Source organism: Tepidibacter mesophilus, from assembly GCF_002724055.1.
GTDB lineage: Bacteria > Bacillota > Clostridia > Peptostreptococcales > Peptostreptococcaceae > Tepidibacter_A > Tepidibacter_A mesophilus.
Map to the genome: position 1 here is coordinate 57,672 of NZ_BDQY01000006.1, position 57,671 is coordinate 115,342.

A 57,671-nucleotide genomic window follows, 5' to 3' on the forward strand; every position below is an offset into this window, starting at 1 on the left:
GCAACTTCTCCGTCATCATAAGCTACAACTGTTGTACTATTACCTATTCCACAACCTTCTAATTTTGATTTAAACTCATTTAAATCAGGTAATGGGTGTCTGCCTCCATGTGCTTTTACATTCCCTGCTAAGTCTTTATTCATATCCATATATATTGCATTTGGAATATGACCTTTTAAATAACTATCTTTACCATATGAAGGAATCTGTAAATCAAATCTACAATCGACTACAACCAGATCCTCATTATTATTTTCCTTTAACCATTTTACACTAACTAAATTTTTCAAAATATCACTTCCTAATTTTAAATAATAATATATATTCATTTTACCAATTAATTAGGATTAGTTCTACAACTAAAATTAATTATAAATAATATATTTATTGGTGTTTTCAAAGTGCATTTTAAAATTTTCAACACCACTTTGTAAGCGAATCTAACCTTCTAACTCCTCTATATGGAAATACCTACATATGAATGATATGATATTTACAATCCAATTTTGTATGAACTATAGATATAATCTTCAATATTCGTTATACAAAAAACTAGTCAAGACTTTTTAAGTCTTGACTAGGGACATATTAACTTCTAATAAAATTATTTATTATCTTTGTGCTTCATACTCTCTAAGTAGTTTTACAAACAGCTCAGGAATTTTATCCATCTTTTCAGGTGTTTCAACAAAAGAAATTCTAAACTGTGTACTACCTGGGTTGGCTTCACTATCTTTAATATCATAGAATCCATTCATAGGTGCTGCTAATAGTGTTGTTTCAACACCATCAATATTAATTGAACCTTCTCCTGCACAGTATAATACAAAATCAATTGCATCAAAGCCAGGTTTAACAACCTTTCTAACATCTATAACTGTATAAATAGATGCATCTGGACTCGAAACAATTAGATTAGGCTCTTGTTCCTTTAATCCTCTATAAACTTTTAAGATTTGTTCTCTATAATATTCTCTGATTTCTTGGCACCATCCTATGATTCCTTCTTTACTCTCGTGAGCTAATGCGCCAAATATGTACTGCCCAATAGCGTTTGCACAAAGATTAGCTGTGTATTCAGCTACTGAACGGTTATTAAATTCGGCATTATCCGTAATTAATGCGCCAATTCTTAAACCACATGCATTCCATACTTTAGATGCAGTCTCAATACTAATTCTTCTGCCTTCAATTCCAGGAACATCTGCATCATTTACACCCCAAATGCTTACAAGTGGCTTATCTGTATCATAATAAAGTTCACGATATGCTTCATCACTTACCATCCACATATTGTATTTCACACAAAGCTGTGCTAATGCTTTCATAGAATCATAGTCATGCAGCTGACCAGTAGGATTATCATACGGTATTACTAGTAGAGCTCCTGGATTATTAGCCTTAATTACCTCTTCAATTTCGTCAATTTCTGGAAGAGTGAAATTTCCATTTTCATTCAATTCACGCTTTACAGTAACTGTTTTTCTTCCAGTTCTTTCTGCGAACGAAATATAATTTGTATATGCTGGATCAATCATCAACAAAGGTCTTTCATCTGTTCCAGCTGGTCCACATGTACCAATTAGTAGCAATTCCATTGCTGTTGATCCACCATCTGTAACTTGAAAGTGAAGCTTGCTCGTATCAAAACCTTCACAATTTAAAATATTTCTGAAAGCATCTTGACATTCCTGAGTTCCAGCAGTTGTTGTATACCTAATAACACCACTAGCAAACGGACTGTTCTTTGCATCTAATGCAAACATTCTCTTTTGCATTGCAGGGTTTGCCGGAAGAGAAACGTTTCCAATTCCCACATTAATAACAGCTTCTGGTTTTACTTTTCGCTCTTCATACTTCATTTGTGCAAGACGAACTGCTGATGGTTTTCTTGACTCAAAGTGAGCAGACAGTATAGGTTTGTTCATGTCAAATACCCCTTTTCATTAGAATTTTTTGTTACATTGTAATTTTAACATGAAATTGTATAATTTTCACTCTTTTTTTAATATTATGTTTTGTTAAATAAATTACGAAATCTACCATTAGCCGTAATAATCCTTCCCTAGTTGTAATTATGAAAAAATGCTCATCTATTTTAATTGATATTTCCAATTGTCTTATAAAAATACTATCGAGAAAGTTATTACCAAAAAACTAAATCTATACTTCTTTTCTAATTCAAAAAACAACTTATACTGCTTATACTAAAAATCACACAAAAATAATAATAGATTTTGAAGAATATACAAAAATAAATTTTTACTTTAATAAATGTATAATAAGTAATGTTAATGAAAAAACTACACTAGAAGGAGTTGATTGTTTATGGAATTAAATACTAGAGATACTGTAGTAAAAAAATTATTAGATGCCCAAGAAAATGTTAGAGATTATGAATCATTTTCAAAAAAAGTAGATGATTCTGAGGTATGCAATTTATTTAAGCAGTTTGCAGAAGAATCAGGAGCTCAAGCACAAAAGCTTCAACAGTTACTAAATAAATTTGAATAACATAAAAGCAGCCATTAATGGCTGCTTTTATGTTATTATAATATTTGTAGTGTTTGCAAAACTATATTTTTTTTGTATAATAGTCATTGTATAAATATACTTTAAGGAGGATTTTAAGTATGAATGAACTTACTTCAAATTTTAATAATCTATCAGAAAAAGAGCAAATAGAATTTATAAAATCTATAGTTCCACAGATTGAATCATTAGTTAAAAACAATAAAGATGATTTAATGAGAGAATTTTCACCTGTAATTGATAAATTACTAGAACAATACGGTATAACAATGGATCAAGTTATGATGATGCTTCAAATGTTTAATCCTCAAAATTAAAAGAACCTCTTAAGAGGTTCTTTTATTATCTAGGTTCTACTATAAGCTTTATAGCTGTTCTTTCTTCACCATCAATGTCGACATCAGTAAAAGCTGGTACACATATAAGATCCATACCGCTTGGTGCAACAAACCCTCTAGCTATAGCTACAGCCTTAACAGCTTGGTTTAAAGCACCTGCTCCTATAGCTTGTATTTCTGCCGAACCTTTTTCTCTTAAAACTCCCGCTAAAGCCCCTGCTACAGAATTTGGATTAGATTTTGATGAAACTTTTAATACTTCCATTTCAAATATGCCCCCCTTAATATTATTATATTTCCTTGTGCATTTAAAATTGGATTTCTTGTTTATATTATTCTACATTCAAAATCTAAATCCTTTTTTTATTTATAAATTATATCCGATTTTTCTAAATTTACTGTATCTTTCAAAAACTATTTCTTCTTCATTTTTGTTCACATACTCATTTAATTGTTCAATTATATATTCTTTCATCTTATCTGATGTAAATTCAATATTTTTCTGTGCTCCACCTAAAGGTTCTTTTATTATCTTATCTATTATATTTAGTTTATATAAATCAGAACTTGTAAGCTTCATTACCTCAGCTGCTTCATTTGCTTTAGAAGCATCCTTCCATAGTATGCTTGAGAGACCTTCTGGCGATATAACAGAGTATATAGAATGTTCAAGCATAGCTACTTTATTAGATACGCCAAGACCAAGTGCTCCTCCACTTCCACCTTCTCCTATAACAATAGATATTACAGGAACCTTTAAAGAACTCATCTCAAATAAATTTTTAGCTATTGCTTCAGCTTGACCTCTTTCCTCTGCTTCAAGGCCACAAAAAGCACCAGGAGTATCTATAAATGTTATTATAGGTCTATTAAATTTTTCAGCTTGCTTCATAAGCCTTAAAGCTTTTCTATATCCTTCTGGATGTGGCATACCAAAATTTCTTTGTATATTCTCTTTTACATCTCTTCCTTTTTGATGACCAATTATAGTAACAGGCATATCTCCTATTATACCTATACCTCCCACTATAGCTTTATCATCCTTATATAGCCTGTCACCATGAAATTCTATAAATTCACTGCATATATTTTTTATATAGTCTTCCGTTGTAGGTCTATTCCCAGATCTACTTAAATTTACCTTTTGCCAAGCTGTTAAGTTTTCATATATTTCATTTTTTAGATTTACAAGCTTATTACTCAACATATTTATTTCATTAGATAAATCTATATTATTTTCTCTCGATATTTTTTCAAATTCTGCAATTTTGTTTTCAAGCTCTATAATGGGCTTATCTATATCTAAACTATTCATACTTAGACCTCCTTAATACCCATGCATTTTCAATATTTGATGAATTTTATTTTTCATATTCTTTCTACTTACAATCAAGTCTAAAAATCCATGTTCTAATAAGAATTCAGATTTTTGGAATCCTTCTGGAAGGTCTTGTTTTATCGTCTGTTTTATAACTCTGGGTCCAGCAAATCCTATCAAAGCATTTGGTTCTGCCATTATAATATCTCCAAGCATAGCAAAACTAGCTGTTATTCCACCAGTCGTAGGATCCGTCAATATAGATATATACGGTAATCCATTTTCACTAAGTTTATTTAAAGCTTGAGAGGTTTTTGCCATTTGCATTAAAGATATTATACCTTCTTGCATTCTAGCTCCTCCAGATGCACATACTATTATAACAGGTAGTTTATTCTCTATACCGTTTTCAATAGCTCTAGTTGTTTTTTCTCCTACTATATAACCCATACTTCCCATCATAAACTCTGAATTCATTACGCAAAGTATAACATCTATGCCATTTAACTTCCCAGTTCCAGTTATAACAGCCTCTTTTTCTTTACTTTTACCAGTATATCTTTCTAACTTTTCTTCATATTCTGGAAATTTCAATATATTCATAGAAACTAAATCTTTATCTAGCTCTTCAAACGTTTTTTCGTCTATTAACAAATTCACTCTCTTTCTAGCTGAAAGTTTAAAATGATGATTGCATTTAGGACATAAACTCATATTTTCTTCTACTTCTTTTATGAAAATATTACTATTACAACTTTCACACTTTATCCAAAACTTTTCATCAACATTTTTAGTATTAAATTTTTTATTAACAGATACTTGCGCGTACCCTTTTTCTTTACTCAATAATTTTTTAATCATATCTCACCTCTATAAATTTATGCCTATGTTCTATTCTTATTTATTCATAAACTCATTTTCTATAAATTTAGTATGGTGTTCATCTTTTATAAAAACTTCACTTGCCACTAATTTTTTCTGAAATTCTACATTAGTTTCTACGCCCTCTATAATTAATTCATCTAAAGCTCTTTTCATTCTATTTATACATTCTTCTCGGTCATTTGCCCAACATATAAGTTTTCCTATCATAGAATCATATAGAGGAGGTATAATATATCCACCATATACAAAGCTATCAAATCTCACTCCAAGCCCTCCAGGAACATGAATAGACTCTATTTTACCTGGGCAGGGTCTAAAATTATCGAATGCATCTTCAGCATTTATTCTACATTCTATTGCATGACCATTAAATTTTATATCTTGTTGGGTATAAGGCATTCGTTCTCCAGATGCTATTAATATTTGTAATTTTATTAAATCAATCCCAGTTATCATTTCCGTGATAGGATGCTCTACTTGGATTCTAGTATTCATTTCTATAAAATAAAAGTTTCTATCATTATCAACTATAAACTCAACAGTTCCAGCACCTATGTAACTTACAGATTTTGTTGCTTTTATTGCAGCATCATATAATTCATTTCTAGTTTTTTCATCTAAATATGGAGAAATACATTCTTCTATAACTTTTTGATTTCTTCTTTGCATAGAACAATCTCTATCTCCAAAATGAACTGCATTTCCAAATGAATCTCCAAAAACTTGTACTTCTATATGTCTAGGATTTTTTATATATTTCTCTAAGTACATTTCATCATTTCCAAATGCAGACAATGCTTCAGCTTTGGCTATATTGAAATTAGATACTAATTCTTGTTGATTATTAGCAACTCTCATTCCTTTACCTCCGCCTCCACTTGAAGCCTTTATAAGAACTGGGTATCCAATTTCTTCAGCTGTTACAATCGCATCATCTATACTTAAAATTATACCTTTTGATCCTGGTACAACAGGTACATTAGCATTTATCATAGTATCCCTAGCTGTTGATTTATCACCCATTTTGTCTATTTGTTCATAGTTAGGACCTATAAATATAATATTATTCTCTATACATTTTTTAGCAAAAGCAGAGTTTTCAGATAAAAATCCAAACCCTGGATGAATTGCATCACATTTCATTTTCATTGCCAAATATATTATATTATCTATGTTATTATAGCTTTTACTTATATTATTAGGACCTATGCATATAGATTCGTCCGCCATATATCTGTGTAAAGATTCCTTATCCGCTTGAGAATATATAGCAACAGACTTTATTCCCATTTCTTTACATGTTCTTATTATTCTAACAGCTATTTCTCCTCTATTTGCAATAAGTAGCTTTTTTATCATAATATCCTCCTTTAATTATCCGTTAACTTTAATCTTAAATAAAGGTTGATCGTATTCAACTAATTCTTCATTTTCTACTAATACCTCTATAATTTTTCCATCAACATCACATTCTATTTCATTCATAAGCTTCATAGCTTCCAGAATACACAAAGTATCTCCCTTTTTCACTACATCTCCAACATTAACATAATTACCAGACTCTGGCCCTGCAGCCGAATAAAAAGTTCCCATTATAGGAGCATTTACTATGTATGTATTGTCATCTACCTCATTTTTTTCGATTTCTTCATTATCAATCGTATTTATTTCTTTTTTAACTTCATCTCTTACATTTGAAATACAATCTGTAGTTGTAATATCGCCTTTTTGTATAGATAATTTCAAATCCTTCATTTCTATATCAAATTTATTTATACTAGTTTTATCTATTGCCATAATTAATTCTTTAATTTCATTTATATTCATAAATTATACCTCCTTTTTATACCTGGTACTAATACTATATCCTATTATATCATATTATTATTTACAGATACAATAAAAAATTCGCTTCATGCTAACGCATGGCTCATGTCGCCAACGAGTCCTACGGGCTCAGTTGCTCAAAATAGCTGATGCTGCAGTTCTTTCATCAATATTATCCTTAAATTGAAAATCATATAATACCTTAGTATATAAAAATTCGCTTCATGCTGTTTCATACCCTCATATAACCAACAAATATTAAGCTACTTTTTATTTATAAAGAAATACTGTTGACTAATTTAATCAACAGTATTTCTTTAATTTGACTTACCATAAAAAAATGTTTTTATAGGCTTTAAATTATATTTATTGGGCATTATTATTTGTTCAGTGCTTCCAACAAACAAAACACCATTACTATTTAATGATTTACTAAAATTTGAGTATATACTAGATTTAGCTTCTTCTGTAAAATATATCATTACATTCCTACAAACTATTAAATCACAATTGTCTATATACTTATCCTCTAATAAATTATGTCTTTTAAATGTAACTCTATTTTTTATTTCTTCTTTTATTACAAATCTATCTAATTTTTTTTCAAAGTATTTACTTATAAATTCTTTAGGTAGATTCCTCAGACTTTTTTCTTGATACATTCCTATTTTAGCCTTAGCCATGGCCTCTTTATCAAGGTCAGTTGCAATAATATTGATCTTATTTAAAGGCATAAATTTACTAAGTAGCATAACTAACGAATAAGGTTCCTCACCTGTAGAACAAGCAGCACTCCATATTTTCAGGTTTTTATTTTTTTTTATAAGTTCAGGAATTATAGTATTCTCCATAACTACCCATTGCTCTAAATTTCTATAAAATTCTGACACATTTATAGTCATATAGTTTATAAATTCATTGAATAAATCGAGATTTTTATTTATAGCATCAAAATATTTTTCAAAATCATCATATCCATTTCTTATAGCTAATGACTCTAATCTTCTACTCATTTGCTTTTCTTTATATAAAGAAAGATTTATTCCTGTTTTTTTATAAATTTTATCTTTAAAAAGATCATATCCCTTCATTAAAGTTCTACTCCCTCCTCATTTATGTTCATAGTAAGCTCTATCTTCTCATTTTCATTATCAATATTTATTATTTTGACTTTAACGTTCTCATCTACTTTAACTACATCTTTTGGATTTTTTACAAACTCATAGGAAATATTAGATATGTGTACAAACCCATCAACTATATCGTTTAATTTTACAAAAACTCCATAATCTTTAACTACTTTCACCTTACCCTCTATAATATCTCCTACATTGTTGTTTTCTATAAACTCATCCCAAGGTCTTTTTTGTAATGCCTTTATACTAAGAGCAAGTCTTTGAGTTTCTTTATCTAAAGATATAACTTTAACCTTCACTAAATCTCCTATTTTATATTCACACTCATACTTTCTAGCCCAAGATAATTCAGAATTATGAACAAGTCCTACAAAGCCATCTAAATCTACAAACACTCCATAATCCTTTATATTTTTAACTGTACCCTCTAATAAGTCTCCAGGTTTTACATTCTCCATGAAATTTAATTTTTTCTTTTCTTCCTCTTTAATTAAGATGTTTTTTCTTGAAAGAACAAATCTTTTTTTACTAGAATCTACATCTATAATTTCACAATTCATAATTTTGTCTTTATATTCTTTAAAATCTATATTATTAATATATTTAATATTTATATGGCTAAGTGGAATAAATCCTCTTATGTTTTTATAACTTACTATAAGTCCACTATTAGATTCATCAGTCACCTTAACATCTATAATCTGTCCTATCTTCAATTCATTCCATAATTTCGCTTCTTGAGCTCTTTTATTAGAAACTACTACATCTCCTGAGTTTCTATCGATTTTTATGACTTTAACATTGATAGAATCTCCAACTTTTATATCTTCATCCTCGCAAACCTCTGATTTAGGAAGAACGCCATCAGTCTTATAATTTAAATCAATATAATATTCATCATACTTCTCTAAAATAACTTTCCCCTCTACATTTTGGCCTACTTTTATAGTTTTAAATAAATTCTCTTCTTTAAGCAGTTGTTCCATTTCATTACTCATTTATCTATCTCTCCCTTGCATTTATTTTAATTAAATATTTTTTATAAATTTTATTACATCTTCTATTATCCAACTAGGGGTTGATGCTCCTGCTGTTATACCAACAAAAGAATATTTTTTTATATCATTCTCATCTAAATCACTTACAGTTTCTACATGATATGTTTTAACATTTTTTTCGCATATATTAACCAATTTTTGAGTATTTGAACTATGTTTTCCTCCGATTACAATCATACAATCCACTTCTTGCGAAAGTTCACTTGCTGATTTTTGCCTGTCTCTAGTAGCTAAACAAATCGTATTGTGTATAGTAACATCTTCCAAAATTTTTTTTAATTGTTCACTTATTTCTTGATACATACTCAAATTTATAGTAGTTTGTGCAACAACACAATACTTTTTATACTTTCTAGGAATTTCACTCAAATCCTCTATATTTTTTATAATTATAGCTTCATTATCACACCAACCATTTATTCCTACAACTTCTGGATGATCTTTATCTCCTACTATTATAATTTTATATCCTTTATTATAGTATTCATTAGCTATATCCTGTATTTTTTTTACAAAAGGACAAGTAGCATCTATAACTTTAAGATTCTTCTCTACAGCATTTGTATATATATGTTTTGACACTCCATGAGATCTTATTATAACCTTCGATTTTTGATTAACTTTATCTAGGTCATCTACGATTTTTAAACCTTTATCCTCATATATCTTTACAGCTTGTTTATTATGTATAAGCGGACCTAGTGAATAAACCTCATCTTCATGCATCATTTCTAGTTCTTCCCATGCCATACCCATAGCTCGTTGTACTCCAAAACAAAATCCGGCATAATCAGCAACTTTAAATTTCAAATACATCCCTCCTTAACCTGAATATTTACTTATATTTTTACTTATAATATCTAGAACCTGTTGACTTAAATTTTCATAATCCTTTGAATTTAATTTTTCTCCATAGTATGACTCAAAGCTTATAGGTTTATCTATGTATATAGTGATTTTACTAAATAATTTATAGGTAGCTATTATAGATACAGGACAAACTCTAGCTTTTCCTCTAATTGACAGCATACTTGTCCCAGCTTTTGCTTTTCCTAAGTTTTCTTGTTTAATTCTAGTACCTTCCGGAAATATTCCCAAAGCTCCATTTGATTTCAATATTTTAAGAGCTGTCTTTATAGTAGATATATCTGTTTTACTTCTATCAACAGGAAAAACATTTATATTTTTTAAAAAATATCCTACTATCTTGTTTTTAAAAAGTTCCTTTTTCGCCATATAAGAAACCTTCCTTGGCATAAAGGATCCGATTAACATAGGATCTAAATTGTTTTTATGATTTGAAGCAAATATCAGAGGTTCATCCACAGGAACATTTTCTTTTCCTACTACCTCTATTTTATAAAATATACTTATAATCGGAATAAATATACCTGTACACACCTCGTATAATCCCAAATAACTCTCCTCCTATTTTACATACTCCATTATATCCGAGACTACTTCTTCTATATTTTTGCTAGTCGTATCTATTTCTACAGCATCAGTTGCTTTAACAAGTGGAGCAAATAATCTTTTTGAGTCTATTTCATCCCTATTTTTAATGTCATTAACTATATCATCTAAATTTATATTGTGCCCTTTTTCTTTTAATTCCTTATATCTTCTTCTTGCTCTTTCATTTATACCAGCTGTTAAATAAAACTTAAGGTTTGCATCTTTAAATACATAACTTCCAATATCTCTACCATCCATTATTACAGAGTATCTTTTGCCCATTTTCCTTTGTAAATTAACCATTATCTCTCTTATTTCTTTTATTTGTGCAACTTTTGAAACATTTCCACTTACACCTAAAGTTCTTATCTCTTCATTTACAATTTCATTATCCAGGTATATATTATTATCCTTAAAATCTATTTGAGTTTTTTTTGCCATTTCTATTAAAGATTTTTCATCATTAATATCAATTCCATCTCTTATAGCTTTATATGTAATCGCTCTGTACATAGCTCCTGTGTCTATATAGTTTATATTAAGCCTATTTGATATTATTTTTGCAATAGTACTTTTCCCTGCTCCTGCTGGTCCATCTATTGCTATAACTATATTATTCATTAGATTCACTCCTTACCCTTTAAATCTGTTCTTAATTTTTTTGCTTCGTTCAAATAAATATGAAATATTTTATCTTTTTCTATATGCGTATTTACATGCATCATAACTCTTATGCATCTATCTAAACTATTTTTTATATACTTTTCTTCAAAATTCAAAAGAGGAATATCATTAAAACCCAACAATTCTCTTACAGCAACCGAAGGGTATACTTCATCTAAATCTCTTGTCATAGTAAATATAATGCTAACTATGTCATCTTCTTTTAAACTATTAGTATCTATTATCTTTTGTATTAGTATTTTTGTTTCATTTAGGATACATAGTTTTTCATTTTTTTCTACAGTAGTAGCACCTCTTATAGCTAATGTCTTCATTTTATCACCATCGCAAATCAATATTATATCAAACTTTATACACTTATACCAGCTAGATAGCCTGTGGAAAAGGCAATTTGAAGATTATATCCTCCTGTTAAACCCTCTATATCAATAACTTCTCCAGCATAATATAGATTTCTTATAACCTTTGATTCCATAGTAGATGAATTAATAGATTTAACACTTATTCCTCCAGAAGTGACTATAGCCTCATTTATACTTTTGGTTTCTTTACATCTTAATTTTAGTTCTTTTATACTATCTACTATCTTATTTTCTTCTTCTTTTGTTAAATTATTTGGCTTTTTATCAATATTTAAGTATTCTAATAAATGTTTTGTAAAATTAACTGGAAGAATTTCTTTTAAGTTATTATATATACTTTTATTATTATTCTTTCTTATAACTTTACGCACTTCATCTTTTGTAACATTTGGAATAAAGTCAAAGTTTAATTCAATATCCCCATCCTGTAAATATTTATTTATATAAGAAGATAAATTAAGTATAACGGGCCCAGTCAATCCAAAGTGTGCAAATAAAATATCTCCATACATGTCTATCTTTTTATTTTTAAAATATTTTGCAGATATCTTTATATTTTTCAATGAAATTCCCTGCAAATTTTTTATCCAATCTTCCCTAAATACAAGAGGTACTAAAGCAGGATATATTTTAGTTATACTTTCTCCATGTTTTTTAAGTATATTATGAATTTTACCATCAGAGCCTGTCTTAGGATAAGAATGTCCACCCGTAGCAATTATCACTTTATCAGCTTTTATTATATGGTTTTCGTCCAAAATCACACCTTTAATTTCTTCATTTTCAACAACAATATCTATAAGTGTTTTTTCATATATTACTTTTACTCCAACTCTATCTAACTCATCATGTAAAGTATTTATTATTATATCAGAACTATCTTTTTGAGGATAAACCTTAAAATCTTCTTCTATTTTAAATTCAACCCCTCGGTTTTTAAAAAATTCTAAAAGATCCAAATTAGTAAAAGTATACAAGCTACTATATAGAAATTTAGGATTTTTTATTATTTTTTTTAAAAAGTCATCTATATCTCTCATGTTAGTTAGGTTGCACCTTCCGCCTCCTGTTATTTTCAATTTTTTCCCTAACTCTTTGTTTTTCTCTATCAACATCACTTCATTATTTTTAGCAGCTTCTATTGCAGATATCATACCTGCTGGTCCACCACCAATTACAATAACTTTACTCATATTTTCCACCTTCCAAATGACTTGTATCATTAGTCTTTATTATTACAGGTCCATAATCTCTAAATTCTACTATATTTAAGGCTGTATTATCTTGTTTTATTCTATATATATTTGACAATTCACTTTCTAGCAAACTTAATAATAATACTTTTATAGACATGCCATGAGATACTAGCACTATATTAGAATTATCATGCTTTTCATTTAATTCATTTATACAAGTCAATAATCTTTTTTTTAATTCGTATAAACTTTCTGCTTTAGGTATTAAGGCTTTATGAGGATTATTTCTCCAAACAGTATAAACATCCTGGTAGCTCCTTTTTATTTCTTCTATTGTAAGACCTTCCCAATCCCCAAAATTTATTTCTCTAAGATTTTCTTTATATTCTACTTTTCTATTCAAAGTATCAGAAATCATTTCAGAGGTTTGAATGGTCCTACCAAGATCACTACTATATATATAATCTATGTTATATTTTGAAAGCTTTTTAGCAAGTTTTCGAGCTTGTTCTATTCCATTTTCAGTTAGTTTCGAATCTCCATGCCCTTGAGTTCTTCCATCTATATTCCAAAAAGTTTCTCCATGTCTTACTATAAAAAATGTATTCATATATATTCCTCCTATTATTTATTATAATTCCAAATAAATATTATATAATAAATATCATGAAAATAAAAAAGAAATAGGAAAACTTCCTATTTCTCATCATAAACATGGTATTCTTTCCATATAGTTTCCAATTTATCAAAATACTCTTTTATTTCTTCTTTTTTCCTCATACCTATAGCAACTATTATTGCATTTGCAACACTTAAAGGAGCAACTAAAGAATCAACAAACGATGCCATATTACTCTTAACCGGTATAATTTCTTCACATATAGATGCAACAGGTGCAAGTATACTATCTGTTAATGCTATTATACTAGCTCCTTGTTTTTTTGCATAATTTGCTAGTTCAAATGTTCTTTTTGAATATCTTGGAAAGCTTATAGCTATTACTAGATCATCTTCTGTAACTTTTAGAATTTGCTCAAATACATCACTTATTCCATAACTCACTATGTTTACGTTGTCTAAAATTATATTTAAGTAAAAACCTAAATATTCAGCTACAGCAGTTGAACTTCTAAGACCTACTATATATATTTTCTTTGCCTTTAATATTTTGTTTATTCCTTTTTGGAAACTTTCTTCATCTAATTCTTCTATAGTTGTTTTTATATTTTCTATATCAGATTTTAATACTTTTTTAAGTATCGTCCAATCATTAGAATACTCTTTAGACATCTCTACCCTTTGAACAGTAGTAAGTTTTGTCTTTATAAGCTCTTGCAGTGATTTTTGAAGCTTAGGATATCCATCAAATCCTAATGCGTTAGCAAATCTAACTACAGTCGATTCACTTACACCTACTTTTTCACCTAATTTCCCAGCAGTCATAAAAGCTGCTTTATCATAGTTTGCAAGTATAAACTGAGCAATAAGTTTTTGTCCTTTACTTAATTTAGGGAACTGTTCTTTTATTATGACAATTAAATCTCTAGCTTCTTCCATATAAAATTTAACTCCTATTTGATATATTTTTTATCAACATTTTCCCTTCGTTAAAAGCTTTTATATTTAAATTTTCACTTCCTTGAGGTACTCTTGCTAATATTGATTCTTTCAAACTTTCGTCCTCGATATCCTCAATAAGTTCTTTAATAGCTCCTAAAGCAACTATATTTGAAACCATTTGTTTTCCTATTTTTTCTTTGGCTGTATCTATTATAGGTATCTTATAACAAAAGTCAGTACCTATATTATCCCCTATATTAACACAAGAATCAACTAGCAATATTGATTTTTTCTTTATATTTTTTGCATATTTATCAAAAGATTTTTGTGTTAAGCATAAAAGTAAATCTGGGCTATTAACTTTTGGATAATTTATATCTTTATCGCTTATTATAACCTCTGACTTACTGGCACCTCCTCTAGCTTCTGGTCCATATGATTGACTTTGAACTGCATTAAATCCATTTTTTATAACACTTTCAGCTAATATTATACCGGCAAGTATTAACCCTTGACCTCCAGATCCTGTTAATCTTAATTCCTTTTTCACATAGACACCTCCTTTTTAAACATATCTATAATCTTAAAGTATTCTTCTATATATTCAGGTTCTTGAACATTTTTAAATTCTCCCATAAATATTTTATTTTTTATATCATCTTTATTTAATTTATCTTTAGCTGATATATCCACAAAATTATCTTTCATCCCTTTTATTAAATCAACTGCACTGCCTTTTTTATTTTTTCTTCCATAATAAGTAGGGCAAACGCTTGCTCCCTCTACTAAAGAAAATCCTTTATGATTTATAGCTTTTTTTACATATTCAATCATTTTTTTAACATGATATACTGTAGATCTAGCTACATAAGTAGCACCTGCACCTGATGCTAGTTCACAAATATCAAATGCTTTATCTATATTTCCATAAGGCGCGGTAGTACCCTTTTCTTTATTTGGAGTTGTAGGAGAATATTGTCCGCCTGTCATTCCATATATATTATTATTAAATATAATAGTTGTTATGTCTATGTTTCTTCGACACGCATGTATTAAATGATTTCCACCAATAGCACTAGAATCTCCATCTCCAGATATAACTATAACTTTTAAGTCAGGATTTGCAACTTTAAGACCAGTTGCAAACGCAATTGCTCTTCCGTGCGTTGTATGCAATGTATTAAAATCCATATATCCAGCTGCTCTTGATGAACATCCGATTCCAGATACTATACATATCTTATCTTTATCTAAATTTAATTCTTCTATAGCAACAGCTATAGCCCTCATCAATATTCCATGACCACATCCAGGACACCAAATATGTGGAAGTCTCTCTACTCTAAAATTATTTTTTATTACTTTGCTAGGCATTTTCCCAATACCTCCTTTACGCACTCATTTATATACTCAGGGGTTATAATTTCTCCATTTGCTTTATTAATCCCATAAATATTACAATCAGTTTTAACTACGCGCTCTACTTCTTGTCTTATTTGACCTAAATTCATCTCTGGAACAAATATCATATCCTTATCTTTGCTTATTTGTTTTATCTTTTCTTCGGGGAATGGCCATATTGTTTTTATAACAAACATGCCTGCTTTTATGCCTTCCTCTCTAAGCTTATTAACAGCCTCTTTAGTAGATCTTGTCATACAACCAAATGTAACAAACAAAACATTAGAATCCTCAACTAAATATTCTTCATATATTAATATATCATCAAGATTTGAATTTATTTTCCCCATTAGTCTATTTAGTAATCTTTCAGCTTCCTCAGTACTATTAACCGGAAATCCTGTTTCATCATGCACAAGTCCTGTTACGTTATATCTATATCCTTCTCCAAAGTTAGCCATGGCAGGAACCAAATCCTCAGTATATTCATATGCTTTATACTCACTTGCTTCTACCGCGGGTTTTTTTCGATCTACTACAACCATATCTCCTTCGTTGGGTATTATTACCTTTTCTCTCATATGCGCTATAACTTCATCCATTAACAATATTACAGGCATTCTGTATTTTTCAGAAAAATTAAATGCTTTTACAGTAAGTTCAAAAGTATCACTAACACTTATTGGAGATAATACTATTATAGGATGATCTCCATGAGTACCCCATTTTGCCTGCATCACATCTCCTTGAGACGGGCAGGTTGGAAGTCCAGTACTTGGTCCTCCTCTTTGTACATTTACAATTACACACGGTATCTCTGTAATACATGCATAGCCTATATTTTCTTGTTTTAATGAAAATCCAGGACCACTAGTTGCTGTCATTGATTTCAATCCCCCTAATGATCCACCAATAACAGCTGCCATACTTGCTATTTCATCTTCCATTTGTATGAATCTTCCTCCAATTTTTGGTAACATTACAGCTGATAATTCTGCAATTTCAGTTGAAGGAGTTATTGGATATCCTGCAAAAAATTTCATACCAGCATATATAGCCCCATGTACACAAGCTTCATTACCTTGAAGAAATTTTATATTATTATGCATATGATTTATCCTCCTTACACATGAATTCTTCTAAATATATTGCATAATCAGGACATCTCATTTCACATAATCCACATTTTATACATTCATCTTCTTGTTTTATATTTACCTTATCATTATATATGTACAAAATTTTTTTGGGACAAAATTCTGCACATATTCCACAACCCTTACACCAATCATTTTTTATAACTATTTTTTTCTCATCCCCTGGCATTTTTTTACCCCCAATGCATTTTAGAATTTTTATTAATTTCATATTATCAAACTTTTTGAGATATTGCAATTTAAATTTCATTTTTATTTTATAATCCTTCATTTTGAAATTTAACTTTCTTTATTCTAAAAATTCGAAACGTCTCAATTCCAATATTTTACATGTTGTTATATATATCTCTCTTCTTAAAAATAAAAAATAGCCCTTTATATAAGAGCTATTTTTTATCACTTTTTTTCTATATTCATACAAACTATAAAGTTTACTATCATCCTAATCTTTTTTTTTATTCTTACAAGGATTTTTGAAAAAATCTGCAATTTTTAAATATAAATATTCATTTTCGTCTACATCAAATAAAACTTCCTCGTTATTTAAATTATTAAAACCTATATTTTTATAAAAATTTATTTCATCACATTTTTTAACTATAAATATATTTATTCCATTAATATCTGCCATATTTAATAAAGCTTTTATAAGCCCATCTTTTAAAACCATATCTAATGACTTATCAAATATATTGATTGTACTTAAAAAAGCTATATTCTCTTTTATTTCATATCCTGCAAATCCTAGAAGTTCTCCATTTTCATATGCACATAATATATTTTGTTTTATTTTTTCATAATCTATATTTTCTTTATCTAGTATACTTCTAATTTTAATTTCATTTTTTTCATACATTTTGCAAATACTTATCATTATTTTTACACCTCTACTTATAAAGATTTTAAATAATTTATTTCTTTTTGGCTTAAGTTTCTATACTCACCTATTTTAAGATTTCCAAGTTCTATATTCCCTATAGATATTCTTTTTAAAGATAAAACAGGATGACCTATAGCTTTACACATTTTTCTTACTTGTCTATTTTTACCTTCATGTATTTTTATTTCACATATACTTTGGTTTTCATCCTTTTTTATAATTTTGAATTCTGCTGGTGCAGTCACATAGTCATCTATTTTTAATCCTGATTCAAATTGTTTAATTTTTATTTTATCAGGTACTAATTTAAGTCTTGCTAAGTAAGTTTTAACAACTTCATGCTTTGGGTGAGTTAATCTATATGTAAGATTTCCATCATTAGTTAATATTAAAAGTCCAGATGTTTCATAATCAAGCCTTCCAATAGGATATATTCTTTCATCAATATCTTTAACCAAATCTAATACTGTTTTTCTATTAAATTGGTCTTTTACAGTTGTAACATATCCTTCTGGCTTATTTATAATTACATATATATTTTTTTGTTCTGCGATTATTACTTTCCCATTAACTTCTATAATATCCTGATTCTCATTAACATCAATTCCTAGTTCTTCTACTATTTCTCCGTTGACTTTTACTTTTCTATTTTTTATTAATTCATCAGATTTTCTTCTTGACGCTACTCCGCATAATGCCATATATTTATTTAATCTCATAGCAGTTCTCCTTTTCTTGTTTATTGATAAACTCTACTCTTAATAACCTTTAATCTAAAGACTTTTTTATTATATAGTTATATATCTTTTTTTTCTATAGATTTTAATCAATTTGTATTGTTAAAGACTTGATATAGTGTTAAAATACCTCTTATATCATATATTTTAAATACTCAAGTTATTTTGTAGGAGGTTTGTAATGCTTTCAAGATATAAAACTAAACACATAATTTTTTTACTATTAATCGCATTTATTATGTTCAAATTTGTAAACAATCCAGAATTCTTTATAGAAAAATTTAACTCTGCACTATCTTTGATAAGTCCCTTTATTTGGGCCGTTTGTATTGCATATCTTCTTAACCCTATAATGATTTATTTTGAAAAAAGGTTTAATATGAGAAGATCTTTTAGTATAATGTTAATTTACTTTTTATTGATAAGTATTATAAATTTTACTATTACTATACTATCTCCTAAAATAATCGATAGTATAAATGATTTATCCAAAGATCTTCCAGGATATATGAACACAATTCAAAAATGGATAAATGAAAATATAATTAAATCTAAATTACTCGAATATAGTAATCCTTTCTTAAAAGAAAATTTAAAGGAGATAATAAATGAAGTATTAGGTTTTTTAAATATTACATCTACCAATTTAGTAACTCAAGCTATTAATATTACCTCTAATTTATTTAATGCTATACTCGGGGTTATAATTTCTATTTATCTATTAAAAGATAAAGAAAATCTTATATATAATATTAAAAGACTTTTATATGCTGTTTTAGGAAAATTCAAATCAGATAAAGTTATAGCTTTCTTTAAGATAGTAAATAAGATTTTTTCTCAATATATAATAGGAAAATCTATAGATTCTTTGATAATAGGTATTATATGTTTTGTAGGTCTATTAATGCTTAAAGTTCCTTATGCACTTTTAATAAGTATAATCATATGTGTGTCCAATATGATTCCTTACTTTGGTCCATTTATAGGGGCTATCCCAGCTATACTTATTACTTTAATAAATAATCCTATACAAGCTATTTGGGTAGCTGTATTTATATTATTACTTCAGCAATTCGATGGGCTTTACCTTGGCCCTAAAATATTAGGGGATAAAGTGGGCTTAAATCCATTGTGGATTATAGTTGCTGTTATATTAGGTGGGGGGCTATTTGGTATTGCAGGTATGTTTTTAGGAGTTCCTGCAATGGCTATCACAAAGATACAACTTGAAAAATATATAAATATCAAACTAAAAGATAAGAGTATTATATAAAAAAATCAAAAGAGCTATATTGCTTTAGAAATTAATTTCTAAAGTGATATAGTTATTTTTATACAAAAAATCAAAAAAGTTCAAATATATTAATTCGTTCCATTGGTTAAATTAATATAAAGCGAAACTTAGGAGGTTATATAATGTATAAAAATACTAAAAACAAATCATGTAATGATAGATTAGAATTTGCAGATGAATTGAATATCCCTAACGCTCTTCATCCAAAGCAAACAGGTTCTGTAAGTCAAAATACAAGCAAACCAATATCTAAAAAAAATAAAAAACCTAAATAAATCAAAACTCAATTCTGAAAAATGGGCTATTAAAATAAGCCCATTTTTATTTTTATTGAACTAAATAAATTATAAAATAATCCAAATATATTCACTACTAGAAACATCATTCAATTTATTCCTTTCTTGTATCAACTCAGCTCTATATATCATAAATTAATACAAGAAAGGAGGGATTTAAATGTTTTTTTATAACAATCAACAACCACCAGGTCCGCCACCTTCATATACACCTAAGCAGTCAAGTAAAGGTCCTAGTTTAAAAGCAGTAGATCCAGGTGCTATAAGATTCTGCCGTTATAAATTCACTTATATATGGCTTGAAAATGGACGAAGTTTCTGGACTTGGCTAGTATTTGTGGGCCCTACATCTGTATCTGGATTTAGATGGATGAGAGGAAGTTGGAGATTTTGGGGAACAGATATTAGAAATATAGATAGTTTTTCTTGCTAATCAAAAATACCAGTCAAAAGACTGGTATTTTCTACATATTTTTAGCTTTTTTAGTACATTCTCTCATTGCTTTAATAACAGCAGTTCTAAATCCATACTCTTCTAAAGTAGTAACTGCTTCTATACTAGTACCTCCAGGTGAGCATACCATATCTTTAAGTTCTCCAGGATGTTTTTTAGTTTCAAGAACCATTTTTGCAGATCCTAAGATAGCTTGAGCAGCCATTTTGTAGGCTTTATCTCTAGGCATACCATCAGCTACAGCCGCATCTGCCATGGCTTCAATAAACATAAATACATATGCAGGAGAAGACCCACTAGTCGATATAAATACCTCCATCAGCTTTTCATCTATAATTTCTATCTTTCCAAAGCTTTTAAATATATTGACTACTTCGTCAACCTCTTCTTTTGATATATTACTATTAGGGGATATGCCTGTCATACCCTCACCTACAAGAGCTGGTGTGTTAGGCATAGTTCTAACCATTTTTATATTTTTTCCAAATGCATTTTCTACATCTTTAATAGTCTTTCCTGCTGCTATAGTAACTATAACAACATCTTCTTTAACAAAATCTTTTATCTCATCAATTACAATATTATATACATTTGGCTTTACAGACAATACTATAATATCTGAAGTTTTTGCCAATTCTTTATTGTCCATTGTAGTATTAACCTCATACTCATTCGAAACAATATCTAAACTCCCCTTATATCCATCAGCAACAATTATATTTTGCGGATTTAATAATCCAGACTTCACGACTCCGCCAATCATTGCTCTTCCCATATTCCCACAGCCTATAAATCCAATTACCTTATCCATAGTAAACCTCCAAATTTTAAATAGTTATATATATTATATCACTTAACAATACTAAAAGGCTTGTTCCGTTCTTTCTATTATCTCATCTTGTAATGATTTACTTAAATTGTGAAAATGATCACTGTATCCTGCAACTCTAACTATTAAATCCCTGTATTCTTCTGGATTGTTTTGAGCATCTATTAATAGTTGCCTATCAACTACGTTAAACTGAATGTGATGTCCATCCATAACAAAATAAGATTTAACTAACGCAGCCATATTCTCAAGACCTTCATCTCCAGCAACAACTGATGGTGTGAATTTTTGATTTAATAGAGTTCCACCTGTTCTTAAATGATCCATCTTTGCTGCTGATTTAACCACAGCTGTTGGTCCATTTCTATCTGCTCCTTTAGCTGGAGATATACCTTCTGATAAAGGCTTATGAGCTAATCTTCCATTAGCACTAGCACCCATCACTTCTCCAAAATATACATGACATGTAGTAGGAAGCATATTTATTCTATAATATCCGCCCTTCATATTATTTCTATCTGTAACCTCATTATGAAATGCATTAAATGCATCTAGCATTAATTTATCTGCATAATCATCATCATTTCCATATTTAGGAGTTTTATTTAAAACAATGTTATGTATTTGTTCATATCCTTTGAAGTCATTATCTAAGGCTTTCATTAACTCGTTCATACTAAATTTCTTTTTATCATATACATTATATTTTATCGCAGATAAAGAGTCAGTTATAGTCCCTATGCCTACACCTTGTATATAATTTGTATTATATCTAGCTCCCCCCGCATTATAGTCTTTAGCCTCCTTAATACAATCACTAACTACTATAGATAAAAATGGAGATGGCATATTCTTAGCATAAATACTCTCTATTACATTATTTCCTCTAATCTTTATTTCCACAAAATGGTGTAATTGCTTTTTGAATGCTTCAAATAATTCTTCATAATTTTTAAAATTTTCAGCTTTTCCCGTTTTTATACCTAATTGTTTGCCAGAAATTTTATCATATCCATCATTAAGAGTCAGTTCTAGTATCTTAGGTAAGTTCATATAACCAGTTAGAATATATGCTTCTTTTCCATAAGCTCCAGTTTCAACACAACCACTAGTACCACCTTCTCTAGCATCCTCTACACTTTTCCCTGCATTAAGCAACTCTTGTATTATAGCATCTGTATTATAAAAAGCAGGTTGACCCCATCCTTTTCTAGATACCTCACAAGCTCTTTTTAGAAATTCATGAGGGGTTTTCTTGCTTATTTGAACATTAGAACTAGGTTGTAGTAGCTTCATTTCATCCATAGTATCTAATATTAAATAACTCACTTCATTTATACCATCATGTCCATCAGATGTAACACCACCAGTATTTATATTAGCAAAATCAGTATAAGTTCCACTTTCCTTTAGTGTTATACCTACTTTTGGAGGAGCTGGTTGATTATTGAATTTAACCCATAGACATTCTAATAATTCCTTTGCATTATCAGAAGTTAAGGCACCTTCTTCAACTTCCTTTTCATAGAAAGGATTTAAATGTTGATCAAGTCTTCCTGGACTAAATGCATCCCATATATTTAATTCTGTAGTAACTCCAATATGAACAAACCAATACATTTGAATAGCTTGATGGAATGTTTTAGGTGCATTCGCTGGAACAACTTCACAGTTTTCAGCTATTTTAAGAAGATCTTTTTTTCTTATTTCATCTGTTTCTTTATTAGCTAACTGTTTAGTATATTCAGAATAACGTTTTCCATAAATCATTATGGCATCACAGCAAATGCTCATAGCTTTAAGCTGATTTTCTTTTTCGTAGGCTTCTTTATCATTCATATAATCTATCTTAGATAAAGATTCTTCTATATCTTTCTTAAAATCTAAGAATCCTTTTTTATACATTTTCCCATCTGCAACCGTATGACCTGGTCCTCTTTGTTCCATAAATTCAGTAAATATTCCATTTTCATAACAATCCAACCAGTCAGGAGTCATATGATCATATATCATTTTTCTTATAGAACGGTTTTCCCAGTATGGAATAATTTTTTCTTCTTGAATTTTTCTAGCTTCTTCATTTACCTTAAAAAATATTTTTTCTCTAGAATCCATAACGGTGAAATCTTCTAATGTATGACAACAAAGTTCCGGAAAAGTAGGAGATGATTGAGGCCCTTCTCCTTTTTCACCTACTATTAATTCATCTTCATTTATACAAAGCATTCTATTTTCCATAAAATACTTAAAAGCCAAAGCTCTAACAACTGGAACAGCTTCAGTGCCAGCATACTTTTTATAAGCTTCAGTCATTAAAGATGCTCTTTCTATTGAAATATGCGGCTGAACATTCATACTTTGTTCTCTAAGTTTTTTTACTCTTTCATTCATACCTCTTTTCATTGAATTAACCCCCTATTTTAACTTTAAAATTATATTTTTCAAACATATTTTTAATTTCTTCTAATCTATCATCAGATGGTTTAGACATTAATTCATCTTCATAGTTCATATTTAATCTTTTATATTTGTCTTTACCTATATCATGATAAGGCAATAAATTTATGCTACTTATATTTAAATCTTTTATAAATTTAAGCATATTCTCAATATTTTCATCATCACAGTTAATACCTTGTATTAACGGTACTCTAAGATTTATATTAGCCCCTATTTCAGATAGCATGACTAAATTATCCAATATAAGTTTATTCGGCTTGCCTGCATATTTTTCATGTTTTTGTGAATTCATTAACTTAATATCATATAAAAAAAGATCAACATCTTCTATAATTCTTTCGTAACTTTCAAAAGCCGCATATCCACAAGTATCAATAGCTACATGCATTCCTTTTCTTTTACATTTTTTCACTATATGCTCAACAAAATCTATTTGACTCATTACCTCTCCACCAGATAAAGTAACTCCCCCACCAGATTCTTCATAAAACACCTTGTCTTTTTCTATCTCTTTCATAAGTTCATTAACACTATACTCTTTTCCTACAAGCTCTCTAGCGTTATTAACACAAAAATCAATACAATTTTCGCACTGACTACAAATGCTGTAATCATTTATAATTTTATCTTCATTCATTTTTATACACTCATGCGGACATCTTTTTTCACACTCTCCACAATTACTACATTTTTCTTTATTATACATTATTTCACTATTATACCTTTGACTTTCAGGATTGTGGCACCAAATGCAAGTAAGTGGGCATCCTTTAAAAAATACAGTAGTTCTAATTCCTGGACCATCATGAACACAATATTTTTGAATATTTATTATTTTACCGTTCTTCAATTAAACCATCCCCTTGACAAGTGAAGATTAAAGTACAGATAAAATACAATTCTATCTGTACTTTAATTATAATATTTTACTTATATAAACATACATAAGACATTTCCTCATTTACCTCTACATTGAATTTTTTATCAGCTTCTACTATAAAAGTTTCATTTTTATTGAATTCTTTCCATTCATTACTTTCAGGAAGCTTAACTAACATTTTTCCACTTGTTACCGTCATGAATTCTTTCTTAGAAGTAGAAAACTCATATTTTCCAACTGCCATAACTCCAATAGTAGCTGGTCCTTCGTTAGTTTGAAATGCAATCGATTTAACATTCCCATCAAAATATTCATTAGTTTTAAACATTTAATCATCTCCTATTATTATAATTAATATGAATAATTTACCTCTTCATGCTCTAATTATACTATAACCTTGTTATTTTTTCTATAATTATTTTATGATTATGAAACTTTTTATTGTTAATGAATTTTATCTACGTTTAAATAATCTTTATATACTATTATATGAATTTTTTTCACGAATATGTCTTTCCTTAATATGATGCGTATAATCCTCATTTATCTATTACTTATAATTCTAAACAAAAAAAACAGCTTTCATTTTAGAAAGCTGTTTTTTATTTATGAATTTAATTAAGATATATTTTCTACTTTATTAAATTCATCTATTATCTCTTTAGAAGGCTCATTATCCATCAAGCTAAATACAATTATAGATATTGTAGCTAATATAAATCCAGGTACTATCTCATATACATCAAAGATTCCTCCTTGAATATGTTTCCATATTAAAACAGTAATTCCTCCTGCTAACATACCTGCTGATGCTCCTTTAGCAGTCATTCTTTTCCAAAATAAAGACATTATAACAACAGGTCCAAATGCTGCTCCAAATCCTGCCCAAGCATAAGCCACTAATTCAAGAACAGAACTATTTGGATTAAGTGCTAATATATATGATATTACAGCTATACTTATAACCGTTATTCTGCTTACCCAAACCAATTCATTCTCTGTCGAATCTTTTTTTATTAATGCCTTATATATATCTTCAGTAAATGCAGATGCTGCAACTAAAAGCTGTGAATCCGCAGTACTCATAATAGCAGCTAGAATAGCGGCTAGAAATATTCCTGCAAATGCTGCTGGAAAAATAGAATTAACCATTAATATAAATATGGTTTCTGACTCTGGGCCTTTAAGATATTGAGTAATATACACTCTACCTACCATACCAACAATAACAGCTGCACACAAACTTATTGCAACCCATATCATAGCTATTCTTCTTGCTTCCTTTATTTTTTTAGGAGAAGTTATAGCCATAAATCTTGCTAATATATGAGGTTGTCCAAAATATCCAAGACCCCACCCTAACAATGAAATTACAGATATAATTCCAATTGTATTTCCATCCATAGTAGTTAATGGATTCAAAAACTCAGGGCTCAATTTTTTTATAGAATCAAGCGTAATCTGTGTCCCTCCCAATTTGACAGTACCTGCAATTGGGACAGCTAGTATCGCAAAGAACATAAGCATACCCTGGAAAAAATCAGTCCAACTTACAGCCATAAATCCACCAAGAAATGTATAAGATATAACAACAATAGTTCCTACCGTAAGTGCTGATATATACGGCATTCCAAACACTGTATTGAATAATTTTCCACCAGCTACAAATCCAGATGATGTATATAATATAAAAAATATCAATATAAATGTAGCCGAAACAGTTCTAAGCATTTTACTTTTATCTCTAAATCTATTTTCAAAGTAAACTGACAATGTTATAGCATCACCTGCTATTTCAGTATATTGTCTCAATCTTTTAGCTATGAATTTCCAATTCATATATGTCCCTATAGCCAATCCTATAGCAATCCAAATTGATTCAAGTCCTGATAAATAGGCATATCCAGGTAATCCCATAAGTAACCATCCACTCATATCAGATGCCTGAGAACTAAGTGCCGTTACCCAACTGTTTAAACCTCTTCCTCCTAAAACATAATCCGATAAATTTTCAGTTCTTTTGTAGAATATAAGTCCTATTACTAACATACCAACTAAATAAACTCCAAAAGATATAAGTATACTTATATCTGCTAACATCGTAAAACCCTCCTTAATATTTTTCAAGTCATCATGTAAAATGAAACTTAATTCATAAACTTTAGAGTACTTAATACCCTTGATATAACCAATGTAAGAACTCTTAGATTTCAAACAAATTCACAATATAGACTTTTTTTATATTAATAAAAAAGCATAATTTCTATATGAAAATCATGCTTTTTTCACTAATATTAATTTTATATAGATAATATTATAACATATTTCGACTAATTTCGATAGTTCATTTTTTAATTTTTGCTAATTTTTTGAAAATTTCTAATTTTTTATTCCATAATAAGTTAAGAATTTTTAATCTTTTAATGTCAATAATAACAAAAAGGAGTGTGATTTTATGCAATTTTATGATGTCATAAATGAAAGAAAAAGCATCAAAAACTTTAAAAACACCCCTATCCAAAAAGATAAATTGGATAGAATTTTAACAGCTACTATCATGTCCCCTTCATGGAAAAATAATAAGTGCTTTAAATTCATACTAGTAGACAGTGAAACGCAAAAACAAGAATTATCAATGGCTGTTATGAATGATGTTAATAGTGCTTCTAACTCAATTACACAAGCTCCTCTTGTTGCAGTTGTAGTTGCTGACCCTTCTGGTTCTGGATCTATTGACAATAAAGATTTATATCTAGTTGATACAGGTATAGCCATGGAACATTTAGTGCTTGCATGTACAAATGAAGGATACGGTACATGCTGGATAGCATCCCTTGATGAGGATAAGATAAAGAAAACACTTTGTATCCCAGATAAATACAGAGTTGTTGCTATGAGTCCAATGGGAGAATACAGTGATCATGATAATAATAAACCTAACAAAGATACTATAAATGATCACATATGCCTAAACAAATGGGATAGTCCATATACAAGTATTCATTAAACGTAAAAACTGCTGGTGTCTTTATTACCAGCAGTTTTTATATGTATACATTTAATTACATTCCTTTTCAAAATATAATTTATATTATTTTACCTTTACACAAGGATAGTTATTTCTAATATTGTAGTTTATATAATATCCTAAGAACTCAGAATTTACCATTTTTTCATATACACTTTTAGGTACATTTAAGTGTCTATATATTTCCCCAGAATCAAATTCAATTTCTAACATTCTCTTCTCAGCATCATAGGCCAAAGAAAATATGTTTGATGAATTTATATTGTTTCTTACCATTTTATCTCCCCCTAGATAATCTCTTATTAATTTAATTATACTAAATTACATATAAAAAATATGCAAAAACGCGTTGTCGTATTTTATTTTATATACAAAAAAGCGAGGTTAATTGTATACATCCCCCGCCTTTTTATTTACTTCGATTTGTTTTTTTTGAATTTTTGTTTAAGTATATATTCTGCTATATCCTTTATTTTTTTTTGTTCTTTTCGCATTTCTTCTATAGTAATTTTTCTCATTTTTAATTTTTTGTGTTGCTTAAGATTATCCATATAATCCCCTCTTTAATATTTAATATAAAGCGAAACCTATATCTTTTATTTAAAAGTTCCACTTTATATTACTGTATGAATAAAATAATTAAAAATGATATAATTTCATAATTTAATTTTAGAATATTTCTAATATTGGATTTTTGCTATCATTAATCCTAATACTTATATTTACTTTTTTATTATTTTGATTTGATTCTATTCCAATAATCTTTCCATCTTTTAATAATTTTTTTATAATTGTATCATCCACTATAATTCCATGTCTTTCAAGACTGTTCTTCCATATAGTAAACTTACATCCATTGCTCCAATTAGTACAATAAAAAGCCTTGCTATTTTCTAAAATATCTCCATTACAACAGCTACATAGACCTAAAGAATTTTCTGGTTTTTTCCGTTTATTATTTTTAGTTGATTTTTTACAGTTTGGAATCGATGTGAATGAATCCATTAATTCTAAGTGGTTTCTAAGTCCCAATACCTTTTGAGTATTCTTCATAACATACGATTCAAGCTTTAGCATGTAATCCTTGCACTCTATTTCACCATTAGATACCATAGTTAACCCTTTTTCCCAACTTGCTGTAAGCTCTGGTCTAATTAAAGAAGGTATTGATCTTATTATTATATTATAAATCATCTCTCCCATGGATGCAGGAGTTAGTATCTGGGTTTTTTTATTCAATTTAATATATTTAATTTTTTGCAGCTTACTTAATATTTCAGCTCTTGTAGCACTAGTTCCAATCCCGCTACCTTTGATTTGCTCTCTTAATTCATCATCTTCAATTAGTTTACCCGCATTTTCCATAGCCAAAATCATTGAACCCGAATTATACCTCTTAGGTGGAGTAGTTTCAGATTCTTTAATTTCAAGTTTATTAATTTTTACAATAGCGCCTTTTTTTAAGTTTTTAAATTCATCCATATTATCTTTCTTCGAATTTTGAGGTTTTTTATCGTAATCCGTTATTTCTAAATATCCTTTTTCAATACAAACCTTAGAAGATGTATAAAATTTTTCATCTTTTATACTAGTAGTTATTGATAACTTATTAAAAACTGCACACGGATAAAATATAGCCAAAAACCTTCGTACAATAAGTAAGAATACGCTTTTATCCGTATCATTTAACTTATTAAAATTACCTAAACCTTGACCTGTAGGTATAATAGCATAGTGATCCGTAATAGCTTTATCATTTACATATTTAGTTTTTTCAAGACCTAAAAATAATTTATTATCCGATATATTTTTGATAAATTCATTAATGTGCTTATCTTCACTACCCAGATCGCAGGTATTTTCTATATTTAAAAGACCCCTTATATTTTTATCTATTTCTTTCGCAACAGCTTTTGATAAAACTCTGGCATCTGTTCTTGGATATGTAAGCATTTTCTTTTCATATAATCCTTGTACAATTTTTAGTGTTTCATCTGGGCTTAATTTAAACTTTTTTGAACATTCATTTTGAATCTCTGCTAAATTATAAAGCAATGGTGGATTTTTCTTTTCTTTTTTTCTTTGTACTTCTTCAATTTTTGCTAGTAATTCCTCATTACCTTCTTTAAGATAATCAATGAACTTTTCAGCCTGTTCTTTTTCCTTAAACCCAATATCTTTAAATAACAAATGAGACATATAATATTTTGAATCCTCTACAGCCTTCCATTCTCCATCATAATCAAGAATATCTTCAAATTTAAAAGAAGAATTAATTTTATAGTAAGGTGTCTTTACAAAATCTCTTATTTCTCTTTCTCTGTTGACAATCATACCAAGAACGCAACTCATAACTCTACCAACTGCAATTACAGTATAATTCGTTCCTAAATAATCGCTAATAGTTCTACCGTACATTAGAGTTAATAATCTAGAAAAGTTTATACCCATAAGATAGTCTTCTTTTGCTCTTAGATATGCAGAATCTGATAATTTATCATATTCACTAAGTGGTTTTGCATTTTTTACACCTTTTCTAATTTCATCCTCAGTTTGTGAATCTATCCATACTCTTTTTTTCACCTTATCTTTTACACCAACCATATCATCAACTAATCTATATATATACTCTCCTTCTCTTCCTGAATCCGTACATACATATATAGTTGATATATCTTTTCTTTGCATTTGACTTTTAATTATATCAAACTGTTTTTTAACACCAGGTATAACCTCATACTTGTATGTCTTTGGTAAAAAAGGTAAATCTTTAAGAACCCATTTTTTATATTTCATATCATATTTTTCAGGATAACTCATATTAACTAAGTGTCCTATACACCAAGTCACTACAGCCTTATCGGATTCAAAATATCCATTTTTCTTGGTTCCTTTTATATTTAATGCTTTTGCAAATTCCATGGCAACACTAGGTTTCTCTGCTACAAATAATGCTTTACTCATCTTAATAAATCACCTACAATATAAATTTTTTTATATATTCCTAGTAATTAAAAATATCGAGCAAATAATATGCTCGATATTTTTATATTTTATAATATCAACTTTACCTTAATATTATAATCTATAATTCTTTTTTTTGCAAAATCATACTAATGTATACACTGTTAATCAATATTAAATCACTTTTTTTACTGAATTTTATTAAAATCATGTTTACTTTTTTGTTTATATTCATACATTCTCTCATCAGCAGTTTTTATTAATTTATTATATTTATCTCCGTCATAAGGAAAATTAGCTATACCATAACTAAAACTACATATAATATCGTTTTCTTCAAATTTCACATTATGTACTTTAAAATAATCAATTATATCTTCAAATTTTCTAATAAGACTTTGTAAATCAATTTCAAAAAAAATACCTACAAACTCATCACCTCCAATTCTAGCTAATATATCTGAAGGCCCAATTCGTTTCCTCAATATAGATATAAATGTTCTAATAATCTCATCTCCTGCTAAATGTCCATAAGTATCATTTATAAGTTTTAATTCATTTAAATCAAATAGTACAAATAAAAATTCTTCATTACATAGAATATACTTATTAATATATATATCTAGTATTTTTTCAAAATACCTTCTATTATAGACATTTGTTAATTTATCATACCTAGATAAATATACAGTTTCTTCATAAAGTGTATGTTTCCCAATAGCTATGGAAATTTGATTTCTCATATATTCCATTAACTCTATATCAATTTCATCAAATGCATAATTATACTTACTATCTATACCTATTAAACCATATAATTGCCCGTTTATTATTATAGGCGAACTAATAGAGGACTTTACTTTAAAACACTCTTCATTTTCTAAAATATTTGGGCATTTTGTAGTAAACATCTCATCAAAATCATTAATAATAACTGTTTTATCTATTCTCCCCGAAGTCTTATGCCATATAAATGAATCTTCTAATCTAAGGCTAAACTTTTCAGCATTTTTTTGCTTATATCCTATATGTGTAGCAATTTTTAGATTTTCATTATCATCCAATATTAAAATAGATCCAATATGTGCATTCTGTATAGATTCAATTACCTTATCTAATATTAAATTAAATAATTCTGTAATATTACTTGTTTCAGTTATAGAATAGCTTATTTCTAATATAGAATCCTTTATCTTTGATAATTTTTTTATTTTTTTTTCTGAATTCTTGCGTTCTGTTATATCTACCATGACCCCAACTATTCCTTTAACTTCTCCCTTATGGTTTATATATGGTGCTTTATTAAAAATCACATCATGTAATAACCCATCTTTACATTGAAACTGCGATTCGTATATATGTTTTTCTTTATTTTTAATTATATTAATGTCTACATTGCTATGAATCTCAGCAATTTCTCTGTTGATAATATCATGAATAGTATGTCCAATAATGTCTTCTTTTTTAATTCCTAAATACTCTATATGAGCAGTATTAGAATATTTGTATATACCGTTTTCATCTTTATAGAATATCGGACTTGGAATCGTGTCTATTAGCACTTCAAGAAATTCATCATTTTCTTCAATCAACATTTCAGAGTTCTTACCCTGAGTAATATCCTTAACCATACCAATCATTTTAAACCTCTTTTTATTATCATTATATATGCAAATAGAATTTACCCTTATCCATAGTTCTTCTCTATTTGAATTTATTATTTTATATTCCATATTTTTTTCTATTCCGTCTTCTATTGAATTTTTAATACATTTTATTACAAAATCTTTATAATCATCATGAACTAACGTCTCAATAAAAATATCTAAATCACCTTCATATTTTTGTTTATGTATAGAAACCATTTCACATAATTTATAGGAAAGAAAAATTTTATTCAATTCATAATTCCATTCCCAAATACCTAAATGACATATTTCTTGAGCACATTTTAAAATTGCTTCTTTTTCTTTTAAAATAATTTCATTTTTATTTCCATTTTTAAAAATATTTAATTTTTTAGGATTAAATAAAGACTTAATCCAATTAAATAAAAACATTTATTTTCCCCCTCTATATGAAATTACCATTTTTTAATAAGTATATCAAATAATAAATATTATTGAAATATTTGTATTAATTTAAAAATAAAAGCGAATTCTTGCGAATCCGCTTTTATTTTTTATACTAATTATATTTTGTTGTCTTTTAATCCATGTTTATACTTATACATACGTTCATCTGCAATTTTTATTAATTCCTTATAGTTATTACTGTCCTTTGGGAATTCCGCTATACCGTAGCTGAAACTACAAGTAATATTATTTCCTTCAAATACTATTGGATTTTTTTTAAATAATTTAATTAAATCTTCAAACCTTTTAATTAAATTAGTAGAATTAGTTTTAAAAAATACTCCTGCAAATTCATCTCCTCCAAGCCTTACTAAAACATCTGAAGATCTAATACATTCACTTAAGTTTTTAGCGAATGATTTAATCAATTCATCCCCTGCTAAATGCCCATAATTGTCATTTACAAACTTCAATTGATTTAAATCAAACACTACTAAAGAAAAATGTTCTATATATTGGGGAGATTTACGCATATATCCATCAAATAAATCTTCTAAATATCTTCTATTATAAACATTAGTTAACTTATCATATCTAGATAAATAAAATACTTCTTCATATAACCTATATTTACTAATTGATATTTGTACTTGGTTTCTTATATATTCCATTATTTTTAAATCTGTATCATCAAAAACATTGCTTTTGTTGCTATCAATATTTATAAATCCATATAATTCTTTATCTATAATTATAGGTGAAGAAATAATAGATTTTATTTTAAATTCTTGATTTATTGCTAAAAGATTAATTTTCGTTATTTTATCAACATCATTAATAATTATCGTTTCATATATATTTCCATTTGTTTTATTCCATATAATTGAATCATTAAGCTTAATACTAAATTTTTTAGATTGTTCGATTTCATATCCTCTAGATGCAGCAATTTTCAAATTTTTATTATCATCTAAAATTAATACCGATCCTACATTTGCATTTTCAATAGAATCAATTGCCTTTTGCAATATTAAATCAAATAAATCATTAATATCATTTACTCCAATAATAGAATAACTTATTTCAAGCATAGCTTCCTTTATCTTTAGTAATTTATTTATTCTTTTTTGGTCTTTTTTGCGTTCAGTAATATCAATTATAGAACAAACAATACCTTTAACCTCTTCTTTTTCATTTTTAATAACATCTTTATTAAGAATGACATCTCTAATTGAACCATCTTTATGTTTAAGTTTACCCTCATAAGTTTGTTTACCTTTATTTTTTATCAACTCATTATCATATCTATAATAAATTTCTGCAAATTCTTTTGGATTAATGTCATAAGTAGTATTTCCTATAATTTCTTCTTCCTTTAATCCTAAAAATTCAGTAAAAGCTGTATTACAATATTTAAAAACTCCGTTTTCATCTTTATAAAATATTGGATTAGGAATAGTATCTATAAAGTTTTGAAGAAATTTAAAGTTTTCTTTCATCTTTATTGTTTCTCTCAATTTTGAGCAAAGTTCTATTTTTTCTGGTACTTGTTTTATATCTTTATTTTTATTGATTTTTTTATCATATAATTTATCTAATTTACTTAATTTAAATAAAGATCGAAAGAAATTATATAGAGACATATTTAATTTATCCTTTCTGTATATTTTGTAAAACATGAAAACAAGTTATGTATTTATATTAAATTAAACCTATTTAAATTAAAAAATTTCTGTTTTTAATATTATATCATAATATTTTTTTAAAGCATTGTAATATTTTTTATATTTTTGTCTTTTTTTGTCTCTTAAAATATATATTTAATTTTCGTTTGATTTTTCATATTAAAATCAAAAGTTTAATGTACAATAATTTCTAATATAGCTTTCGTATTATTGGTTAAATTAATACTAAGTAAGATTAAAGGAGGATTTATATGATTAAAAATAAGAAAACTCGCAAAATATCAGATTCTCAAGCAACAAAAAATTTTCATCAAATAGATTTAGAAATGGGTAATGAATTGACTCTACCAAATAATTTAAATCGACATACTATCGGCTCTACTAAACCTTATGAAAAGAAAAATGATAATAATAAATAACTATTAAAAAAAGATAAATTAGGGTAGTTAAACTACCCTAATTTATCTGCAACTTTATTAATAAGCTCTTTAACATACTCACTTTTATATTCGTTATTATTAATCCAATAATCTGAACTATTTATTATATTTTTATTAGCTAACTTATTTACCGAAGCTATGAATTCACTGTCAATATTATTTGCTTCTATATATTTTGCAAATTTAATAATAAGTTCTATTACATATTCAGACTTATATATTGAGCTATTAATCCAATAATCTGGTGAATCTATCACTTTTTTATTTCTTAATTCATTTAATATATTTTCAAGTTCATTTTCTGGTTTATTAATTCCTAAATACTGAGAAAAATTATATATAAGTTTTTTTACATATTCACTTTTATATTCTTTATTATCTATCCAATAATTTGGGGTAGTTATAATATTTGCTTGTGATAACTTAATTATTGAATTATTAAATTCTAAATTTAATTGAGATATAGGTCTTTTCCCTTGTAACAAATCTTTTATATTAAGACCTCCTGTCCATTGAAAATGAGGCATATCTTTAAAGCTTTTGAAATCTCCTCCCCACTCAAGACCTATATTTTTACCTAATTGCCCCATTTTTTCATACAAGTCTATTCTATCCCACTGTGCCTTTTTATTTATAATAGGTACACAATCAAATGCTAATCCATAATTATGATACGAATACCCTCCTCTTGCATTAGTAACTTTATTCCCAGGAGCACTTCTACCTTGTTCATATAATTTATTTTGTTCTTCTTTACTTCTAAACGTACTATATATCAAAACATCTATACCCTGCTTTTTACATTCTTTAATAAATTTTTCGGCTAAATATTTGACATATGGATGTAAGTCCTCTAAATTTTTACTCATTTTGTCCCTCCTTGCTATTATAATCTATATGCCTATAATAATATATGCAGATCATTATATATTTGTTTATAACACAAAAACACACTCCCTTTGTGAGTGTGTTTTGCATTCCTTCTTTATTTTCTATAAAAACAAACCTTCTATATACTTTGCAACTCCGTCCTCATTATTAGTCTTTATAATATCATTATCAGGAAGAGCTTTTTTTAAATTTTCATCAGCATTTCCCATTACTAACCCTTTTCCAACACTGCTTAGCATTTCAAAATCATTAAATCCATCTCCAAATGCTATAACTTCATTAGATGATATTCCATAATCTTTTAATATTTCTTCTAAAGCAGCTCCCTTTGATACTCCTTTGGCCATTACCTCAAGACATATAGGTAGGGAAAATGTAGCATGTACATAATCAGAAAACTTTGATTCAATTTCTTCTTTAACTAACTTCAACTTATTTCCATCATTACATATAAAAAAGAATTTTATACACTCATATGAATCTAAATTTTTAAAGTCAACCATTTTATACATAAAACTAGACTCATCATTAAAATCACCCAGCCATTCATTTTCTTTTTCTACAAGCCAATGATCTTCTTGATAAACATTTACATGAATATCCTCATCAAATTTCATTTTTAATATAGATTTAGATATTTCAGAATCTATATTATGGCACAATAATTTTTCATTTTTAAAGTTATGTGCTCTTGAACCATTAGAAGTTATTAGTACCGTATCCAAATTAAGCTGTTCCTTAATATGTGATGCATCCTTATGATGTCTTCCTGTTGCTATAAAAAATTTTATTCCTTTCTTTACAACCTTCTCAATTACACTCTTAGTATATTCACTAACTCTATGATTACTATTAAGGAGTGTTCCATCTAAATCTGAAATTATTGCTTTATATCCCACCTTCAAATCCTCCTTTAAATATTAATTTAATTCAAATTATATCACTAGTATTACAATGAAAACAATAAAATTAATCATATATGTCAACTTTATATTTTTGTGATTTTTAATATTTATAGTACTTATATACCCACTTAATATATAAGCTGTCAATACACACACTATTCTCAGAATATCCTCATTTAAATTTATATATTTTTCAAATATGCTAACATCAAGATAATAAATAGAATATATACTCAGATACAAAGTAACAGAAAGACCCGGTATCATTTTATTTAAATAATTAATATTATTTCCTGCACTATTTTTTTTGTTATTTCTCCTTTTAGTCTTTCCAAACATTTATATAACCCCATCTTTTATATTCTTATCTATATAATAACATATTTGTCGAAAACAAAAAAACAAAATTCGCTTCATGCTATCGTATGGCTCATGTCGCCAACGAGTCCTAACGGGCTCCATTACTCAAAATAGTTGATAACTTTATTCACTTATTGATATTATGCATAAATTGAGAATATTATATTATCCTTCTATCAATTGTATTTTTTCTTTTCTTGTCATTTGTTTTATTTTGTATTCTCTCTTTAAAGCTTCACTTTTTAAATCATATTCTTCATAATAACGTAATTTAACAGGAAGCCTACATCTTGTATACTTAGCTCCTTTACCCTTATTATGTGTATTTATTCTTTTATCCAAATTATTAGTGTATCCAGTATAAAAAGTTCCATCACTACACTCTATTATATAAACATAATTAATAGTCCTACTATCCTCATTAGATTTCATAAAAAATCCCCCTAAATTCATAGCTACAAATTCGCAACCACTGCATTTCTAGATATATTATACACAAAAAATAGTACTAATGCTTTACAATACAAATACTTGAGTATTATAATTTCATATATAGCAAAAAAATCCGTATTATGGTATCGAAGATACTCATATTAGGATATAATATATTCATAAAAGAAAAAAGGAGATACAAAATGCAAAATAAATTTGAACAGTTTAATTTACACGAATTCATAGTAGACAACCTTACTAAATCTAATATAATGGAGCCAACTAAGGTACAAATTGATACAATTCCTATAACGTTAGAAGGTAATGATGTAATAGGAAAAGCTAGAACAGGTACAGGTAAAACTTTATCTTATTTAATCCCTATGGTACAAAAAATAGACCCAAATAAAAATGATTTACAAATGCTAGTATTAGCACCTAGTAAAGAATTAAGTATTCAAATACAAAAAGAAGCGGAAAGAATAACTCAAAATTCAGATATAAGAACTTTTTGCATAGTAGAAGGTATGAATATTGAAAAACAAATAGAAAGACTAAAACAAAAACCACATTTGATAGTAGCAACGCCAGGAAGACTGCTTCATCTTATAAGTCTTAAAAAAATAAAAATGCACAATATAAATACAATAGCTTTAGATGAAGTTGATCAAATACTTGAAAAAGGATTTATATCAAAAGTTCAAGGTATAATAAAAACAACTTTAAAAGATAGACAACTACTAAGCTTTTCTGCAACTATATCCGAACAATCTAATGATATACTGAACAAGCTTATGAAAAATCCTAAATTTATTAACCTAGATCATATTAAACCTATACCTACAAAAATTAAGCACCAATATATAATAAGTACTTCTCCTAGAAAAACGGATACCTTAGTCGAAATACTAAATACTATAAGACCTTCAAAATCCTTAGTTTTTATAAATAAAAACGAAAATGTAGATAGGTTCGTAAAAGATCTTCACAAGCAAGGTTATTCAGTTGGAGGTATTCAAACTAGAACTAAAAACCAAGATAGACAACATTTATTATCATCTTTTCAAAAAGGGAAACTTAAAATACTAGTGACTACAGATTTATTTACTAGAGGAATGGATTTTCAAAATGTAACTCATATATTCAATATGGATTTGCCACTTGATAAAGTAGATTATTTACACCGTGCAGGTCGTACAGGCAGAATGAATAAAGACGGTGTTGTAATAAATATAGTTAGAGATAGAGAAAAGTTCATAATGTACAAAATGATGAAGCAGCTAAACATAAGCCAAGAAGCTATAACTATTTCAAATAATAAAATAGTTCTTGTTGACAATATAATCAACAGAAAAAAAAGGAGATACTAACTATTTGTCAATCACAAAAGGAGCCTATGGCTCCTTTTTAACATCTTTTTTAGTAAGAAAGATTATAAACTCAACACTAAGCATATTACTGCTTAAAGTGATTCATCTTTAGTTATTACTACATATTAATTTTATGCCTCAAAACTAATTTTAATTCATAATAAAGGAGTTTTTTCATGAGATTATTAAAAAAAATGATTCATAAAGATATAAAAGAAATTAAAGGCAATATATTCGAAAGAAAAGCAGCACGAGCAATAATACTAAATGAAAATAAAATACTTTTGATGTACACTAAAAGATACGATGACTACAGCTTTCCTGGTGGAGGAGTTGAATCTAATGAAGACTTAACTGAAGGGCTTAAGCGAGAATTGACTGAAGAAACAGGTGCTAAAAACATTGAGATTATAAAAGAATTTGGCATATTTGACGAATACAGACCTACTCACTATGAAGGATATGACCTTATGCACATGACATCCTATTTTTATGTTTGTAAAATCGCTAAAGAACTAGGAGAACCCAACTTAGAGGATTATGAAATCTCAAACGGCATGACTACAATATGGATAGATATAGAAGAAGCAATAAATCACAATACTAAATTAATTCAAACTAAAGATTCTAAAATGGGTCTTTCTGTTGAAAGAGAAACATTCATGCTTAATTTAATTAAAAATGAGTTAATTGACAAATAGGGACTTAAATTAAGTCCCTATTTGTTATCCAAATACTTTACTAAAAAATCCTTTCTTACTTTCCTTTCTATTATTTGCTAGATACAACATAAGCTTTTGGTTTTCTACTCTAACCTGCTTTCTAACCTTATTGCTTATCTCATCTCTTAAGTTCATACTTATATTATCAAGTTTTTCACTAATTTCATTGCCAAGATCTTCTTTTAATTTTTGTTCTCTTTCAATAACAATATCTCCTATTGCCTCTCCCATAATACTTTTGAAATTCTCAGCCATAGTTTTTTGAATATCACCAATAGATTCTAATGGATTAGCTTCAATTAACGTAGCTGCACATTCTTCATTAGATTTGTCAAAACTGCAATTATTTATATATTCCTTTATAAAATTTGTTCCCATCCCCTGTTGTTTATATTTTTTTATATTTTTTATCAACTCAATGTCATAATCCGTATAATTTCTATTCCCCTTATCATCTCTATACACTTTAAGTTCAAATACTTTTTCCCAATCTCTTAAAGTTTTTTTATTTAATCCTATATTTTTTGATACCTCACTAATTGTATATAATTTCATAAATATCCCCCCTACAAAAATTACATATATTAAAATCCGCTTAATGCTAAAAACAGTTACCAGTTAGTTCTTCATCTCATATTATCTACAAATAATTGCTACCATATTTTTTAAGTTCAACAAAACCATTTATATTCCTTTAATCAAAAAAAGAGTTAATACAACATATTCGCTGTATTAACCCTTTAAAATATTATTCTTCATCATAAAATTCCAAATAAGAATGCTTTTTAGAGTCTTTTTGCCATCCCAAAATAGCATCTATATTAACATTTTCTGCTGCTTTGAATATAGATTTATCTATATCTTCAAAATCAAGCTTAAGATTTTTTACCAGCTCTTTTATCTCAGTTCTCTTATTAGAAGTTTTCTTAGCAGCAACCATACAAGCACAATTTAGTGGCCATATACCACTTTTTTGTGTAAATGTCTGTATATCATTTTCTCTTATATAATACATTGGTCTTATAAGTTCTAGACCTTCATGATTTGTGGACTTTAACTTAGGAAGCATAGTTTTAAAGCATCCTGCATAAAACATATTTATAAGAGTAGTCTCAATTACATCATTAAAATGGTGTCCCAGTGCTAACTTATTACATCCAAGTTCTTGTGCCTTTGAGTATAAAGATCCTCTTCTCATCTTCGCACACATATAACATGGATAATCCTGAGCTATCCTATCTATTACTTCAAATATCTGTGACTCATATAAATGAATAGGTATATTCAAATAATTACAATTATCTATTAAAAGTTCTTTTATATTCTCATGATATCCAGGATCCATAGCTATAAATTCAAGTTCAAATTTTATTTGACCATGTCTTTTAAGTTCTTGAAATAATTTTGCCATAAGCATACTATCTTTTCCGCCAGATATAGCAACAGCTACCTTATCTCCATCCTTTAAAAGTTCATAGTCTTTTATTGCCTTTACAAACTTTGACCATATACGTTTTCTATAAGTCTTGATTATACTTTTTTCAATCTCTCTAACTGGCTTTCTTTCATTGAATGGTATTAATACCTCACATCCACTTCCAGCAATACCATTATTATCTTTATTACTCATTATGTCACCTCTTTTTAACACAAATATTATAGTTTATTCTATACTATCAATATATTTATCTACATAATCGATCAATTCTTTGCAACTAATATTATTTCCTTTTAATTCTTTACATATAACACTTCCGTACGCTTCTTCTATTTTATTCATAAGTTCTTTAGTGTATAATCTAGCTTCTTTTTTTTGACTTACTTCGTGGCCACCTTTTAACACTCCTATTGAACTAACACCAGCACATATAGCTCCACATATACTTCCAACCGCCATACCATGCCCCATAGAGCTTGCTATTGCTACAGGTATCTTTGTATTCTTTTTTTCATTAGTTGCTTTAATCACAGATTCAGCACAATTATATCCGTTTCCAAAATAGTCTAATGCTTTTTTCATATGTATATCTCCTTTTTAATTTAAAAATAATATAATACCAAAGTATATTGTATCACCATATCGCATAAAAATGTATAAAACTATTCTATATGTCAATACTTAAGACTCATACTAAACTTAACCGGAGGTATATTAATGTTAGAATACAAGGAATTAAAGGACATACTACACTCAATTGAATATTCTATACATAACTTAGAAAGTAGTTTAGATAAGTATAATAAATGCTTACCACAATGTGAAAAATCAGAGATAATAGCTCAAATACAAAAATATAACGATATACAAAAGAAAATCGAAAAATTAACCGATGAAATGGAAGCTAAAGCCACTTAAATATACAATTACTTTGATGTTGAGCCTATACCACCTACTCTAAGAACCTGGGCAGGCTCATCATCATCTGCTATTAAATACTTTTGGAATATCCCTTGTGCAAATGCCTCACCGCATTTAACAGAGAACTCTTTATCTCCCTCATTCTTTAAAGCTACAAATATATGCCCTTCATTCTTTTCATTATTATAGTAATCAGAGTCTATAAGTCCAACTTGATTTTTAAGTCTTATATTGTATTTAAAACCATGGCTACTTCTAACCAGCATGTGCAAACATTCATCATCTTTCATATAACTTTTAATACCAGTTGGAACCACTATAGATTCCCCAGGGCTTAAAGTAAAATCATTTACACAATAGAAATCATATCCAGCAGATAAGCTAGTAGCACGTCTTGGTTTTTTCATATTATTATATTTTTCTTCTATAACTTCATAACTTAAATCTTTTCCTAAAGTCTTTTTAAATTCATCATAACCTACTATTTTAAATCCTCTTGTCATATAGTTCTCCTTTTATTAATATATTTTCTTTTAATATATTAACATTGGATTTGCTATTTGTATATATCTACATTTTGATTATGTAATTCATAACTTCCAATTGTGCACCTTAACTTACACGATAATTCCTCATGCTTTTTAATTTGATATATTATATCAACTTTGTCTAAATCACATAAATGCTCACTATATTTATTTAAATAGTTCTCCAAATTAGCTATAGAATAATCTAATGATTTGGATATAATATGTAGATCATCTTTTTTGAACATAATACTCTCTCCTTCCTAATAACTACATTTTATCCAAATACATATTAATTAATAACACAATAAAACCCTAAAAACTAATAATTTAGTTTTCAGGGTTTTATTTGTAAGAAAAATCCATAACTTATTTCTCCTTTTCGATATCTACTTATTGTACTTACTATTAGTTAATCCATATCTAAATACCAAACATAATGCAGTCAATATCAATGCTATTATATATATAATCAAACACATACCCCCTTTTAATAAAATTCACGAATTTATTTTCGAGTCTTTTCGATTAAGTTCGCGTTTATGCGAATCTTTTATATAATTATATCATGTTTTTTTGTTTTTTTCAATAGGATATAACTATCATCTAATAATTATATCCTAAGTCAAATTTCCTATTTAGGATTATAAATCCCCTTACTTCTCATATAATTAAATATACCTTCACCATGCTCTTGTTCTTCCTTTTGTATATGATTAAGAACCTGTCTTACATTGGCATCACAACATTCAAATATAGTAGTATTGTAAGCTCCTGATATATACTTTTCAGCCATCAACGCATCTTTACACAAAAGCGCATCTTGTGGGTCGTATGTATTTGCAGGAGTAAAAGTTTGAGTTTGAGTTTGGTTTTGCTGTTGCTGTTGTCCACCACTAACATTTGGAACAGTACCACTTAGTATCTGATTTATACTATCTAGATGCTGTTGTTCCTTAGTTACATATCCATTGAACAATTGCTTAAGCTCAGAGCATTTAGCTCTTTGAGCGTAATCACTGTAATTGTCAATACACATCTGTTCATGTGATTTTTGATCTTCTAATAACATTCTTTCTTTTTGAGTTAGATTTAACATACTAACCACCTCCTTATATTAGTTTTTTCAAGATTATACTTTTTATGCATACAAAAAGAAGTAGCTCAAACTACTTCTTCAAAATCAATATATTCTCTTTTCTGGAATCACACCTCTTACACCACCAGTAGGATTATCTATATCTCCTTTGTATCTCGGTATTATGTGAGCGTGTAGATGCATAACAGTTTGACCTGCATATTCTCCACAGTTAATACCTATATTATATCCGTCTGGTGAGTACTTATCATCTAACATATTTTTACACTTATCTATCAAATCTATTATAGCAATCTTTTCGTCATATGTAGTCTCAAAATAGTCCTTGATATGTCTTTTAGTTATTATAAGCATGTGACCTTCACTAACAGGATATTTATCATATATGGCATAACACAGTTTATTTTCTAGTATATATTCCTTTATATCACAAAATATACAGTTCATATTTAATCTCCTTTTTGTTTCACCTTATCTTCAAATCTGTTTTTGTAGTATTGTCTAACTCTAAATTCAACAGCATCTTTAAAATGTTTTATAAAATATTCATTATTCGTATAATCATTCAATTCCGTATTTAAGCAAAAAAACTCATCATTCATATAGAAAAAATCTTTTTCTGATTTTAATAAGAATTTTATAGCTGTACGTTTAGCAAGTTTTATATAGTCTTTTTTCTCCCAATTTTCATAATCACAAGTTGATTTATCTTTTTTTAAATCTATTTTATTTGAGCCATTAGAATAAAATTTCTTAAACGATTTGTATATATCATCTTCATCTATTTTTAATCTAAATTCATTATTATAAAAAGCTCTGATTAATGGCATTTTATAACTTTTACTCATACCAGTAGTTTCTATCATGTTTATGAACAAACTGGCTTTAGTATTTAAAAGTTTTTGTTCTTCTTCACCTAATTCATTTAATTCATCTAAAAAATTTAAATAATTTTTAAATATATTTACTTTTGATTTTTTTCTCATATTTTCATATATATTATTTTCAATATAAGTTAGCATTTCAGTTCTACTAGGTATTTTATTTAAATATTTTTTTATTCTAAAATACTCATCTTTTATCATATCCTTAATATTCATATTAGCTTTTTCCATATTTTTAAATACATCTATAAGCCTGAAATCAAAGTTAACAAAGCAATCTTCAGGATACTCTTCTTCTGTAGGTACGTGATTTGTATCATAGTTATTGCTAATTTTATTATCTCCAGTTAAAAATAACGGAACTAAATTGGCTCTTTTATAATTTCCTATAAAATCTAGAACATTAAGATATTTTTTATTATTGTTCTTTCTAAGTCCTCTTCCAAGCTGTTGTAAAAATATGGTAGAAGATTCAGTAGGTCTTAATAGCATAATCATATCTATCGATTTTATATCAACACCTTCATTGAACATATCAACTGAAAATATCACATTCAAATCTTCATTTTCTAAAGCTTTTATAGCATCCCTTCTATCTTTTGAATACTCTCCTTTTGAGTCACTGTATACAGCACAAGCCTTTACTCCGTTTTCACAAAAGAATTTAGCCATATATTCTGCATGATGCTTGCTTTTACAAAATCCTAATGCTTTTTCTGTTTTGAATTTAGTATAATTTTTTAGAATAATATCTGCTCTTTTATTTATACTTAATGCCTTTTCTAATTCTTTATCATTGTACTTACCATTTTTAAATTCTATTTCTTCATAATCTATACTATCATCATATATTCCATAATATCTAAAAGGTACTAGATATCCTCTATTTATAGAATCCTTTAAAGATACTTCATAAACTACATTATAATCACATAAAGCAAATACATCCTTATTATCCAATCTATCTGGAGTTGCTGTAAGTCCTAACATAAACTTAGGCTCAAAATAATTTATTATATTTTTATAATTATTAGATACAGCATGATGAAATTCATCAATTACAATATAGTCAAAATAATCTTTTTTAAAATAGTTTTCATTTAAATATTTCTCTTTTCCCTATGTTTGAACTTTTTCAAATAATATATCACAATCTGTATTTCTATGTTTATTCATAAAAAAACCTAATTTAGAATTTCTTCGTATATTACTAAAAGTATCATATGCTTGATTTAGTATTTCTTCTCTATGAGCAACAAATAATATACGCTTAAACTCTATAGAATCAAAGGCTGCCAAATAAGTTTTACCCACCCCAGTAGCCGCTACCACTAATCCTTTATCAATACCATCTAGTCTAGTCTTGTTAAGATTATATAAAGCTTCTATTTGTGCTCCTCTTGGTTGAAATAATTCCGTTACTTTCTCATTTTTTTCAGGAATATAATTGTTTACCTTTGGTTTTTTCCATGTTTTCGCATATTTTTCAAGTTCCATTTCATCAACTATTATAGAATTATTATAAAATAAATCTTCAAAAGTCATCTTATAATAATTGAAATCTTCCTCCTGACCATCTCTAGTCAATCTATAATTCCACTCAATACCATCTGTTAAAGCTGATCTAGATATATTGGAAGATCCAATAAATATATCTGCTCCATCTTCATATTCAAACATATATGCTTTTGCATGAAAGCTTCTAGATTTATCATTGTAAAATCTTAAATCAACTTTATCTCCCATTATAGTTCTTATTAAATATAAAGCAGATGGTTGAGTTATATTAAGATAATTTCCAGTCAATATTCTAACAGGTATATCCCTTCTTACCATTTCTTTTAAATCCTCTTCCAATAACCTTACACCTGATTCCATCAAAAAAGATACTATTATATCTACTTTCTTAGCTTTTTGTATAGATTCTTTAATAAATTTATATAAGTGCTTATTATATCCTGTAATGCATTTATCATTATGAACCATAGTCAATTCTCCTTAAAATAAGTACTTTAGTTAATTTTACCATTTATATTATATACTATAAATGACTTTGACTTAATTTAGATAAAAAGTTAAAATATTTGTATCGCTAATCATAAAGGAGATAGAATATGAAATTATATAATAAAATCATTAGAGATAAAATTCCTGAAATAATAGATAATGCAGGTAAAAAATTTGATACTCACATAGTAACTGATGAAGAAGCTATATCTTATTTAGATACTAAATTAGATGAAGAAGTAAAAGAATTTCATGAAGATAATAACTTAGAAGAACTTGCAGATATAATGGAAGTTCTATTTTCATTGGCAAAGAAGATGGGATATTCAGAACAGGATTTATTAGATAAAAGAATACAAAAGAAAGAATGCAACGGAGGATTTGATAAAAATATTATATTAACAAAAGTATATTAATTATTTCGAATTAGAGGTGAATTTAAAAATGCTTGATACTCTAATCCATATAGGAGAAAAACTTAAGGTTAATATGAATTAAGGGAACTCTAAAATGAATTCCCTTAATTCATTATAATTTTCTTCAAATATGATCCTACTATATCTGAGAACCTTTCTATATTTCTTGTATATACAAAGTCCTTTCCATATATAAGTTTTTCAGCATTAATATCTTCTTCTTTACCTGTAAATACACCAAGAACTAAAATTCCATTTTTTCTACAGTTTCTAACTTCAAAAGCTGTATCCATTACAGCAGCTCTTCCTTTATATGATGCTCTTATATTGTTATTTTTTTTAATATTTATATCATTAGGTCTTCCGTCACTTAAAATTATAAGTATTTTATTCTCTTCATTTCTATTTAATAAACCTTCGCTTACAGCTTTAATAGCTAGTCCATCTCTATTATTTCCTGATGCATAATATTCAAATATATTATTATTCTCACTTATCAGAGAATCATAATCCCTATATCTTCTAATAATAGTATTATCTAAGAAACTACAAAAACTCATAACCCTATTTGGTATTCCACAGCGAGTCAAAGCCTCAGATATTATATACCCTTGAGTTGCCACTTTTCCTTGTCTTGAACTTTGAGATCCACTAGCATCTAATAATATATCTACAACATATCCACCTTTTTCATTATCTTCACTTCTTGTAAATACCTTTGTATTATTGCTTCTTCCAATCCTCCAAAGCTTATTTGCATCTAATGATCCACTATAAGAATATACTCTTGATATTTCCTTTTCAGCCATTAATGTTTTAGTTAATATGTCTTTTAATCTTGAAATATTCCTTCTGTATATCTTTATATTTTCCCTAAATACGGACATATTTTTTTCTTTTTGCTTAGTTACATATTTTATTTGAAATAAATTATCACAATCTGACCTTAATACCCCATCTGTAAAATGAACCCTGCACCCTCTATGTACATTTTTACATATTTTATTTTGTATGTGTTTAAGTTCTTCCTTTGAAATCAATGATTTGCCATAGTAATACTCTATTCTTTCATATATTTTTTTTAATGAGTCATCATCAATAGATATTACTGTATTATCTTCTAATTTCAAATCTCTATTATTTTTAAAGTCTCCTATTGATTGTATAAGAAGAGATGATGATATTTTATCTATTTCATTTGAAATATCTTCATCTTCATATAGTTCTTCATACATAAATGATGAAAAGTTTTCATCTAGATTTTCAATATCTGCTTTTCTATTCTCATCCACTGTCTCCTGTTCATATACAAATTCTATATCGGATAAATCTTGATCAAAGTACGTATTATACAGAATTTCTATATTTTTCAAAAGTTCTAATGTATCCTTAGAGTCTTTACAAACTTTCATTTCCTTTAATATATTTCTGACTCTACTATCTACATTTCCGTACTTTCCCATTTGTTCTAAGACTAAAGCATATTTTATTTTTTCAATAAAAGTTTTAGCATTTACTTCAAAATAATTTTGGAAAATTTCTTCTAATCCAATCTTTCTTATATCATAAATCCCTGGCCTTTCATTAATCAAATTCTCTTCAACCATGATATCAGCACATATTTCTACAATAGGAATTATAGTATCTTTTTCTACACCATTTTTTAATTTATGATTTATATAGCCTTTTATCATATTCCAATCTATATATTTTCTCCTTGCTCCTAATTTAGCAGCATAATAAATAGATATATTCTTAGATTTGTTAGAGAATTCTTCAAAGCTTTCTAAATTTTGATCATAATCTCCACATATGGTCCACATAATATTTTTTAATCTATTCTCAAAATCATAATTACTATACATAACAATACCCCTTTAAATAGAAGGAAAAATATCTTTTGATTCCCACTTTTGTAATATCCTAGTCTTAATTACATCGTTGACAATTTCTTTTTCGTATTGATCAAAAGTTTTTCCTGTGATACCCATATTTATTGCCATTATCGGTTTCAACCCTCTTTTTATAGTTTTAAGACTTGATATTATCCCTCTCAAATCCACAGCTTTAGTAGATATTTCAGAATTTTGCGACTTAGTCTGTAAATCTAAAAACACTCCTGCAAATTGGACTAATTTCTCATAATCAGCTTCTTCAAATTCTAATTTTAATATATTCATAAGTGTATCTTCTTTTATTTGAGGTATATCTATAACCATAAATCTCGAAACTAGTGCTTCATTAAGATCCTTAGTTCCTGCATATTCATAATTCATTGTTCCTATGAATCTTGTAGCTTCATGGAGCTGTATTTTTTCATATCCTGGAACATCTATGATTTTTCTATAGTCAAGAGCTGAATGAAGAACTACTATTGCGTCATTTTTAGCCATATTTATTTCATCAAATATTCCAAAACCTCCATTAATGGCACATTCATATACAGCTCCTTTTCTAATTTGTACTTCATTATTTATGAATGTATCTGTACCTATTAAAGTTGAGCTGTCTGTGTTAGCATGAAACGATACATTCCATTGAGGTCTTTTAAATACATTGCAAAGATTATCAGCTAAAAGATTTTTACCTGTTGCCTTTGGGCCGCAAAGAAGTATGTTTTCATCTTCTAAAATAGCAGCTATACACATAGACCATATCTCTTTACCATAAAATAAGTTTTTTGGCTTAGGAATTCTATCTTTTATACTTCCATTGACTTTATAATAATTTCTAAAGTGAATAACATCTTGTATCAATCTTTCTTCTACTCCATGTTCCCTTAAAGAATCAAGCATATCCTGAATATCCCCTTTTTTGTTTTTATATTTCATATTGTGTTTCATACCCTAATATGAATTTGGTAATCTATACCATTGACATTATTATAATATAAAACCAGAAAATTAGCATTATACGATCTAGTCTACTCCTAATCTTTATTATTTAAAAACCCAAAAATGAATTAAAGGAGAGATATATCTCTCCTTTAATTCATTACTAATCTATTAATTTTCTTCACTATATTTAGATTTTGTAAAGCTTATTGTCAACTTAAATAAATCACCATCTATAACAATATCCATATCTCCGTTTTGAATATCTACCAAACTCTTTGCTATATTAAGTCCAAGACCTGATCCCTTAGTATTTCTAGATTTATCTCCTCTTGTAAATCTTTGTGTTATCTCAGCTACATCAAAGTTCATTTCATAAGACGATATATTTTTAAATACTAATTCAACATTATTGTCATTATCAATTATATCTATATATACTCTTGAATTTTGCATTGAATATTTGAGTATGTTTCCTATAATATTTTCAAATATTCTATAAGTTCTTCTTCCATCTAGATCACAAAAAACTTTATAATCAGGTATATTTATTTTAAAATCCAATGCACTTGTATTAATTTTTTCATCCATTTCCCCAAGAGTCTGTTTAAATAAAGATATTATATCAAGTGTTTCTATATTCATTTCTATATTCCCACTACTTACTTTACTAGCTTCAAATAAATCTTCTATTAATACTTTTAATCTCTTTGATTTAGTATCAAGTATATCTATATACTTCTCCTTTTCTTCATTTGTTGCACTATCATCCTTTAATAGATCTACATAATTTATAATAGAAGTTAAAGGAGTTTTTAAATCATGAGACACATTGGTTATAAGTTCCGTCTTCATGTTTTGACTCTTAGTTTCTTTATCTACTGCCACTTTAAATCCAGACTTTATATTGTTTAAATTCTTAGCAATGCTAGATAATATACCTATATCATCATCTATATTTACATTAAAGTTTCCATTAGCTAGTTCACTACTTTGCTCGTTGAGTCTCTTGATAGAATCTAAAAATTTCATCGTATACTTAAACATAAATATTGTATAACCGATGGCTATAATGACCCCAAGTCCTCCAGATAAAGCTATCATCCAAAGAAGTATTAAATTAGCACCAAACAACATTATAGCTTTCATATGATACGGTTTAGTTGTATCTATCTGAGTTATCTGTTTAGCTATATTTTTTACTTTATAGTTTAATTTTAAAATTATTTTCCCAGATATACTCTTATTTATTAATCCTTCTTTAATTCCTTCATTGTATATATGCTTCACATATACTATATTCAAATGAATAAGTAAATATAATATAAAAGTCAACGGTATACCTATGATATAAAACTCAGGTTTTGCATATATAATATCGCTCATAATATCTAATGCTGGGTACTGATTATTAAAACCAATTGACAGTATAGACATATTTATTCCAAAGAAAATAAACCATACAAGTATTTTTATTTCTAAATAAGATTTATTAAACAATCTACAGATTCCAATTTGAGTCTGTTTTGAATATGAAACAATTCCCGTTCCTATAATTACTAATAAAATTCCAATTAAAAGTATAGTGATAAGCAATTTTATATGAGGAGTTAAATTATATTCATTCATATTCCTTATTAGTAAATCATTATTATCAATTAGCTTTTTAGGAATGAAGTACTTTATGTCTAAATTACTGTAATTAATATCATTTCCATTGCCTAGATTTGAACTATATATAAAACTAGATAATTTGAATTCTTTGTTAGAAGAATATTTTGTAATTATATTTCCATTTTCATCGGTTACTATATTTATATACAGTTGACTATTTTTTATCTGATCTTGTAGTGATTCATCCTCTATATTAGTTATATTTAATGTATCATCATTATAACTAATATGATATTTAATATTTTCTACATTTTCATATCTGTCATAATATTGCCCTTTTTGTTCTCCAATTCTAGTTAATGTTAAAGCATTATTTAATCCTTCTAACGTATACACAAAATCATCACTTTTTATATATTCTTGTACGTAGTTTTTAGAACCAATCATTTTATTTTTTATAGGTGTATATATTCCAACTGAAATAATAGACAATATTAATATAACTATGATAGTACTAAGTGTTGATTGTTTAAATTTATTGTTTTTCAAATTTGTATCCAATTCCCCACACCACCTTTAAATATTTTGGATTCTTAGGATCTATTTCTATTTTTTCTCTAATTCTTCTTATATGAACAGTTACTGTATCCGCATTATATGCGGGTTCTTCCCATACTTTTTCATATATTTCTTGTATCGAGAATACCTTATTAGGATTACTCATAAGTAAGTGAAGTATCTTGTATTCAAGCGGTGTTATCTTTCTAACTTCACCATCTACAGACACTTCTTTACTATCATCATTTAATTCGATACTTCCTATCGTTATTACATTATCTTTTTTATTAACTAAACTAGAATAACTCATATATCTTCTTATATTTGAATTAACTCTTGCTATTAATTCAAGAGGATTAAATGGTTTTGTTACATAATCATCTGCTCCTATATTAAGTCCCAGTATCTTGTCCATATCCTCTGATTTTGCAGATAACATTATAATAGGGACAGTACTTTTTTGTCTTATCTTCATGGTTGCATCAGCGCCATCCAATATAGGCATCATAATATCCATAATTATTAAGTGTATATCTTCTTTATCAAATATTTCTAGAGCTTGCTTCCCATTATACCCCTTGAATACTTTATAATTTTGATTTGTTAAATAAATTTCTATAGCATCTGTTATTTCTCTCTCATCATCGACAACAAGTATATTATACATTTGCTTCCCCCTATATTTTTTAAGATATCTTATAAAAACATAATAACATATAGTTTCTAAGATTCTAGTATTATAATTCTTACAAATTTCTTAAGATATAGTAAAAAAACAGAAAACAGACTAAAATGTCAGTTTCCTGTTTTCTATTATATTAATATACCTGCTATGGAAGCTGTTAGAAAAGTTGCTTTAATTTAAATCAAAAATATATTTTATTTCTTCTTCAGTTAATTTTGAAATTATAGTTTCTCCAGGCTTAATTATAGAATCAATTAATTTTTTTTTCTTTTCCTGAAGTTCATAAATTTTTTCTTCAATTGTATCTTTAGTTATTAGCTTCATAACATGAACAGAATTCTTTTGACCAATTCTATAAGCTCTATCAGACGCTTGCTCTTCAACGGCAGGATTCCACCAAGGATCAAAATGAATAACTGTATCCGCTCCAGTTAGATTAAGACCTGTTCCTCCAGCTTTTAATGAAATAAGAAATATTTTTGCTTCCCCTTCATTGAATTCCTTAACTAAACTTCCTCTTTCTTTCATATTAGTTGAACCATCAAGATATTTATACTCAATACTATTTTCATCTAACATATTCTTTATTATATTTAACATAGATGTAAATTGCGAAAATATTAAAATTCTATGTCCACTATATATATTTTCTTTTACAAGCTCTTCTAATAATAAAAGTTTCCCACTCTCCCCTTCATAATTTTCAATAAACATTGACGGATGTGCACAAATTTGTCTTAATCTTGTTAGTCCTGAAAGTATCTTAATATGACTTTTCCCAATACCTTTTGTATTTATTTCCTCTTTAATTTCTCCTTTTATTTTATTTAAATATGCTAAATAGATTTTCTTTTGATCATCTGTAAGCTGAGAAATGATTTTGCTTTCAATTTTATCTGGAAGTTCATTTAAAACCTCCTTCTTCAACCTTCTTAATATAAATGGTTTTATATATCTTCTTAATTCTTCTAAAGCTTTTTTATCCTGTTCCTTAACTATTGGTCTTTCGAATATTTTAGTAAATTTAGTATGTGATAATAGTAATCCCGGCATTATAAAATCAAAGATTGACCAAAGCTCAATTAAAGAATTTTCAACCGGTGTTCCTGTAAGAGCAAAATAACTTTGAGCCTGTATTTCTTTAACACTTTTTGCATTTTGGGATGAAGGATTTTTTATATACTGCGCTTCATCTAATATACAAAATCTAAAAAATAAATCCTTATATAAATCTATATCTCTTCTAATAAGAGGATAGGATGTAATCACAACATCATATTCCTTTATATTATTTATTAATTTTTTTCTCTCTTCTTTACTTCCTGATATAATAACAGTTTTTAAACTAGGAGTAAATTTTTCAATTTCAGCTAACCAATTATACGCAAGTGAAGTTGGAGCAATTATTAGTGAAGGACTACTTCCATTTTCAATTTTTTCAGAAAGTAAAAATGTTAAAACTTGAATTGTTTTTCCAAGTCCCATATCATCAGCTAAAATTCCTCCAAATCCATATCTATATAAAGTTTTTAACCATTTAAATCCAAATTTTTGATACTCTCTTAAAATATTATTCATGTTTTCTGGAATATTATATTCAATGTCCTCAGGCTCTCTTATATTTTGAACTAATTCTTTGAATTGAAGATTTCTTTTTATAGATTTCATATTAGATTCTTTTAAATATTCATCAATATATAAAGCTTTGAATTTAGGAATATTTATATCTTCTTTTCCTAAATCTTTTAAATCTAAATATTCAACTAATCTTCCTAAATTATTCAATTCATCAGTATCAAGAGGTAAAAATGAACCATTTTTCAATTTATAATATTTTTTCTTTTCCTTAATTAAATTAAATATATTATTTAACTCCGACTTAGTTATACCTTCTATTTCAAATTTAAATTCCAATAAATCATTTCCAGTTTTTAACTTAACGCCTCCTGAAAATGAAGAAGCTTCACTTATTTTTATAGTTTTAAAACCTTCGGAATAATATACTTGAGCAATATCTTTTATTAAACAAATCTTATTATATATAAAATCAAATATCTTATCATCATCATCTAAATATATATATTTATTTCTTACTTTGAATTCTAAATCTTCAAAATAAGAAAGTATTTCAGTTTCTTTTTCTATATCCCTTAAAATTATCCTATCATCTTTTCGATTATCTTCATTTTCAATTTTGAAGGGATCTATTGTAATATCTCCATATACAAACTTTATATCAGCACTAATGCCTTCTTCTATTTTATTTAAATATATGTTTGATTTTAACCCAGGATTGTATATACTATCCTCTACCATCTCATTAACTTTAACACTTCCTATATTTTTAATTGCAGGATAAATATGTGAAATGAATCTTTCATTATATTTTTTAGGAATCTTAATAACATTTTTATTTTTAGTACCCAACATATCATAAAATGGCTTTATATTTTTCCTTTGATATTCTGATATCTTATGAATTTTATCATTAAAAAATATATATTCTCTATCCTTTACAAGAGGTATTATATTATTTCCTGTGTTTACTTCTAATTTTAAATCACTCTTTTCTTTCGTTAATAAAAAATTTATATTTAAGTCCTTGTTAACTATTTTCATATTGTTATATTGTACATCATTAATATTAGCATTAAATGGTATTTGATTAACTATTTCAAAAAATTTCTTAATTATACTTTGAGGAAGATATACTTTTTTTCCTTTAAAAAGGCTTGTATTATTAAAAGAAAATGATATTTCATCTAATGCTTTTTCTGTATCATAAATTTCTCTTAATAAATCTATAATAAGTTTATCTTCCTCCTTAAAATAGTGTATATTTGGATTAAAAGTGAAATTTTTACCAAAATCCAGTATTTCTTCATTTATAATAGATTCTATAAATTTTTTTATATTTTTGACTACATATAATCTTTCCTCTCCTACTTTTAAACTCAAATAAGTGTCATTTAAGAATCCATGTTTTCCATGGATAAATTCATAATCTATCTCAAGGTTTACTAAAACCTTGCTATAACTCTCTTTATAAGTAAAAAAATCTAATACATCCTGTGTTATATATTCTTCTTTTGAATCTATAAATTGATTTTTATTATTCATTTTTCACCTCTATTCATTAAACTTTCTAAATTTACTTTTTAACTCATATAAGTATTCAATATTTTATTATATCATAACAAAAAAACAGAAAACCAACTAAAATGTCAGTTTCCTGTTATAAACCCAAAGTTAGCAAATACACAAAGTGTACAAGTTGATATAATTATAGTTCTTAGCTTTGGTATTCTTTATTGATTTACAATTTCCTCGGTAAAAACAAGTGCATTGTTTATATTTCTTCCTGGTGAAGTTATATATTTTCCTTGATAATAAAGACTAGATGAAGCTCCTCCGTCCATGCACATAGCTCCCTTTAAGTTCATTTCTTTACATATTTGAGCCAATTCCTTTAAATTTACATTTGAAACTGTCCCCATTACAAATTTATTTTCATAAGTATATCCTATAAAACTTCTTTGAGCACGAGATGTATTTATCTTACTTTCCCAAAATCCCTCTTGTGCTCCATTTGCAGTTATTTTACCATCTATTATGAGGCTTGGTCCAGCTCCTATAGCGCATGTAACATCTTTCCACTTCACATTAGATTCTAAAGTTTGATCTATATTTTGTGACTCAAAGTTACACTCATAAGATATTCTATTTCCTACTTTAAATCTTTCTACTAGGTATTTAACTTCTTCATTAAATACTATTATACATCCATTTTGTGATACCCATAAGTTATCTTGATTCTCAACTATATACTTGACAACTCCATTTTCAACAATAACAGCCTTTGCGCCTTTTGAAGAAATAGGAGCATTATATTCCTCCGTATATATAACTATTGCATCTTTTTCACTTCTTGGGTGATTAAGTCCCCATGCGTAAAACTTCTTTTCATCATTTATGTACCCATCTATAGTAATACTAAGATTATCTATAATCATCTTGTTATCAGCAGTAAATCCCATAACCGAACCATAATTTCCTATATGAACTACTTTACCATCTTCGATAAGTGTTCCATATGGAAGATTAGATCCATCATATGCACTAAAGTATGTCCCATTTATTCCACCTATGACTCTATTAGTAGCAGTCTTTTTACCATCTGCCATATTCTTCAAAGAATCAGCCGAAGCTATCTTTTCATTAGCTCTTGCTACTTTAGGCTTTATAGTTTGATTGTTTGTATCTATAAGTACAATCTTGGCAGTCTTATTTACACTTTTAAAATATTGATTATAACTTACATATGGTGAAAATGCATATATTTGAGTAACTGTAACGCATGCTATAATAAATGCTACCAAAAATATTTTTTTCATTTTCCCCTCTCCCGTCATTAACTTCTTAGTCATGTTTTCCTAATCTATTCAGATTCCTTTATATCCTCCATAACCATCTGAGGAGTAACTTTTCCATTGTACTCATTAATTTCTGGACTAAATACTACATCAACAGTATTTTGATTAATTAAAGATTCATATTTTTCATTAAGCGAAAACCCTATTCCACTTAAGAATGTATTTCCCTTTTTACCACTAAGCTTTAAATGAACATTATTGTTCCCACATCCTTTAGTCCAACTAGGATTTACTTGTATATCTTTTATCATAAATAGAGGTTTTGGATTAGCCATACCATATGGTTCAAGCTTTGATATCTCATTTATAAGGTCTACACTCAATTGCTCTGCATCAAGTTCTGTCATTATATTAAGCTTTGGAACAAATATATTTGAATCTTTAGCCTTTATTTCTTTAGCTCTTTTATCAAGCTTTTCTCTTAACTCATCTAGCTTATCCTCCTCTAGGGAGAATCCACATGCCATTTCATGGCCTCCAAATCCTAAGAATAAGTCTGATACATTAACAAGTTCATCGTATATATTAATTCCCTTTATACTTCTTCCACTTCCCTTAATGTATCCTTCTTCAGTTTTTGTTACTACTAAAGTTGGCTTATAGAATAAGTCTTTTATTCTACCTGCAACAATCCCTATAACTCC

At 27.6% G+C, this 57,671-nt stretch carries 62 protein-coding genes and 1 pseudogene (2 of these 63 cut by a window edge); 11 read left to right on the top strand and 52 right to left on the bottom strand.

All coding sequences use genetic code 11. The features are described from left to right. Both Tmeso_RS05980 and Tmeso_RS05985 read right to left on the bottom strand, forming a co-directional pair. A protein-coding gene (locus Tmeso_RS05980; RefSeq protein ID WP_187296245.1) for a sulfurtransferase crosses the window boundary here: on the bottom strand, positions 1–290 show its 5' portion. It extends 535 nt beyond the left edge of the window; 290 of the gene's 825 nt are visible here — the first part of the coding sequence; its start codon is at positions 288–290; its stop codon lies beyond the left edge, outside the window. 321 nt (positions 291–611) lie between these two features. Beyond that, the gene (locus Tmeso_RS05985) at positions 612–1,817 is read right to left on the bottom strand and encodes a pyridoxal phosphate-dependent aminotransferase (RefSeq protein ID WP_242967882.1); all 1,206 of its coding nucleotides are present in this window, start codon (positions 1,815–1,817) and stop codon (positions 612–614) included. Between the two features lie 511 nt (positions 1,818–2,328). Here Tmeso_RS05985 and Tmeso_RS05990 point away from each other — a divergent pair. Then, positions 2,329–2,514, top strand: a complete 186-nt coding sequence (locus tag Tmeso_RS05990; RefSeq protein WP_099189230.1) for a hypothetical protein — start codon at positions 2,329–2,331, stop codon at positions 2,512–2,514. A 119-nt stretch (positions 2,515–2,633) separates the two neighbouring features. Beyond that, positions 2,634–2,849 (top strand): hypothetical protein, encoded by a 216-nt coding sequence (locus tag Tmeso_RS05995; protein ID WP_099189232.1) that lies wholly within the window; start codon positions 2,634–2,636, stop codon positions 2,847–2,849. Between the two features lie 25 nt (positions 2,850–2,874). Here the strand turns inward: Tmeso_RS05995 and Tmeso_RS06000 are convergent, their stop codons facing one another. The 20 genes from Tmeso_RS06000 to Tmeso_RS06095 form a co-directional block, all read right to left on the bottom strand. Further along, positions 2,875–3,135: a stage V sporulation protein S gene (locus Tmeso_RS06000; protein ID WP_099189234.1), complete on the bottom strand. Its 261-nt coding sequence runs from the start codon at positions 3,133–3,135 to the stop codon at positions 2,875–2,877. A 102-nt stretch (positions 3,136–3,237) separates the two neighbouring features. Beyond that, a complete protein-coding gene (locus Tmeso_RS16800; RefSeq protein ID WP_099189236.1) occupies positions 3,238–4,185 on the bottom strand; it encodes an acetyl-CoA carboxylase carboxyltransferase subunit alpha in 948 nt (315 codons plus the stop codon). 12 nt (positions 4,186–4,197) lie between these two features. Further along, positions 4,198–5,049, bottom strand: coding sequence for an acetyl-CoA carboxylase, carboxyltransferase subunit beta (gene accD / locus Tmeso_RS16805; RefSeq protein WP_099189238.1), 852 nt, complete (start codon positions 5,047–5,049; stop codon positions 4,198–4,200). Between the two features lie 36 nt (positions 5,050–5,085). Beyond that, on the bottom strand, positions 5,086–6,432 hold the full coding sequence (gene accC, locus Tmeso_RS06015; protein WP_099189240.1) for an acetyl-CoA carboxylase biotin carboxylase subunit: 1,347 nt from the start codon (positions 6,430–6,432) through the stop codon (positions 5,086–5,088). Positions 6,433–6,447: 15 nt separating this feature from the next. Further along, the gene (accB, locus tag Tmeso_RS06020) at positions 6,448–6,900 is read right to left on the bottom strand and encodes an acetyl-CoA carboxylase biotin carboxyl carrier protein (RefSeq protein ID WP_099189242.1); all 453 of its coding nucleotides are present in this window, start codon (positions 6,898–6,900) and stop codon (positions 6,448–6,450) included. A gap of 317 nt (positions 6,901–7,217) precedes the next feature. Continuing rightward, complete coding sequence (locus Tmeso_RS06025) at positions 7,218–7,991, bottom strand: CheR family methyltransferase (RefSeq protein ID WP_099189244.1); 774 nt, start codon at positions 7,989–7,991, stop codon at positions 7,218–7,220. Continuing rightward, positions 7,991–9,034: a 30S ribosomal protein S1 gene (locus tag Tmeso_RS06030; RefSeq protein WP_099189246.1), complete on the bottom strand. Its 1,044-nt coding sequence runs from the start codon at positions 9,032–9,034 to the stop codon at positions 7,991–7,993. Before Tmeso_RS06030 ends, Tmeso_RS06025 begins: the two co-directional genes overlap by 1 nt. Positions 9,035–9,064: 30 nt before the next feature. After that, a complete protein-coding gene (locus tag Tmeso_RS06035; protein ID WP_099189248.1) occupies positions 9,065–9,904 on the bottom strand; it encodes a 4-hydroxy-3-methylbut-2-enyl diphosphate reductase in 840 nt (279 codons plus the stop codon). 12 nt (positions 9,905–9,916) lie between these two features. Beyond that, positions 9,917–10,510 (bottom strand): lysophospholipid acyltransferase family protein, encoded by a 594-nt coding sequence (locus tag Tmeso_RS06040; protein WP_099189250.1) that lies wholly within the window; start codon positions 10,508–10,510, stop codon positions 9,917–9,919. Between the two features lie 12 nt (positions 10,511–10,522). Further along, complete coding sequence (gene cmk / locus Tmeso_RS06045) at positions 10,523–11,170, bottom strand: (d)CMP kinase (RefSeq protein ID WP_099189252.1); 648 nt, start codon at positions 11,168–11,170, stop codon at positions 10,523–10,525. A gap of 5 nt (positions 11,171–11,175) precedes the next feature. Next, complete coding sequence (aroH, locus tag Tmeso_RS06050) at positions 11,176–11,547, bottom strand: chorismate mutase (protein WP_099189253.1); 372 nt, start codon at positions 11,545–11,547, stop codon at positions 11,176–11,178. A 35-nt stretch (positions 11,548–11,582) separates the two neighbouring features. Then, positions 11,583–12,788: a BaiN/RdsA family NAD(P)/FAD-dependent oxidoreductase gene (locus Tmeso_RS06055; protein WP_099189255.1), complete on the bottom strand. Its 1,206-nt coding sequence runs from the start codon at positions 12,786–12,788 to the stop codon at positions 11,583–11,585. Beyond that, a complete protein-coding gene (locus Tmeso_RS06060; RefSeq protein ID WP_099189258.1) occupies positions 12,781–13,401 on the bottom strand; it encodes a histidine phosphatase family protein in 621 nt (206 codons plus the stop codon). The genes Tmeso_RS06055 and Tmeso_RS06060 overlap by 8 nt, the downstream gene beginning before the upstream one ends. An 86-nt stretch (positions 13,402–13,487) precedes the next feature. Then, a complete protein-coding gene (locus Tmeso_RS06065) occupies positions 13,488–14,348 on the bottom strand; it encodes a MurR/RpiR family transcriptional regulator (RefSeq protein ID WP_099189260.1) in 861 nt (286 codons plus the stop codon). A 7-nt stretch (positions 14,349–14,355) separates the two neighbouring features. Continuing rightward, entirely contained in the window at positions 14,356–14,901 is a 546-nt protein-coding gene (locus tag Tmeso_RS06070; RefSeq protein ID WP_099189262.1) for a 2-oxoacid:acceptor oxidoreductase family protein, read from the bottom strand. Next, positions 14,898–15,725 carry a 2-oxoacid:ferredoxin oxidoreductase subunit beta gene (locus Tmeso_RS06075; RefSeq protein WP_099189264.1) on the bottom strand — a complete coding sequence of 276 codons (828 nt, stop codon included), beginning with the start codon at positions 15,723–15,725 and terminating at the stop codon, positions 14,898–14,900. The genes Tmeso_RS06070 and Tmeso_RS06075 overlap by 4 nt, the downstream gene beginning before the upstream one ends. After that, positions 15,710–16,861: a 2-oxoacid:acceptor oxidoreductase subunit alpha gene (locus Tmeso_RS06080; RefSeq protein ID WP_099189266.1), complete on the bottom strand. Its 1,152-nt coding sequence runs from the start codon at positions 16,859–16,861 to the stop codon at positions 15,710–15,712. The genes Tmeso_RS06075 and Tmeso_RS06080 overlap by 16 nt, the downstream gene beginning before the upstream one ends. After that, entirely contained in the window at positions 16,854–17,078 is a 225-nt protein-coding gene (locus Tmeso_RS06085; RefSeq protein ID WP_207653830.1) for an indolepyruvate ferredoxin oxidoreductase subunit alpha, read from the bottom strand. The genes Tmeso_RS06080 and Tmeso_RS06085 overlap by 8 nt, the downstream gene beginning before the upstream one ends. Before the next feature lie 273 nt (positions 17,079–17,351). Next, the gene (locus tag Tmeso_RS06090; RefSeq protein WP_099189268.1) at positions 17,352–17,783 is read right to left on the bottom strand and encodes a GNAT family N-acetyltransferase; all 432 of its coding nucleotides are present in this window, start codon (positions 17,781–17,783) and stop codon (positions 17,352–17,354) included. Between the two features lie 17 nt (positions 17,784–17,800). Beyond that, positions 17,801–18,508, bottom strand: a complete 708-nt coding sequence (locus Tmeso_RS06095) for a pseudouridine synthase (protein ID WP_099189270.1) — start codon at positions 18,506–18,508, stop codon at positions 17,801–17,803. 199 nt (positions 18,509–18,707) lie between these two features. Here Tmeso_RS06095 and Tmeso_RS06100 point away from each other — a divergent pair, with 199 nt between their 5' ends. From Tmeso_RS06100 to Tmeso_RS06105, 3 genes are all read left to right on the top strand, one after another. Further along, positions 18,708–19,799: an AI-2E family transporter gene (locus tag Tmeso_RS06100; RefSeq protein ID WP_099189272.1), complete on the top strand. Its 1,092-nt coding sequence runs from the start codon at positions 18,708–18,710 to the stop codon at positions 19,797–19,799. A 143-nt stretch (positions 19,800–19,942) separates the two neighbouring features. Continuing rightward, the gene (locus tag Tmeso_RS16365) at positions 19,943–20,095 is read left to right on the top strand and encodes a hypothetical protein (RefSeq protein ID WP_187296246.1); all 153 of its coding nucleotides are present in this window, start codon (positions 19,943–19,945) and stop codon (positions 20,093–20,095) included. Between the two features lie 181 nt (positions 20,096–20,276). Further along, positions 20,277–20,549, top strand: a complete 273-nt coding sequence (locus Tmeso_RS06105; protein ID WP_099189274.1) for a hypothetical protein — start codon at positions 20,277–20,279, stop codon at positions 20,547–20,549. A gap of 31 nt (positions 20,550–20,580) precedes the next feature. On the opposite strand, the gene proC is transcribed toward Tmeso_RS06105, so the two are convergent. The 5 genes from proC to putP all read right to left on the bottom strand — a co-directional run bounded on the left by proC (position 20,581) and on the right by putP (position 26,839). Continuing rightward, a complete protein-coding gene (gene proC / locus Tmeso_RS06110; protein WP_099189276.1) occupies positions 20,581–21,381 on the bottom strand; it encodes a pyrroline-5-carboxylate reductase in 801 nt (266 codons plus the stop codon). A gap of 51 nt (positions 21,382–21,432) precedes the next feature. Continuing rightward, positions 21,433–23,802 (bottom strand): trans-4-hydroxy-L-proline dehydratase, encoded by a 2,370-nt coding sequence (gene hypD, locus Tmeso_RS06115; protein WP_099189278.1) that lies wholly within the window; start codon positions 23,800–23,802, stop codon positions 21,433–21,435. 4 nt (positions 23,803–23,806) lie between these two features. Continuing rightward, positions 23,807–24,709 carry a trans-4-hydroxy-L-proline dehydratase activase gene (locus Tmeso_RS06120; protein WP_099189280.1) on the bottom strand — a complete coding sequence of 301 codons (903 nt, stop codon included), beginning with the start codon at positions 24,707–24,709 and terminating at the stop codon, positions 23,807–23,809. Positions 24,710–24,785: 76 nt separating this feature from the next. Beyond that, entirely contained in the window at positions 24,786–25,067 is a 282-nt protein-coding gene (gene ppnP, locus Tmeso_RS06125) for a pyrimidine/purine nucleoside phosphorylase (RefSeq protein ID WP_099189282.1), read from the bottom strand. A 290-nt stretch (positions 25,068–25,357) separates the two neighbouring features. Next, positions 25,358–26,839 carry a sodium/proline symporter PutP gene (gene putP, locus Tmeso_RS06130; RefSeq protein ID WP_099189284.1) on the bottom strand — a complete coding sequence of 494 codons (1,482 nt, stop codon included), beginning with the start codon at positions 26,837–26,839 and terminating at the stop codon, positions 25,358–25,360. A gap of 355 nt (positions 26,840–27,194) precedes the next feature. On the opposite strand from putP, the gene Tmeso_RS06135 reads away from it, so the two are divergent. After that, complete coding sequence (locus tag Tmeso_RS06135) at positions 27,195–27,746, top strand: nitroreductase family protein (RefSeq protein ID WP_099189286.1); 552 nt, start codon at positions 27,195–27,197, stop codon at positions 27,744–27,746. 84 nt (positions 27,747–27,830) lie between these two features. On the opposite strand, the gene Tmeso_RS06140 is transcribed toward Tmeso_RS06135, so the two are convergent. From Tmeso_RS06140 to Tmeso_RS06155, 5 genes are all read right to left on the bottom strand, one after another. Further along, positions 27,831–28,043 carry a KTSC domain-containing protein gene (locus Tmeso_RS06140; RefSeq protein WP_099189288.1) on the bottom strand — a complete coding sequence of 71 codons (213 nt, stop codon included), beginning with the start codon at positions 28,041–28,043 and terminating at the stop codon, positions 27,831–27,833. A gap of 137 nt (positions 28,044–28,180) precedes the next feature. Then, a complete protein-coding gene (locus tag Tmeso_RS16370) occupies positions 28,181–28,318 on the bottom strand; it encodes a hypothetical protein (protein ID WP_187296247.1) in 138 nt (45 codons plus the stop codon). Positions 28,319–28,436: 118 nt separating this feature from the next. Next, positions 28,437–30,731 carry a DNA topoisomerase gene (locus Tmeso_RS06145; RefSeq protein ID WP_099189290.1) on the bottom strand — a complete coding sequence of 765 codons (2,295 nt, stop codon included), beginning with the start codon at positions 30,729–30,731 and terminating at the stop codon, positions 28,437–28,439. Positions 30,732–30,919: 188 nt separating this feature from the next. Further along, positions 30,920–32,791, bottom strand: a complete 1,872-nt coding sequence (locus Tmeso_RS06150; RefSeq protein ID WP_099189292.1) for a sensor domain-containing diguanylate cyclase — start codon at positions 32,789–32,791, stop codon at positions 30,920–30,922. A gap of 131 nt (positions 32,792–32,922) precedes the next feature. Next, entirely contained in the window at positions 32,923–34,449 is a 1,527-nt protein-coding gene (locus tag Tmeso_RS06155) for a sensor domain-containing diguanylate cyclase (RefSeq protein ID WP_187296248.1), read from the bottom strand. Positions 34,450–34,742: 293 nt separating this feature from the next. Between Tmeso_RS06155 and Tmeso_RS16375 the strand changes: the two genes are divergently transcribed. Next, on the top strand, positions 34,743–34,910 hold the full coding sequence (locus Tmeso_RS16375) for a hypothetical protein (RefSeq protein ID WP_187296249.1): 168 nt from the start codon (positions 34,743–34,745) through the stop codon (positions 34,908–34,910). Between the two features lie 32 nt (positions 34,911–34,942). Here the strand turns inward: Tmeso_RS16375 and Tmeso_RS06160 are convergent, their stop codons facing one another. From Tmeso_RS06160 to Tmeso_RS06175, 4 genes are all read right to left on the bottom strand, one after another. Next, the gene (locus Tmeso_RS06160) at positions 34,943–35,800 is read right to left on the bottom strand and encodes a M15 family metallopeptidase (RefSeq protein ID WP_099189296.1); all 858 of its coding nucleotides are present in this window, start codon (positions 35,798–35,800) and stop codon (positions 34,943–34,945) included. Between the two features lie 123 nt (positions 35,801–35,923). Then, entirely contained in the window at positions 35,924–36,721 is a 798-nt protein-coding gene (locus Tmeso_RS06165; protein WP_187296250.1) for a Cof-type HAD-IIB family hydrolase, read from the bottom strand. A 36-nt stretch (positions 36,722–36,757) separates the two neighbouring features. After that, the gene (locus tag Tmeso_RS06170) at positions 36,758–37,066 is read right to left on the bottom strand and encodes a hypothetical protein (protein ID WP_099189300.1); all 309 of its coding nucleotides are present in this window, start codon (positions 37,064–37,066) and stop codon (positions 36,758–36,760) included. A gap of 186 nt (positions 37,067–37,252) precedes the next feature. Beyond that, the gene (locus Tmeso_RS06175; RefSeq protein ID WP_330400307.1) at positions 37,253–37,519 is read right to left on the bottom strand and encodes a GIY-YIG nuclease family protein; all 267 of its coding nucleotides are present in this window, start codon (positions 37,517–37,519) and stop codon (positions 37,253–37,255) included. A gap of 203 nt (positions 37,520–37,722) precedes the next feature. Here Tmeso_RS06175 and Tmeso_RS06180 point away from each other — a divergent pair, with 203 nt between their 5' ends. Together Tmeso_RS06180 and Tmeso_RS06185 are read left to right on the top strand one after the other, a co-directional pair. Then, the gene (locus Tmeso_RS06180) at positions 37,723–38,889 is read left to right on the top strand and encodes a DEAD/DEAH box helicase (protein ID WP_187296251.1); all 1,167 of its coding nucleotides are present in this window, start codon (positions 37,723–37,725) and stop codon (positions 38,887–38,889) included. Positions 38,890–39,065: 176 nt separating this feature from the next. After that, the gene (locus tag Tmeso_RS06185; protein ID WP_099189304.1) at positions 39,066–39,590 is read left to right on the top strand and encodes an NUDIX domain-containing protein; all 525 of its coding nucleotides are present in this window, start codon (positions 39,066–39,068) and stop codon (positions 39,588–39,590) included. 24 nt (positions 39,591–39,614) lie between these two features. Here the strand turns inward: Tmeso_RS06185 and Tmeso_RS06190 are convergent, their stop codons facing one another. From Tmeso_RS06190 to Tmeso_RS06200, 3 genes are all read right to left on the bottom strand, one after another. Next, positions 39,615–40,166 (bottom strand): MerR family transcriptional regulator, encoded by a 552-nt coding sequence (locus tag Tmeso_RS06190; RefSeq protein WP_099189306.1) that lies wholly within the window; start codon positions 40,164–40,166, stop codon positions 39,615–39,617. Between the two features lie 193 nt (positions 40,167–40,359). Beyond that, complete coding sequence (locus Tmeso_RS06195) at positions 40,360–41,241, bottom strand: tRNA 2-thiocytidine biosynthesis TtcA family protein (protein WP_099189308.1); 882 nt, start codon at positions 41,239–41,241, stop codon at positions 40,360–40,362. 33 nt (positions 41,242–41,274) lie between these two features. Further along, positions 41,275–41,631, bottom strand: coding sequence for a C-GCAxxG-C-C family (seleno)protein (locus Tmeso_RS06200; protein WP_099189310.1), 357 nt, complete (start codon positions 41,629–41,631; stop codon positions 41,275–41,277). Between the two features lie 135 nt (positions 41,632–41,766). On the opposite strand from Tmeso_RS06200, the gene Tmeso_RS06205 reads away from it, so the two are divergent. Beyond that, entirely contained in the window at positions 41,767–41,967 is a 201-nt protein-coding gene (locus Tmeso_RS06205) for a hypothetical protein (protein ID WP_099189311.1), read from the top strand. An 8-nt stretch (positions 41,968–41,975) separates the two neighbouring features. Here the strand turns inward: Tmeso_RS06205 and Tmeso_RS06210 are convergent, their stop codons facing one another. The 6 genes and pseudogenes from Tmeso_RS06210 to Tmeso_RS17045 form a co-directional block, all read right to left on the bottom strand. Beyond that, entirely contained in the window at positions 41,976–42,473 is a 498-nt protein-coding gene (locus Tmeso_RS06210; RefSeq protein WP_099189313.1) for a dCTP deaminase/dUTPase family protein, read from the bottom strand. A gap of 53 nt (positions 42,474–42,526) precedes the next feature. Beyond that, complete coding sequence (locus Tmeso_RS06215; protein WP_099189315.1) at positions 42,527–42,745, bottom strand: hypothetical protein; 219 nt, start codon at positions 42,743–42,745, stop codon at positions 42,527–42,529. A 386-nt stretch (positions 42,746–43,131) separates the two neighbouring features. Further along, entirely contained in the window at positions 43,132–43,596 is a 465-nt protein-coding gene (locus Tmeso_RS06220) for a spore coat protein (protein WP_099189317.1), read from the bottom strand. An 84-nt stretch (positions 43,597–43,680) separates the two neighbouring features. Next, positions 43,681–44,043, bottom strand: a complete 363-nt coding sequence (locus Tmeso_RS06225; protein WP_099189319.1) for an HIT family protein — start codon at positions 44,041–44,043, stop codon at positions 43,681–43,683. A gap of 2 nt (positions 44,044–44,045) precedes the next feature. After that, positions 44,046–45,470, bottom strand: a complete 1,425-nt coding sequence (locus tag Tmeso_RS17040) for a DEAD/DEAH box helicase (protein WP_330400309.1) — start codon at positions 45,468–45,470, stop codon at positions 44,046–44,048. Further along, positions 45,453–46,466, bottom strand: a pseudogene (locus Tmeso_RS17045) (DEAD/DEAH box helicase family protein); the annotation flags it as partial. The gene Tmeso_RS17040 and the pseudogene Tmeso_RS17045, both read right to left, overlap by 18 nt. 128 nt (positions 46,467–46,594) lie before the next feature. Here Tmeso_RS17045 and Tmeso_RS06235 point away from each other — a divergent pair. Then, positions 46,595–46,903, top strand: a complete 309-nt coding sequence (locus Tmeso_RS06235) for a nucleoside triphosphate pyrophosphohydrolase (protein WP_099189321.1) — start codon at positions 46,595–46,597, stop codon at positions 46,901–46,903. Between the two features lie 104 nt (positions 46,904–47,007). On the opposite strand, the gene Tmeso_RS06240 is transcribed toward Tmeso_RS06235, so the two are convergent. From Tmeso_RS06240 to recJ, 7 genes are all read right to left on the bottom strand, one after another. Further along, complete coding sequence (locus Tmeso_RS06240; RefSeq protein ID WP_099189323.1) at positions 47,008–48,768, bottom strand: cobaltochelatase CobT-related protein; 1,761 nt, start codon at positions 48,766–48,768, stop codon at positions 47,008–47,010. Positions 48,769–48,780: 12 nt separating this feature from the next. After that, positions 48,781–49,746 carry an AAA family ATPase gene (locus tag Tmeso_RS06245; RefSeq protein ID WP_242967883.1) on the bottom strand — a complete coding sequence of 322 codons (966 nt, stop codon included), beginning with the start codon at positions 49,744–49,746 and terminating at the stop codon, positions 48,781–48,783. A gap of 162 nt (positions 49,747–49,908) precedes the next feature. Continuing rightward, the gene (locus Tmeso_RS06250; RefSeq protein WP_099189327.1) at positions 49,909–51,912 is read right to left on the bottom strand and encodes a sensor histidine kinase; all 2,004 of its coding nucleotides are present in this window, start codon (positions 51,910–51,912) and stop codon (positions 49,909–49,911) included. Further along, entirely contained in the window at positions 51,887–52,576 is a 690-nt protein-coding gene (locus Tmeso_RS06255) for a response regulator transcription factor (protein WP_099189329.1), read from the bottom strand. The genes Tmeso_RS06250 and Tmeso_RS06255 overlap by 26 nt, the downstream gene beginning before the upstream one ends. 189 nt (positions 52,577–52,765) lie before the next feature. Continuing rightward, entirely contained in the window at positions 52,766–55,714 is a 2,949-nt protein-coding gene (locus tag Tmeso_RS06260) for a DEAD/DEAH box helicase (RefSeq protein ID WP_099189331.1), read from the bottom strand. A 188-nt stretch (positions 55,715–55,902) separates the two neighbouring features. Beyond that, complete coding sequence (locus tag Tmeso_RS06265) at positions 55,903–56,988, bottom strand: phosphodiester glycosidase family protein (protein ID WP_187296252.1); 1,086 nt, start codon at positions 56,986–56,988, stop codon at positions 55,903–55,905. A 44-nt stretch (positions 56,989–57,032) separates the two neighbouring features. Then, positions 57,033–57,671 carry the end of a single-stranded-DNA-specific exonuclease RecJ gene (gene recJ, locus Tmeso_RS06270; protein ID WP_099189335.1) on the bottom strand. It continues 1,044 nt past the right edge of the window, so only the last 639 of its 1,683 coding nucleotides appear in the window; its start codon lies beyond the right edge, outside the window; the stop codon is at positions 57,033–57,035.

What these genes read in the sequence shown, in the direction of transcription:
- Tmeso_RS05990 (WP_099189230.1), top strand. Translation starts at nt 2,329, where the DNA reads ATGGAATTAAATACTAGAGATACTGTAGTAAAAAAATTATTAGATGCC.
- Tmeso_RS05995 (WP_099189232.1), top strand. Translation starts at nt 2,634, where the DNA reads ATGAATGAACTTACTTCAAATTTTAATAATCTATCAGAAAAAGAGCAA.
- Tmeso_RS06000 (WP_099189234.1), bottom strand. Translation starts at nt 3,135, where the DNA reads ATGGAAGTATTAAAAGTTTCATCAAAATCTAATCCAAATTCTGTAGCA.
- Tmeso_RS16800 (WP_099189236.1), bottom strand. Translation starts at nt 4,185, where the DNA reads ATGAATAGTTTAGATATAGATAAGCCCATTATAGAGCTTGAAAACAAA.
- accD (WP_099189238.1), bottom strand. Translation starts at nt 5,049, where the DNA reads ATGATTAAAAAATTATTGAGTAAAGAAAAAGGGTACGCGCAAGTATCT.
- accC (WP_099189240.1), bottom strand. Translation starts at nt 6,432, where the DNA reads ATGATAAAAAAGCTACTTATTGCAAATAGAGGAGAAATAGCTGTTAGA.
- accB (WP_099189242.1), bottom strand. Translation starts at nt 6,900, where the DNA reads ATGAATATAAATGAAATTAAAGAATTAATTATGGCAATAGATAAAACT.
- Tmeso_RS06025 (WP_099189244.1), bottom strand. Translation starts at nt 7,991, where the DNA reads ATGAAGGGATATGATCTTTTTAAAGATAAAATTTATAAAAAAACAGGA.
- Tmeso_RS06030 (WP_099189246.1), bottom strand. Translation starts at nt 9,034, where the DNA reads ATGAGTAATGAAATGGAACAACTGCTTAAAGAAGAGAATTTATTTAAA.
- cmk (WP_099189252.1), bottom strand. Translation starts at nt 11,170, where the DNA reads ATGAATAATATAGTTATAGCAATAGATGGACCAGCAGGAGCAGGGAAA.
- aroH (WP_099189253.1), bottom strand. Translation starts at nt 11,547, where the DNA reads ATGAAGACATTAGCTATAAGAGGTGCTACTACTGTAGAAAAAAATGAA.
- Tmeso_RS06055 (WP_099189255.1), bottom strand. Translation starts at nt 12,788, where the DNA reads ATGAGTAAAGTTATTGTAATTGGTGGTGGACCAGCAGGTATGATATCT.
- Tmeso_RS06060 (WP_099189258.1), bottom strand. Translation starts at nt 13,401, where the DNA reads ATGAATACATTTTTTATAGTAAGACATGGAGAAACTTTTTGGAATATA.
- Tmeso_RS06065 (WP_099189260.1), bottom strand. Translation starts at nt 14,348, where the DNA reads ATGGAAGAAGCTAGAGATTTAATTGTCATAATAAAAGAACAGTTCCCT.
- Tmeso_RS06075 (WP_099189264.1), bottom strand. Translation starts at nt 15,725, where the DNA reads ATGCCTAGCAAAGTAATAAAAAATAATTTTAGAGTAGAGAGACTTCCA.
- Tmeso_RS06080 (WP_099189266.1), bottom strand. Translation starts at nt 16,861, where the DNA reads ATGCATAATAATATAAAATTTCTTCAAGGTAATGAAGCTTGTGTACAT.
- Tmeso_RS06085 (WP_207653830.1), bottom strand. Translation starts at nt 17,078, where the DNA reads ATGCCAGGGGATGAGAAAAAAATAGTTATAAAAAATGATTGGTGTAAG.
- Tmeso_RS06090 (WP_099189268.1), bottom strand. Translation starts at nt 17,783, where the DNA reads ATGATAAGTATTTGCAAAATGTATGAAAAAAATGAAATTAAAATTAGA.
- Tmeso_RS06095 (WP_099189270.1), bottom strand. Translation starts at nt 18,508, where the DNA reads ATGAGATTAAATAAATATATGGCATTATGCGGAGTAGCGTCAAGAAGA.
- Tmeso_RS06100 (WP_099189272.1), top strand. Translation starts at nt 18,708, where the DNA reads ATGCTTTCAAGATATAAAACTAAACACATAATTTTTTTACTATTAATC.
- Tmeso_RS16365 (WP_187296246.1), top strand. Translation starts at nt 19,943, where the DNA reads ATGTATAAAAATACTAAAAACAAATCATGTAATGATAGATTAGAATTT.
- Tmeso_RS06105 (WP_099189274.1), top strand. Translation starts at nt 20,277, where the DNA reads ATGTTTTTTTATAACAATCAACAACCACCAGGTCCGCCACCTTCATAT.
- proC (WP_099189276.1), bottom strand. Translation starts at nt 21,381, where the DNA reads ATGGATAAGGTAATTGGATTTATAGGCTGTGGGAATATGGGAAGAGCA.
- hypD (WP_099189278.1), bottom strand. Translation starts at nt 23,802, where the DNA reads ATGAAAAGAGGTATGAATGAAAGAGTAAAAAAACTTAGAGAACAAAGT.
- ppnP (WP_099189282.1), bottom strand. Translation starts at nt 25,067, where the DNA reads ATGTTTAAAACTAATGAATATTTTGATGGGAATGTTAAATCGATTGCA.
- putP (WP_099189284.1), bottom strand. Translation starts at nt 26,839, where the DNA reads ATGTTAGCAGATATAAGTATACTTATATCTTTTGGAGTTTATTTAGTT.
- Tmeso_RS06135 (WP_099189286.1), top strand. Translation starts at nt 27,195, where the DNA reads ATGCAATTTTATGATGTCATAAATGAAAGAAAAAGCATCAAAAACTTT.
- Tmeso_RS06140 (WP_099189288.1), bottom strand. Translation starts at nt 28,043, where the DNA reads ATGGTAAGAAACAATATAAATTCATCAAACATATTTTCTTTGGCCTAT.
- Tmeso_RS16370 (WP_187296247.1), bottom strand. Translation starts at nt 28,318, where the DNA reads ATGGATAATCTTAAGCAACACAAAAAATTAAAAATGAGAAAAATTACT.
- Tmeso_RS06145 (WP_099189290.1), bottom strand. Translation starts at nt 30,731, where the DNA reads ATGAGTAAAGCATTATTTGTAGCAGAGAAACCTAGTGTTGCCATGGAA.
- Tmeso_RS06150 (WP_099189292.1), bottom strand. Translation starts at nt 32,791, where the DNA reads ATGTTTTTATTTAATTGGATTAAGTCTTTATTTAATCCTAAAAAATTA.
- Tmeso_RS06155 (WP_187296248.1), bottom strand. Translation starts at nt 34,449, where the DNA reads ATGTCTCTATATAATTTCTTTCGATCTTTATTTAAATTAAGTAAATTA.
- Tmeso_RS16375 (WP_187296249.1), top strand. Translation starts at nt 34,743, where the DNA reads ATGATTAAAAATAAGAAAACTCGCAAAATATCAGATTCTCAAGCAACA.
- Tmeso_RS06160 (WP_099189296.1), bottom strand. Translation starts at nt 35,800, where the DNA reads ATGAGTAAAAATTTAGAGGACTTACATCCATATGTCAAATATTTAGCC.
- Tmeso_RS06170 (WP_099189300.1), bottom strand. Translation starts at nt 37,066, where the DNA reads ATGTTTGGAAAGACTAAAAGGAGAAATAACAAAAAAAATAGTGCAGGA.
- Tmeso_RS06175 (WP_330400307.1), bottom strand. Translation starts at nt 37,519, where the DNA reads ATGAAATCTAATGAGGATAGTAGGACTATTAATTATGTTTATATAATA.
- Tmeso_RS06180 (WP_187296251.1), top strand. Translation starts at nt 37,723, where the DNA reads ATGCAAAATAAATTTGAACAGTTTAATTTACACGAATTCATAGTAGAC.
- Tmeso_RS06185 (WP_099189304.1), top strand. Translation starts at nt 39,066, where the DNA reads ATGAGATTATTAAAAAAAATGATTCATAAAGATATAAAAGAAATTAAA.
- Tmeso_RS06190 (WP_099189306.1), bottom strand. Translation starts at nt 40,166, where the DNA reads ATGAAATTATATACAATTAGTGAGGTATCAAAAAATATAGGATTAAAT.
- Tmeso_RS06195 (WP_099189308.1), bottom strand. Translation starts at nt 41,241, where the DNA reads ATGAGTAATAAAGATAATAATGGTATTGCTGGAAGTGGATGTGAGGTA.
- Tmeso_RS06200 (WP_099189310.1), bottom strand. Translation starts at nt 41,631, where the DNA reads ATGAAAAAAGCATTAGACTATTTTGGAAACGGATATAATTGTGCTGAA.
- Tmeso_RS06205 (WP_099189311.1), top strand. Translation starts at nt 41,767, where the DNA reads ATGTTAGAATACAAGGAATTAAAGGACATACTACACTCAATTGAATAT.
- Tmeso_RS06210 (WP_099189313.1), bottom strand. Translation starts at nt 42,473, where the DNA reads ATGACAAGAGGATTTAAAATAGTAGGTTATGATGAATTTAAAAAGACT.
- Tmeso_RS06215 (WP_099189315.1), bottom strand. Translation starts at nt 42,745, where the DNA reads ATGTTCAAAAAAGATGATCTACATATTATATCCAAATCATTAGATTAT.
- Tmeso_RS06220 (WP_099189317.1), bottom strand. Translation starts at nt 43,596, where the DNA reads ATGTTAAATCTAACTCAAAAAGAAAGAATGTTATTAGAAGATCAAAAA.
- Tmeso_RS06225 (WP_099189319.1), bottom strand. Translation starts at nt 44,043, where the DNA reads ATGAACTGTATATTTTGTGATATAAAGGAATATATACTAGAAAATAAA.
- Tmeso_RS17040 (WP_330400309.1), bottom strand. Translation starts at nt 45,470, where the DNA reads ATGTTAGGACTTACAGCAACTCCAGATAGATTGGATAATAAGGATGTA.
- Tmeso_RS06235 (WP_099189321.1), top strand. Translation starts at nt 46,595, where the DNA reads ATGAAATTATATAATAAAATCATTAGAGATAAAATTCCTGAAATAATA.
- Tmeso_RS06240 (WP_099189323.1), bottom strand. Translation starts at nt 48,768, where the DNA reads ATGTATAGTAATTATGATTTTGAGAATAGATTAAAAAATATTATGTGG.
- Tmeso_RS06245 (WP_242967883.1), bottom strand. Translation starts at nt 49,746, where the DNA reads ATGAAACACAATATGAAATATAAAAACAAAAAAGGGGATATTCAGGAT.
- Tmeso_RS06255 (WP_099189329.1), bottom strand. Translation starts at nt 52,576, where the DNA reads ATGTATAATATACTTGTTGTCGATGATGAGAGAGAAATAACAGATGCT.
- Tmeso_RS06260 (WP_099189331.1), bottom strand. Translation starts at nt 55,714, where the DNA reads ATGAATAATAAAAATCAATTTATAGATTCAAAAGAAGAATATATAACA.
- Tmeso_RS06265 (WP_187296252.1), bottom strand. Translation starts at nt 56,988, where the DNA reads ATGAAAAAAATATTTTTGGTAGCATTTATTATAGCATGCGTTACAGTT.